General features: G+C 62.4%; 52 protein-coding genes (1 of these 52 cut by a window edge). 29 read left to right on the forward strand and 23 right to left on the reverse strand.

The genetic code is table 11. From position 1 onward, the window contains the following. Window positions 1-8: 8 nt before the first annotated feature. Window positions 9-638, forward strand: coding sequence for a ribosome biogenesis GTP-binding protein YihA/YsxC (yihA, locus tag HAQ05_RS16380; protein ID WP_190422464.1), 630 nt, complete (start codon window positions 9-11; stop codon window positions 636-638). On the opposite strand, the gene HAQ05_RS16385 is transcribed toward yihA, so the two are convergent. Further along, window positions 639-1,862, reverse strand: coding sequence for a pyridoxal phosphate-dependent aminotransferase (locus HAQ05_RS16385; RefSeq protein WP_190422466.1), 1,224 nt, complete (start codon window positions 1,860-1,862; stop codon window positions 639-641). Window positions 1,863-1,952: 90 nt separating this feature from the next. Between HAQ05_RS16385 and HAQ05_RS16390 the strand changes: the two genes are divergently transcribed. After that, window positions 1,953-3,146 carry a glutamine amidotransferase-related protein gene (locus tag HAQ05_RS16390; RefSeq protein ID WP_190422468.1) on the forward strand — a complete coding sequence of 398 codons (1,194 nt, stop codon included), beginning with the start codon at window positions 1,953-1,955 and terminating at the stop codon, window positions 3,144-3,146. 160 nt (window positions 3,147-3,306) lie between these two features. Here the strand turns inward: HAQ05_RS16390 and HAQ05_RS16395 are convergent, their stop codons facing one another. Both HAQ05_RS16395 and HAQ05_RS16400 read right to left on the reverse strand, forming a co-directional pair. Then, a complete protein-coding gene (locus tag HAQ05_RS16395; RefSeq protein ID WP_190422470.1) occupies window positions 3,307-4,092 on the reverse strand; it encodes an SDR family oxidoreductase in 786 nt (261 codons plus the stop codon). 33 nt (window positions 4,093-4,125) lie between these two features. Continuing rightward, window positions 4,126-5,103 carry a GntR family transcriptional regulator gene (locus HAQ05_RS16400; protein WP_190422472.1) on the reverse strand — a complete coding sequence of 326 codons (978 nt, stop codon included), beginning with the start codon at window positions 5,101-5,103 and terminating at the stop codon, window positions 4,126-4,128. A gap of 339 nt (window positions 5,104-5,442) precedes the next feature. Between HAQ05_RS16400 and HAQ05_RS16405 the strand changes: the two genes are divergently transcribed. From HAQ05_RS16405 to HAQ05_RS16435, 7 genes are all read left to right on the forward strand, one after another. Next, window positions 5,443-6,267, forward strand: coding sequence for an ABC transporter substrate-binding protein (locus HAQ05_RS16405; protein WP_190422474.1), 825 nt, complete (start codon window positions 5,443-5,445; stop codon window positions 6,265-6,267). A 61-nt stretch (window positions 6,268-6,328) separates the two neighbouring features. Beyond that, complete coding sequence (locus HAQ05_RS16410) at window positions 6,329-7,054, forward strand: amino acid ABC transporter permease (protein WP_190422476.1); 726 nt, start codon at window positions 6,329-6,331, stop codon at window positions 7,052-7,054. Window positions 7,055-7,070: 16 nt separating this feature from the next. Continuing rightward, on the forward strand, window positions 7,071-7,820 hold the full coding sequence (locus HAQ05_RS16415; protein ID WP_274601977.1) for an amino acid ABC transporter ATP-binding protein: 750 nt from the start codon (window positions 7,071-7,073) through the stop codon (window positions 7,818-7,820). A gap of 11 nt (window positions 7,821-7,831) precedes the next feature. Continuing rightward, window positions 7,832-8,998, forward strand: coding sequence for a M20 family metallopeptidase (locus tag HAQ05_RS16420; RefSeq protein ID WP_190422478.1), 1,167 nt, complete (start codon window positions 7,832-7,834; stop codon window positions 8,996-8,998). Between the two features lie 3 nt (window positions 8,999-9,001). Then, a complete protein-coding gene (locus HAQ05_RS16425) occupies window positions 9,002-10,099 on the forward strand; it encodes a mandelate racemase/muconate lactonizing enzyme family protein (protein ID WP_190422480.1) in 1,098 nt (365 codons plus the stop codon). Further along, window positions 10,096-11,268, forward strand: coding sequence for a M24 family metallopeptidase (locus HAQ05_RS16430; protein ID WP_190422482.1), 1,173 nt, complete (start codon window positions 10,096-10,098; stop codon window positions 11,266-11,268). The genes HAQ05_RS16425 and HAQ05_RS16430 overlap by 4 nt, the downstream gene beginning before the upstream one ends. A 55-nt stretch (window positions 11,269-11,323) precedes the next feature. After that, window positions 11,324-12,244: a dihydrodipicolinate synthase family protein gene (locus HAQ05_RS16435; RefSeq protein WP_190422484.1), complete on the forward strand. Its 921-nt coding sequence runs from the start codon at window positions 11,324-11,326 to the stop codon at window positions 12,242-12,244. 229 nt (window positions 12,245-12,473) lie between these two features. Here the strand turns inward: HAQ05_RS16435 and polA are convergent, their stop codons facing one another. Continuing rightward, window positions 12,474-15,230: a DNA polymerase I gene (gene polA, locus HAQ05_RS16440; protein WP_190422486.1), complete on the reverse strand. Its 2,757-nt coding sequence runs from the start codon at window positions 15,228-15,230 to the stop codon at window positions 12,474-12,476. 69 nt (window positions 15,231-15,299) lie between these two features. Between polA and HAQ05_RS16445 the strand changes: the two genes are divergently transcribed. Together HAQ05_RS16445 and HAQ05_RS16450 are read left to right on the forward strand one after the other, a co-directional pair. Further along, window positions 15,300-15,587, forward strand: coding sequence for a DUF2782 domain-containing protein (locus tag HAQ05_RS16445; protein WP_190422488.1), 288 nt, complete (start codon window positions 15,300-15,302; stop codon window positions 15,585-15,587). A 65-nt stretch (window positions 15,588-15,652) separates the two neighbouring features. Further along, a complete protein-coding gene (locus tag HAQ05_RS16450) occupies window positions 15,653-16,606 on the forward strand; it encodes a homoserine kinase (protein WP_190422490.1) in 954 nt (317 codons plus the stop codon). Window positions 16,607-16,677: 71 nt separating this feature from the next. On the opposite strand, the gene HAQ05_RS16455 is transcribed toward HAQ05_RS16450, so the two are convergent. Then, window positions 16,678-17,550 (reverse strand): zinc ABC transporter substrate-binding protein, encoded by an 873-nt coding sequence (locus tag HAQ05_RS16455; RefSeq protein WP_190422492.1) that lies wholly within the window; start codon window positions 17,548-17,550, stop codon window positions 16,678-16,680. Window positions 17,551-17,664: 114 nt separating this feature from the next. On the opposite strand from HAQ05_RS16455, the gene HAQ05_RS16460 reads away from it, so the two are divergent. The 4 genes from HAQ05_RS16460 (at window position 17,665) to HAQ05_RS16475 (ending at window position 20,492) form a co-directional block, all read left to right on the forward strand. Then, window positions 17,665-18,147 (forward strand): Fur family transcriptional regulator, encoded by a 483-nt coding sequence (locus HAQ05_RS16460; RefSeq protein ID WP_190422494.1) that lies wholly within the window; start codon window positions 17,665-17,667, stop codon window positions 18,145-18,147. Continuing rightward, complete coding sequence (znuC, locus tag HAQ05_RS16465) at window positions 18,147-18,920, forward strand: zinc ABC transporter ATP-binding protein ZnuC (RefSeq protein WP_190422496.1); 774 nt, start codon at window positions 18,147-18,149, stop codon at window positions 18,918-18,920. Before HAQ05_RS16460 ends, znuC begins: the two co-directional genes overlap by 1 nt. Then, a complete protein-coding gene (znuB, locus tag HAQ05_RS16470; RefSeq protein WP_190422498.1) occupies window positions 18,913-19,698 on the forward strand; it encodes a zinc ABC transporter permease subunit ZnuB in 786 nt (261 codons plus the stop codon). Before znuC ends, znuB begins: the two co-directional genes overlap by 8 nt. An 83-nt stretch (window positions 19,699-19,781) precedes the next feature. Next, window positions 19,782-20,492 carry a PA5502 family lipoprotein gene (locus tag HAQ05_RS16475; RefSeq protein ID WP_190422500.1) on the forward strand — a complete coding sequence of 237 codons (711 nt, stop codon included), beginning with the start codon at window positions 19,782-19,784 and terminating at the stop codon, window positions 20,490-20,492. A 46-nt stretch (window positions 20,493-20,538) separates the two neighbouring features. On the opposite strand, the gene katE is transcribed toward HAQ05_RS16475, so the two are convergent. After that, window positions 20,539-22,647, reverse strand: coding sequence for a catalase HPII (katE, locus tag HAQ05_RS16480; RefSeq protein ID WP_190422502.1), 2,109 nt, complete (start codon window positions 22,645-22,647; stop codon window positions 20,539-20,541). A 299-nt stretch (window positions 22,648-22,946) separates the two neighbouring features. Here katE and HAQ05_RS16485 point away from each other — a divergent pair, with 299 nt between their 5' ends. The 3 genes from HAQ05_RS16485 (at window position 22,947) to HAQ05_RS16495 (ending at window position 25,577) form a co-directional block, all read left to right on the forward strand. Continuing rightward, complete coding sequence (locus HAQ05_RS16485) at window positions 22,947-23,954, forward strand: methionine ABC transporter ATP-binding protein (protein ID WP_190422504.1); 1,008 nt, start codon at window positions 22,947-22,949, stop codon at window positions 23,952-23,954. Next, window positions 23,954-24,625: a methionine ABC transporter permease gene (locus HAQ05_RS16490; RefSeq protein WP_190422506.1), complete on the forward strand. Its 672-nt coding sequence runs from the start codon at window positions 23,954-23,956 to the stop codon at window positions 24,623-24,625. Before HAQ05_RS16485 ends, HAQ05_RS16490 begins: the two co-directional genes overlap by 1 nt. A gap of 178 nt (window positions 24,626-24,803) precedes the next feature. Next, window positions 24,804-25,577 (forward strand): MetQ/NlpA family ABC transporter substrate-binding protein, encoded by a 774-nt coding sequence (locus HAQ05_RS16495; protein ID WP_190422508.1) that lies wholly within the window; start codon window positions 24,804-24,806, stop codon window positions 25,575-25,577. A 9-nt stretch (window positions 25,578-25,586) separates the two neighbouring features. Here the strand turns inward: HAQ05_RS16495 and HAQ05_RS16500 are convergent, their stop codons facing one another. Together HAQ05_RS16500 and HAQ05_RS16505 are read right to left on the reverse strand one after the other, a co-directional pair. Continuing rightward, window positions 25,587-27,179, reverse strand: a complete 1,593-nt coding sequence (locus HAQ05_RS16500) for an EAL domain-containing protein (protein ID WP_190422511.1) — start codon at window positions 27,177-27,179, stop codon at window positions 25,587-25,589. Between the two features lie 256 nt (window positions 27,180-27,435). Further along, on the reverse strand, window positions 27,436-28,215 hold the full coding sequence (locus HAQ05_RS16505) for an N-acetylmuramoyl-L-alanine amidase (protein WP_190422513.1): 780 nt from the start codon (window positions 28,213-28,215) through the stop codon (window positions 27,436-27,438). 246 nt (window positions 28,216-28,461) lie between these two features. Here HAQ05_RS16505 and HAQ05_RS16510 point away from each other — a divergent pair, with 246 nt between their 5' ends. The 3 genes from HAQ05_RS16510 to HAQ05_RS16520 all read left to right on the forward strand — a co-directional run bounded on the left by HAQ05_RS16510 (window position 28,462) and on the right by HAQ05_RS16520 (window position 32,220). Continuing rightward, complete coding sequence (locus tag HAQ05_RS16510; protein WP_190422515.1) at window positions 28,462-29,517, forward strand: PA0069 family radical SAM protein; 1,056 nt, start codon at window positions 28,462-28,464, stop codon at window positions 29,515-29,517. A 259-nt stretch (window positions 29,518-29,776) separates the two neighbouring features. Beyond that, complete coding sequence (locus HAQ05_RS16515) at window positions 29,777-30,475, forward strand: carbonic anhydrase (protein WP_190422517.1); 699 nt, start codon at window positions 29,777-29,779, stop codon at window positions 30,473-30,475. Window positions 30,476-30,696: 221 nt separating this feature from the next. Beyond that, the gene (locus tag HAQ05_RS16520; RefSeq protein ID WP_190422519.1) at window positions 30,697-32,220 is read left to right on the forward strand and encodes a SulP family inorganic anion transporter; all 1,524 of its coding nucleotides are present in this window, start codon (window positions 30,697-30,699) and stop codon (window positions 32,218-32,220) included. Here the strand turns inward: HAQ05_RS16520 and HAQ05_RS16525 are convergent, their stop codons facing one another. Further along, a complete protein-coding gene (locus HAQ05_RS16525) occupies window positions 32,221-32,859 on the reverse strand; it encodes a hypothetical protein (RefSeq protein WP_190422521.1) in 639 nt (212 codons plus the stop codon). Window positions 32,860-33,074: 215 nt separating this feature from the next. Here HAQ05_RS16525 and HAQ05_RS16530 point away from each other — a divergent pair, with 215 nt between their 5' ends. After that, window positions 33,075-33,707 carry an SCO family protein gene (locus tag HAQ05_RS16530; RefSeq protein WP_190422523.1) on the forward strand — a complete coding sequence of 211 codons (633 nt, stop codon included), beginning with the start codon at window positions 33,075-33,077 and terminating at the stop codon, window positions 33,705-33,707. A 76-nt stretch (window positions 33,708-33,783) separates the two neighbouring features. Here HAQ05_RS16530 and HAQ05_RS16535 read toward each other — a convergent pair whose 3' ends face one another. Both HAQ05_RS16535 and algB read right to left on the reverse strand, forming a co-directional pair. Beyond that, a complete protein-coding gene (locus tag HAQ05_RS16535; protein ID WP_190422525.1) occupies window positions 33,784-35,571 on the reverse strand; it encodes an ATP-binding protein in 1,788 nt (595 codons plus the stop codon). Next, complete coding sequence (algB, locus tag HAQ05_RS16540; RefSeq protein ID WP_190422527.1) at window positions 35,568-36,914, reverse strand: sigma-54-dependent response regulator transcription factor AlgB; 1,347 nt, start codon at window positions 36,912-36,914, stop codon at window positions 35,568-35,570. Before algB ends, HAQ05_RS16535 begins: the two co-directional genes overlap by 4 nt. A gap of 210 nt (window positions 36,915-37,124) precedes the next feature. On the opposite strand from algB, the gene HAQ05_RS16545 reads away from it, so the two are divergent. The 4 genes from HAQ05_RS16545 to HAQ05_RS16560 all read left to right on the forward strand — a co-directional run bounded on the left by HAQ05_RS16545 (window position 37,125) and on the right by HAQ05_RS16560 (window position 39,158). Next, window positions 37,125-37,952 (forward strand): BON domain-containing protein, encoded by an 828-nt coding sequence (locus HAQ05_RS16545; protein ID WP_190422529.1) that lies wholly within the window; start codon window positions 37,125-37,127, stop codon window positions 37,950-37,952. A 259-nt stretch (window positions 37,953-38,211) separates the two neighbouring features. Next, window positions 38,212-38,490 (forward strand): hypothetical protein, encoded by a 279-nt coding sequence (locus tag HAQ05_RS16550; protein WP_190422531.1) that lies wholly within the window; start codon window positions 38,212-38,214, stop codon window positions 38,488-38,490. Between the two features lie 30 nt (window positions 38,491-38,520). After that, complete coding sequence (locus HAQ05_RS16555; protein ID WP_190422533.1) at window positions 38,521-38,685, forward strand: DUF1328 domain-containing protein; 165 nt, start codon at window positions 38,521-38,523, stop codon at window positions 38,683-38,685. 2 nt (window positions 38,686-38,687) lie between these two features. Then, window positions 38,688-39,158: an inhibitor of vertebrate lysozyme family protein gene (locus HAQ05_RS16560; RefSeq protein ID WP_190422535.1), complete on the forward strand. Its 471-nt coding sequence runs from the start codon at window positions 38,688-38,690 to the stop codon at window positions 39,156-39,158. A 52-nt stretch (window positions 39,159-39,210) separates the two neighbouring features. Here HAQ05_RS16560 and HAQ05_RS16565 read toward each other — a convergent pair whose 3' ends face one another. Beyond that, window positions 39,211-40,422: a multidrug effflux MFS transporter gene (locus HAQ05_RS16565; RefSeq protein WP_190422537.1), complete on the reverse strand. Its 1,212-nt coding sequence runs from the start codon at window positions 40,420-40,422 to the stop codon at window positions 39,211-39,213. Window positions 40,423-40,508: 86 nt separating this feature from the next. Here HAQ05_RS16565 and HAQ05_RS16570 point away from each other — a divergent pair, with 86 nt between their 5' ends. The 3 genes from HAQ05_RS16570 to HAQ05_RS16580 all read left to right on the forward strand — a co-directional run bounded on the left by HAQ05_RS16570 (window position 40,509) and on the right by HAQ05_RS16580 (window position 44,294). Further along, entirely contained in the window at window positions 40,509-41,288 is a 780-nt protein-coding gene (locus tag HAQ05_RS16570) for an IclR family transcriptional regulator (RefSeq protein ID WP_190422539.1), read from the forward strand. A gap of 387 nt (window positions 41,289-41,675) precedes the next feature. After that, window positions 41,676-43,007, forward strand: coding sequence for a glutamate/aspartate:proton symporter GltP (gene gltP / locus HAQ05_RS16575; protein WP_190422541.1), 1,332 nt, complete (start codon window positions 41,676-41,678; stop codon window positions 43,005-43,007). Window positions 43,008-43,052: 45 nt separating this feature from the next. Then, window positions 43,053-44,294, forward strand: coding sequence for a nucleoside recognition domain-containing protein (locus HAQ05_RS16580; RefSeq protein ID WP_190422544.1), 1,242 nt, complete (start codon window positions 43,053-43,055; stop codon window positions 44,292-44,294). Here the strand turns inward: HAQ05_RS16580 and HAQ05_RS16585 are convergent. The 11 genes from HAQ05_RS16585 to HAQ05_RS16635 form a co-directional block, all read right to left on the reverse strand. Further along, complete coding sequence (locus HAQ05_RS16585) at window positions 44,264-45,340, reverse strand: DUF5924 family protein (RefSeq protein WP_190422546.1); 1,077 nt, start codon at window positions 45,338-45,340, stop codon at window positions 44,264-44,266. The two genes, HAQ05_RS16580 and HAQ05_RS16585, sit on opposite strands and share 31 nt — an antisense overlap. Before the next feature lie 67 nt (window positions 45,341-45,407). Beyond that, complete coding sequence (locus tag HAQ05_RS16590) at window positions 45,408-46,799, reverse strand: M16 family metallopeptidase (RefSeq protein ID WP_190422547.1); 1,392 nt, start codon at window positions 46,797-46,799, stop codon at window positions 45,408-45,410. 77 nt (window positions 46,800-46,876) lie between these two features. Then, window positions 46,877-48,526, reverse strand: a complete 1,650-nt coding sequence (locus HAQ05_RS16595; protein WP_190422548.1) for a Na/Pi cotransporter family protein — start codon at window positions 48,524-48,526, stop codon at window positions 46,877-46,879. 153 nt (window positions 48,527-48,679) lie between these two features. Next, complete coding sequence (locus HAQ05_RS16600; RefSeq protein WP_190422549.1) at window positions 48,680-49,411, reverse strand: TerC family protein; 732 nt, start codon at window positions 49,409-49,411, stop codon at window positions 48,680-48,682. A 73-nt stretch (window positions 49,412-49,484) separates the two neighbouring features. After that, window positions 49,485-50,792 carry a CitMHS family transporter gene (locus HAQ05_RS16605; RefSeq protein ID WP_190422550.1) on the reverse strand — a complete coding sequence of 436 codons (1,308 nt, stop codon included), beginning with the start codon at window positions 50,790-50,792 and terminating at the stop codon, window positions 49,485-49,487. 313 nt (window positions 50,793-51,105) lie between these two features. Continuing rightward, window positions 51,106-53,067 carry a DUF7844 domain-containing protein gene (locus HAQ05_RS16610; RefSeq protein WP_190422551.1) on the reverse strand — a complete coding sequence of 654 codons (1,962 nt, stop codon included), beginning with the start codon at window positions 53,065-53,067 and terminating at the stop codon, window positions 51,106-51,108. After that, window positions 53,064-53,384 (reverse strand): DUF2388 domain-containing protein, encoded by a 321-nt coding sequence (locus HAQ05_RS16615; RefSeq protein ID WP_190422552.1) that lies wholly within the window; start codon window positions 53,382-53,384, stop codon window positions 53,064-53,066. The genes HAQ05_RS16610 and HAQ05_RS16615 overlap by 4 nt, the downstream gene beginning before the upstream one ends. A 37-nt stretch (window positions 53,385-53,421) precedes the next feature. Beyond that, complete coding sequence (locus HAQ05_RS16620) at window positions 53,422-53,715, reverse strand: DUF2388 domain-containing protein (RefSeq protein ID WP_190422554.1); 294 nt, start codon at window positions 53,713-53,715, stop codon at window positions 53,422-53,424. A 124-nt stretch (window positions 53,716-53,839) separates the two neighbouring features. Next, on the reverse strand, window positions 53,840-54,163 hold the full coding sequence (locus HAQ05_RS16625) for a DUF2388 domain-containing protein (protein WP_190422556.1): 324 nt from the start codon (window positions 54,161-54,163) through the stop codon (window positions 53,840-53,842). A gap of 224 nt (window positions 54,164-54,387) precedes the next feature. Beyond that, window positions 54,388-54,600 (reverse strand): DUF1127 domain-containing protein, encoded by a 213-nt coding sequence (locus HAQ05_RS16630; protein WP_190422558.1) that lies wholly within the window; start codon window positions 54,598-54,600, stop codon window positions 54,388-54,390. 319 nt (window positions 54,601-54,919) lie between these two features. Beyond that, window positions 54,920-55,543, reverse strand: the final stretch of a protein-coding gene (locus tag HAQ05_RS16635) for an acetyl-CoA hydrolase/transferase family protein (protein ID WP_190422560.1). The gene runs 870 nt beyond the window's last position; only the last 624 of its 1,494 coding nucleotides appear in the window; its start codon lies off the right edge, out of view; its stop codon occupies window positions 54,920-54,922.

A 55,543-nucleotide genomic window follows, 5' to 3' on the forward strand; every position in this document is an offset into this window, starting at 1 on the left:
GAATGTCCATGTCGTTCAAGAACCCCCTTATCGGCTTGTGCCAGCAAGCCACCTATGCCGTGAGTGCGGCCAAGGTCGACCAGTGCCCACCCGACACAGGCTTCGAAGTCGCTTTCGCCGGCCGCTCCAATGCCGGTAAGTCCAGTGCGCTCAATACCCTGACCCACGCCAACCTGGCGCGCACGTCGAAAACGCCTGGGCGCACGCAATTGCTTAATTTCTTTCGCCTCGACGAGGAGCGCCGCCTGGTCGACTTGCCTGGCTACGGCTACGCCAAGGTGCCGATCCCGCTCAAGCAGCATTGGCAGCGGCATTTGGAGGCTTACCTGGGCAGCCGTGAAAGCCTCAAGGGGGTGATCCTGCTGATGGATGTGCGCCACCCCCTGACCGACTTCGACCAGATGATGCTCGACTGGTCCGTGGCCAGCGGCATGCCCATGCACCTGTTGTTGACCAAGGCCGACAAGCTTACCTTCGGCGCGGCCAAGAATACCTTGCTCAAGGTGCAGCGCGAGATTCACCAAGGTTGGGGCGCCAGCGTCAGCCTGCAGTTGTTCTCTGCCCCGAAGCGCCAGGGCCTGGACGAAGCGTACCAAGTGCTGGCGCGATGGGTGGGCCTGCAAGCGCCCGAGGGCTGATCAAGCGGCGGGTTGGCTAAAAGAAAGCGCGGCGCAGGCCTGCGCAATACGGGTACAGGCTTCATCGAGCACCGGCATGTCGACGGCGTAGGCGATGCGCAGGTACCCCGGGGCGCCGAACGCAGAGCCGTGTACCGTGCCGACGTGGGCCGTGTCGAGCAGGTAGTTGGCCAGGTTCAGGTCGCTGTCGATCACTGTGCCACTTGCCGTTCGGCCACCCAGCAGCCCAGCACAATTCACGAACACATAGAACGCCCCTTCCGGCGAGGCGGCGCTCATGCCGGCCACGGCCTGGACCATTTGCAGCACGCGATCACGGCGCTCGCCCAGCAAGCCGAGCCAATCTTTGATGAACCCCGTACCGCCCTCCAGGGCGGCTACCGCAGCCGCCTGGGAAATCGAGCTGGGGTTGGATGTGCTTTGCGACTGCAGCACGCCCATGGCGTCTATCAGCCATTGGGGCCCCGCCGCATAACCGATGCGCCACCCGGTCATCGAAAAGGCCTTGGACACTCCATTAACCGTCAGGGTGCGGCTTTTCAGGCGCGGCTCGACCTGGGCCGGGGTGGCGAAAGCCGCCACATAACGGGTGTGCTCATAGATATCATCGGCCAGAACCGCAACGTGGGGGTGGCGTAACAGCACGTCTGTGAGCGCTTTAAGCTCAGCGGCCGAATAGACCGCGCCGGTGGGGTTGTTGGGCGAGTTGAGAATCACCCAGCGGGTGCGTGGTGTGATAGCCGCCTCCAACTTGGCCGGGCTCAATTTCCAGCCTTCGGCTTCGGCGCATTCCACGATACGCGGCACACCCTCGGCCAGGGCGACCATGTCGGGGTAAGACACCCAGTACGGTGCCGGGATGATGACCTCGCTGCCGGCATCCAGGGTGGCGAGAAAAGCGTTGAATATAAGTTGCTTGGCGCCTGCCCCGGCGATCACTTCGCAGGGCTGGTACGCCAGGCCATTGTCCCGTGCGAATTTGTCGATAATGGCCTGTTTGAGCTGCGGTGTACCCGGCACCGCGGTGTACTTGGTCATGCCGGCCCTGATAGCCCGCACCCCCGCTTCGGCGATCGGGGCCGGCGTGGCGAAATCCAGTTCGCCTTCCCCGAGGTTGATCACGCGGTGCCCCTGTGCCGTGAGCGCCCTGACTTTGTCTGAAATCTCCGCCGTGGGCGAAGGGCGTACACGGCGCATGCGCTGCGCCAACAATGAAACCGACATGTTTGCCTCGGAGTGGTTTAAGTTATTGCACATATTGACTTACAAAGTGCAATATTTGCAAACGCTCTTTTGGCCGGTCGATGCCCACTTATGCCGCTAACGCTGATCCATCACGATACCCATGCCCCGGCTGTTTTTTCCGCCGCCGCCGCGATTGCTGCACGCAGCCTGGGGCTGGCGCTGCGGTATCTGCAGCCGCAGTTCGATTTCAACACCCACCCCGACGCCCAGCAGCACGTGGGTGCAGGGCAGCTCTTGCCGTCGGGGTTGCTATGGCACGCACGTTGGGGTGGCCATTGCGAGGGGCCCAGTTCCCCAGCCGAGGTGCTCGCGGCGGCTGGCGCGGGGTGGGTGGCGATGCCTTGGCACCCAGCTTGGTACCCACCCACCCTGCTCGATGCCCTGCTGGCCGACGCACGATCAGCCGGTATCGAGGTGCATCACATTCGGGTGCAGGGCAGCAGCGAACATTGGCATTTTGAAAACGACCTGTTCGAACTCGGTGCCTGGCAACGCGACCGTTATGGCCGCCCGGCGTTGCAAAGCCTGGCGGGCGACTGCCGGGCGGCCGCCGTTCCGATCGCGGTGATAGGGACCGAGCACGAACAGCGCGATACCTACCCCGCCACCTTGGCGGCATTGGGCGATGCCGCCGATGCCTTGGGCATTCGCCTCGACATCCACTGGGTGGCGGCGCCGGCGTTCAGTGAGGCGAAGCTGAGGGGGGTTGCCGGTATTGTGTTACCGGGCGGCGCCTCGATGCACAACGTGGCCGGGCAGGTGCGGGTGGCGCAGCATGCCTTGGAACAGGGGGTTGCGCTGTTAGGGCTTTGCCTGGGGATGCAGAGCATGGTCACTGCCATGGCCAGGCTGGCGTTACCGGGCGAAGACATACACATGGCCGAAGCCCAGCCAACTGCCAAGCTCAAAAGCTTCGTGCCCATGCAGGCCTATGGCCTTGCCCCGTGGCGGATAGGGCCGCAGCCCAGCATACCGGCGAATGCCTCGGCGCAGGCGCGGCTTGGCGCCCACCACACACTACCCTGCAACCATAGGTTCATGCTCAACCCGGCGCTGCGTGAACGCCTCGAAGCGGCCGGGTTGACGGTGCTGGCGAGCGACCCGAGTGGGCAAATCGTCGATGCCGTGGAAAGTGCCGCCCACCGGTTTTTTATCGGCCTACAAGGCCACCCCGAACAGGCCTCCTGCCAGGGCAGCCCGCACCCGGTTATTCGCGGGTTCCTGCTGCAATGTCTGAAAAGTTCGCACAAGCTTGACGTATGAATGTGCTGGCCGGGCAGGCACCGTGGCGCGCCATGGCGTGGCTACGGCGGCCCGATGGTAGCAAAACCAACAAATGCCGCCAGCCCCTGCTACACCCCGCTGGGTGGGTGCTCACCGTACGGCCAGCGCACCCTTCGCGGTGCGGCCGGCCGCGTGCGTTTTAGATGCTGCGGATCATCCCGCCATCCACTCGCACCGTAGAGCCGGTAATGTAGCTGGCCCGCTCGCTGGCCAGGAACACCACCGTGTCGGCGAACTCTTCGGGGTTCCCGTAGCGCCCCATGGGGATGGTTTTGCGTGAGGCTTCGGCCACCGCCTCGGCGGTGGTGTTACCGCGCTTGGCCGCTGCCTCGTCCAGTTGCCCGACCCGTTCGGTGGCGATACGGCCCGGTATCACGGCATTCACGGTGACCCCTTGCGCGGCCACTTCAGCGGCGAGCGTTTTTGCCCAGCCGACCACCGAGGCACGCAAGGCGTTGGATACGCCCAGGTTGGGGATGGGCTGGACCACGCCAGACGATACGATATTGATGATTCGCCCCCAACCGCGCTCGCGCATGCCAGGCAGCACCAGGTTGGTGACCTCGAACAGTGCCACGATCATCGATTCGAATGCCTGGCGCCAGCTATCGGGCTCGACCGCGCTGATAGCGCCCGGCGCGGGGCCACCCCCGTTATTGATCAATATGTCGAAACCCTTGCCTTGCGCCAACAGTTGCTCCAGCGTTGCCCGGCGTTGCTGAGCATCGGCCAGGTCCAGCCGGGCAGCCGACGCGCGGCCACCTTGGGCGCTAATACCGGCTACGGCCGCTTGCAGCGCGGCCTCGTCGCGGCCGCACAGTACAACCTCGGCGCCTTCGGCTGCGAGGCTTCGTGCTATCGCCAGGCCGAGGCCGCGGCTGGCACCCAATACAAGGGCCCGTTTACCTTCCAAACCAAGATTCATGAACGCTCCTAACATCAGGGGAAGTTAAGGCGGTCAAGAAACCTTAGGGTTTCGTGGCCGCCGTGTTGCTGGCTTGTGCTCCGCGCCGGCGGCCGCCGCTGCGCCGCGGGGTTTGCTGCGCGCTCGGCTCGGTGCGTCGGCCGCCTGGTCGGCATGCGCCAGGTGTTCATGCATCAACTGGCTGGCTTTGTCCAGGCGCCCGGCGGCTACCGCATCGATGATCGCCAGGTGTTCATTGCACCAGTCACGGACACGGCGCCGGTTCACATAGCCTGCGAATTCCAGCAGCTTGCGCAGCCGGTTTTGTTGCTGGATGGCCTGCAGCAAGAACGCATTGCCACCAAATTCGGCGAACATCTCGTGGAAGGCCGCGTCGGTTTCAAAAAGCTGCAGGGCACTCACCCCGGCGATGTCCGGGTGGGACGCCAGGTACAGGTGTTGAAGGCGCGAACGCTCCAGTGCGGGGCGGTCGACCTTGAAGCTTGGCAGCAAGAAGTTGGCCGGTTCGATGATCAGCCGGAAGTTATAACCGCCGTGCAGCGCCGCCACGCTATCGAGGGTGGGCAGGAAGGTCCAGCCATGCCCGCGATTGCGTTCTACCAGGCCGTCTTCGGCCATTCTTGCCAAGGCGCGCAGCAGGGTCACGCGGTCCACTTTGTAGCGCTTGGCGATTTCGGTCTGGGTCAGCGAGTCGGGAATGTCGCCGGCCAGCCGGTCGTTCACCAAGCGTTCGTAGAGCGCCTCTTCTACGGTCGAAGACACGGCGAACTCGATCCGTTGCAATACGTCGAACGGCTTTAGCAGGAAAAACCCCTGGTTCTTGCGCGCTTCGACGATGCCTTCCTCGGCCAGCAGGTTCAGCGCTACCCGTACCGGCGTACGCGACACGCCGAGCAGGTCGGCCAACTGCTGCTCGCGCAGGTGGTGGCCTTGTTCGAACCGCGCCTCCCTGACCACATCCAGAATTTGATTGGCCAGCCGGCGACTGCCCTGGCCTGACGCACGCGCCATGACTTCCTACCTCATCACCCAAAGACCGTGATCGTACCAATGTTTTGCGCGATGGCCGCCAACGTGTAGCACTGGCCGCCGCAGGGAACGCAAAAAATCGCTAAAAGCCTTACAGAACAGGGCGTTTACGTCCAGCACTAAATTGTACTTATTGTTCATTAAAAGCTGGAATGGAACTTGCCTCACTCCATTTGTGGCCTATATCAGCCCCCATCGCCCCGAATATACCCGTTATCCGACCCAAAATAAGGCGGTTCGCCCTAAATCGGTGCATATTTGACCTTTTAAAAGTTTGCACATTATAGTTAAAAAAATGCAATTCAGGCAGGAGTATCGAAAATGATCAAACGGAACCGGCTTGGCCTTCTCGCAGCGGTGCTTTGCGCACCGCTTGCCGTAACAAGCGCGGCGTTTGCCGCCTCGGCCGCGCCGGATGCGTGGGTGGAAAAAGGCTCGCTCACCTACGGCGTGGCGGCCAGCTTCGCTCCGTTCGAATTTGTCAGGGGCGGCGAGCTCATGGGCTTCGACATTGACCTTGTCGATGCGTTGGCGAGCAAGTTGGCGGTCAAGCCGGTGCCCTTGAACATGGAGTTCAAGGGCTTGATCCCGGCGTTGCAGGGCAAGCGTACCGACATCATCAACTCGGCCATGTACATCAACCCGGCGCGCGCTGAGCAGGTCGATTTCGTGCCGTACTTGAAAATCGGTAACCGCGTGATCGTGTTGGCTGGCAACCCGGCCAAGGTCACTGGCCGCGACGACAGCCTATGCGGCAAGCAAGTCGCGGTCACCTTGGGTGGTATCCAAGAATCCCAGGCCCGGGCCGATGACGAGCGCTGCCGCAAGGCGGGGCTGGAGGGCGTGAAGGTGATGACCTTGCCCACCGCCCAAGACGCTGCGCTGACCTTGCGCGCAGGTAGGGCCGACGCGGTATTCGATTCGACCCCGGGGGCGGTGAAGCTGTTGACCGACGTACCTGGGGTGTTCGCCACCGTGGGCGATGAGTTCGAATCGAGCACGCTCATTGGGCTGGCAGTGCGCAAGGGCGATGAGCCGACCAAAGCGGCGCTGCAGGAAGCGCTCAAGCAGGTGATGGCCGACGGCACCTATACGCAGCTTATCGAAAAATGGAAATTCCCCGACAGCGTAGCCATCGCGCCGTGATCCGTACCCTACTACCCGCCGTAGCGCTTGCCAGCGCCGGCGTGGGCAAGCGAGAGGCTTTATGTCCCTAGAACTGGTTTACCAATACCTGGTGTCCAAGCCATTCATCCACGGCGCATGGAACACCCTGCTCATCACGATCTGCTCGCTGTTTTTCGGGGTCATGGTCGGCTTGGTCATTGCCCTGATGCAGGAGAGCCGCTCGCGTGTCGCCCATGGCGCCACGCTGGTTTACCTGTGGTTGTTTCGCGGCACACCGGTGCTGTTTCAGATCATCTTCGTCTACAACGTACTGCCCACCTTCGGCATCCGCTTCACGGCGATCGTCAGCGCGGTGATGGCGCTGTCGTTGAACGAGGGCGCCTATATGGCCGAGATCATCCGCTCGGGGCTGCAGGCGGTGAAAAAAGGCCAGCGTACCGCCGGCCTGGCGCTGGGGCTGACGCCGGTGAAAGTGATGCGCCATATCGTCGTCCCCCAAGCGGCCCGCATCATTTTGCCGCCCATCGGTAACCAGATGATCGGCATGCTCAAGCTCAGCGCGCTGGTGTCCGTGGTCGCCGTAGAAGAACTGCTGTTGGTGGCCAACCAAGCGGCCAGTGCCGACTTCCGCTACCTCGAAGCACTCACCGCCGCCGGTATTTATTACTTGGCATTGACCACGTTGTTCATGGCCATCCAGATGCTGATTGAACGCAAGCTGGACCCCAAGAGCCGCCGCAAGGGGCGCCCGGCGGGCTTGTTCGAGCGGCTGCTGGGCACGTCCCGTGGCGCCTCGGTTCGCTAATCAAGGAGTGCACCGCATGCAACCACGAAAGACCCCTCCGCTGCTCGAACTGATCGGTATCGACAAGAGCTTCGGGCAACAGCGCATTCTGAAAAACTGCTCACTGAATGTGAGCACCGGCGAAACCGTGGTGATCATCGGCCCTTCGGGTTCCGGCAAGTCGACCCTGCTGCGCTGTGTGAACCAACTGGAACCGGCCGATGGCGGCAACGTGTTCTTCCAGGGCACCGACGTGACCAACGACCCAAAGGCGGCACCGCGGGTGCGCCGGGACATCGGCATGGTGTTTCAGAACTTCGAGTTGTTCTCCCACCTTTCGGCCGTGGAAAACATCATGCTCGCGCCCATGCGGGTGCTGGGCATGAGCAAGCACGACGCCCACGACATTGCCTTGCAGTTGCTGGGCAAGGTGCGCATACCCGACAAGGCCGAGCATTTCCCGGACGAGCTTTCCGGCGGCCAGCAGCAACGGGTCGCCATTGCCCGGGCGTTGGCGATGAAGCCGAAGGTAATGCTCTACGACGAGCCCACCTCGGCCCTGGACCCGGAAATGATCCGGGAAGTACTCGACGTGATGACCGAACTCTCGGCCGAAGGCATGACCAGCTTGGTGGTGACCCATGAGATGGGCTTTGCCCGCCGCGCCGCCGACCGGATCGTATTCATGGAAGCCGGTGAGATCATCGAGAACGCCAGCAGCACCGAATTTTTCGGCGGCACCGTCAATGATAGAGCGCGCCATTTCCTCGACCAGATCCTCCACTGAGGTGAGCTGTAATGAACCTGATGCCTGATTTCGCCCGCATGAAACACGACCTGGCACGTTTGGTCGCGATCAATACCGAAAACCCCCCGGGCCATGAGCTGGACGCTGCCCGCTACCTGCACGAAGTGCTGCAAGCGGAAGGTTTCGACCTGTCGTTGTCTGAATACAAGCCGGGCCGGGTCAACGTTATCGCCACGTACCCCAACGGTGCTGGGCCGACGTTCGCCTTTAATACCCACATCGACACCGTACCCGCCGGGGAAGGTTGGAGCACTGACCCCTTTGTGCTGCATGAGGCCGATGGCAAGCTGTTCGGCCGCGGCAGTTGCGATGCCAAGGGCCCCATGGCAGCCATGATCGAAGCGTGCCGCTTGCTGATCGCGGCCAAGGCCCATTGGGCCGGTACGCTGATGGCGGTGTTCACCGCCGATGAAGAAATCGCCAGTGAAGGCGCCAAGCACTACGTGGCTAACCAGCCGCCGAAGATCGACTTTGCGGTGATTGGCGAACCCACATCGAATACCGCCTTCACCGCGCACAAGGGCAGCCTGCGCCCGCTGGTTCGGGTACATGGGGTCACCGCCCACTCCGGCACCCCACACTTGGGGGAAAATGCCATCTACCGTGCCGGCCAGTTGTTGGGCTTGATCGAGCACCACCATGAGCAGGTGGTCAAGTGCAAGTGCCATGACTTGGTCGGCCATGCTAGCCTGACCGTGACGCGCATCCATGGCGGCCATGCCGACAACGTGGTGCCGGGGGCCTGTGACCTGCTGCTGGACCGGCGCATGGTGCCGGGCGAGGACGAAGCCGCCGTGAAGGCCGAGATCGACGCCTTGCTCGCCCTGGCCAATGAGCGTTTCGGTGTGCGCGCCGAGGTTATCGAGTACAAACCCACCACCGGCGGGGCCACCCAGACCGCGCTTGACGCGCCCATCGTGCAGGCGAGCCTGGCCGCCTGCCGCGAGCATAACCACGGTAACGGTGGCCCCTTCGGCTTCCAGGGCGGCTGTGACCTGGTGCACTTCCGTAGCTTGGGCACCACTGGCACGGTGATTGGCCCAGGCACGCTGGCCGTGGCGCACAAGCCCGATGAATTCGTACCGATCGACGAATTCATCGCCTCGGCGTCGATCTACCGCGACATCGCGCTGCAAATGCTGCGCAAGGGCGCTTGAACCATGCGCGCGGAGTTGCGTACGGCCCACCTGCACTACGGCAATGGCGTGCAGTTGCATACCGCGGCTTCTGGCAACGTGGCCAGCTTGCACGCCCTTTACTTGCTTTTGCACGATGAAAACCTCGACGCCATCGCAGAAGTGCGCATCAACATTCCCTACCTCAATGGCTATGGCCCGCAGGCGGTGATCGATGACGCCCTCGCCACCCTGGCCAAGGCCAACTGGGCACAAGGCGCTGGGGCGTTGCTTGCCGAACTGGACGAATGGGCCGCCGGCTGCACGTTGCCGGTGCGTAACCTGATCGACGTGGCGTTGCACGATTGGCTGGCCAAGCGCGCCGGGGTTGCGCTAGCCGTTTATCTCGGCGCGCAACCGGCGCCGAACGCGGCCTGGGGCACTAACCAGACGTTGTTCTGGTCGCCCTTCGATACCTTTATTCAGCAGGCGCGGGCCTATGTTGCGCGGGGCTATCGCGAGCTGAAGGTGCGTGTGGCCGTGGCTGATTTCGCCGAAGACCTGCGGCGTATCAAAGCCCTGCGCGATGAATTCGGCGACGAGGTGAAGATCAGTGCCGACGCCAACGGCCAATGGTCCTACGCGGGCGCCCAGCACCACCTCGACCTGCTGGCAGGCTATGGGCTGGCCTACCTTGAACAGCCCATCGCCGCCGGTGATTGGGATGCCCTGGGGCGGCTCGCCGAAACCAGCCCGCTGCCGCTGATGGTCGATGAAAGCCTGGCAAGCCCCGAAGACGTGGCGCGGCTGTGCGAACTGCGCGGGCGGATATGGGCCCACCTCAAGCTGGTCAAGCTCGGCGGCATCGGCCCCAGCATTGCCGCGGCCCACTCACTGCAGCGGGCCGGGGTGCCGTTCATGATCGGCCAAATGAATGAAGGCGCCGCGGCGACCGCCGCGGCACTTCACGTGGCCTGTGCCACCGGGCCGGCGTTTGCCGAGCTGTACGGGGCCGACGGCCTGGTCGACGACGCCGCAGCCGGCATCCGCTATGCCGCCGGCCGTGTGCAGGCGGCTGCACAGCCAGGCCTGGGGGTCACTTTCGATGCCACTAAAACCCAACTCATTCGGAGTTTTCAATGAGCAACGCTGTTAGCAATGTTAGGCAGGGCGGCGAGTCCGCGTTCAGCCAAAGCGAGTACGCCGAGCGCATAAGCCGCGCCCGGGCGAACTTGCAGGCTGCCGGCATCGACGTGATGGTCGTCACCGGGCCTGAGAACATTTTTTACCTGACCGGCCAGCAAACACCCGGGTATTACACTTTCCAAGCGCTGGTATTGCCGGTAGACGGCGAACCGGTGTTCGTTATCCGCCAGTTGGAATACTTCAACTTCATCTCTAACACGTTCATCAGCGACGCGGCCATTTACACCGACGGCGACGACCCGGTGAATTTCCTCGTCGACATGATCCAGAAAAAAGGCTGGGGTGGCCGCCGGGTGGCCATCGACAAACGTGGCTGGTTCTTGCCGATTGCCGTGTACGAAGCGCTTCAGAGCAAACTGGGCAAGCTCTATGACGGCGCGGGCACCATCGAGCAATTGCGCGCGATAAAATCGCCGGCCGAGGTGGCCAAGCTGGAACAGGCGGCCCGCTATGTAGACGCTGGCATGCGCGCCGGGCTTGCCGCGGTCAAAGCGGGCGCCAGCGAGAACGACTTCGTGGCGGCCATGTTGCACGCCTCGATCAGCGCGGGTTCGGAATACATGGGCATGGAACCGCTGGTCTCGTGCGGCCCGCGTAGCGGCATCCCCCATGGCACTTGGCGCCGCCGCAAGGTCGCCGAAGGCGAGCCGGCCTTCTTGGAAATGGCCGCCGTGCACGACCGCTACCACGCTGCGCTGATGCGTTCAGCCTGGGTCGGCAAGCCGCCGCAACAGGCCATCGACATGGAGAAAGCCTGCCAGGAAGCGCTACAGGCCGCGCTGGATGCGCTCAAGCCTGGCGAGCCTTGCGAAGCCGCGCATTTGGCCTGCCAGGCGGTCATCGACCGGGCTGGGTACACCGATGCGTTCAAGAAGCGCACCGGCTACTCGGTGGGTATTTCCTTTGCGCCGGACTGGGGCGAGGGTTCCATCCTTAGCCTCTACACCGGGGTGAAAACCGAGCTGCGGCCCGGCATGGCGTTCCATATTCCACCGGCGTTGCGCATCTATGGGCAGTTCACCGTAGGGGTTAGCGAAACCGTGGTGGTCACCGAAACAGGTTGCCGGGTGCTCGGCACCCTCGAACGGCCAATGCTCGTCGTTTGAGTTCACTCAGGGTGCGCCCGCGCAGGGCGCCCCACCTCTTTTTACAGGACTTCGCATGAAAGATATCCAGGAATGCCGCGATCGCCTCAAGGGCATTTTCAACATCACCGTGACCCCGTTCGACAGCGCCGGGGAATTCGATTTTGCCGCCATGGCTGAAAACATCGAGCGGGTGATTGCGTTGGGCTACGATGGTTTGCTCATCGGCGGCACCTACGGTGAATTCCCGGTAATGACCACCGAGGAGCGCGCCACGTTGTTTCGCCGGGTCATGGACATCGTCGGCGACCGGGTGCCGGTGATGCTTTGCAGCGCTGGCTCCGATGCCCGCACCGTGCGCGACCTCACCGTTCTGGCCGGCGAACTGGGCGGCTTGCCGATGGTCACCCCGCCTTTCGTGTCGGAGATCACCGATGCGCAGATCGTGGCGTTCTTCAAGCAAATGGCGCCGCTGTCGAAAACCGGCATTTTGATCTACAACGCGCCTGGCATCGGTATCACCCTGCCTGTGCCGGTGATCCAGCAACTGGCCGGCATCGAGGCCGTGGTAGGCGTCAAGCAGGGCGACCTCACCCCCACGGTGATCGACCAGTTGGCCAACACCTTGGGCGGCAAGCTCAAACTGTTCTGCGCCTCGGACATGGTATTCCCTGGGCCGATGATGGCCGGCTTCGATGGCATCAGCAGTACCCAGAGCGGTGCAGTGCCCGAGGTCATCCTGGCGACGTTCCGCGCCATCGAGCGGGGTGATGCCAAGGCCGCGATCGACCTGCACCAAGCCTGGTACCCGCTGCGCGCCTTGGCCCGCAAGCATGGCCAGCCGCAATTGACCAAGGCGGCGATGAACCTGCGCGGCTTCAAGGGGGGCTCGGTACGGGCGCCGCTGCTCGACCTGCAAGGCGCAGCGCTGGAAGAGGTGGCGGCGGTGATGGCGGCGTTGGCGCAAGACCCACGTACCGGTGTGGCCCTGGGCTGAAGGCAAAAAAAACCCCGGACTTCGAATGGGGAGGGGGAAGTTCCGGGGCTCAAGCCTGGACGCGTGGTCCAGATATCTGCCAACACTTAACACAACATAGGAGCATCGAAAGGCTTCACAGCCATTCGCAAACTCTGAGTGTGTTTTTGCCGGGTTAGTTCCCCCGGGCGGGGCTGAAAACGCGAATGTGAAGCAGTTTTCATAAACCCGCCCTATGGCACTTTGGCCGTCAATGGGCCTCGTCCCAATTGTCGCCCACGCCGGTTTCCACCAGCAGGGGCACGGCCAGCGTGGCGGCTTCGCCCATATGCCGGCGCAGTTGGCCGGTCACGGTTTCGACCAAGTCTTCTCGCACCTCCAGCACCAGTTCATCGTGTACCTGCAGGATCATTCGCGCATCCAGGCCACTGCTTTGCAGCCACTGGTCGACGCCAATCATGGCCTTCTTGATGATGTCGGCGGCGGTGCCTTGCATCGGCGCGTTGATGGCGGTGCGTTCCGCCGCGCGGCGCAGCGCCGGGTTGTTGGCTTTGATGTCTGGCACGTAGAGGCGGCGCCCGAACAGGGTTTCGACGAAGCCTTGCTCGGCGGCTTGGGCGCGGGTGCGCTCCATGTACGCCAGCACCCCAGGGTAGCGCGTGAAGTAGCGGTCGATGTAGGCCTGGGATTGCCGGCGGTCCACGCCGATCTGGCGGGCCAGGCCGAAGGCGCTCATGCCGTAGATCAGGCCGAAATTGATCGCCTTGGCGCTGCGGCGCATGTCGCCGGTGACCTCATCCAGCGCCATGCCGAACACCTCGGCGGCTGTGGCGCGGTGCACGTCCAGGTCATTGCGAAACGCATGCAGCAGGCCTTCATCCTTGGCCAGGTGGGCCATGATGCGCAGTTCGATTTGCGAATAATCGGCCGCCACCAGCTTATACCCCGGCGCGGCGATGAACGCCTGGCGGATGCGCCGCCCTTCGGCAGTGCGTATAGGGATGTTTTGCAGGTTCGGCTCGCTCGAAGACAACCGCCCGGTGGCGGCGATCGCCTGGCCATAGGAGGTGTGGATGCGCCCGGTACGGGGGTTGATTTGCTCGGGCAGGCGGTCGGTGTAGGTGCTCTTGAGCTTGCTCAGCGTGCGGTATTGCATCAGCACCTTGGGCAGCGGGTAATCCTGCTCGGCCAGTTCCGCCAGCACGGCTTCGGCGGTGGAGGGCTGGCCGGTGGCGGTTTTGCTCAGCACCGGCAGGCCGAGTTTTTCGTAAAGGATGGCCCCCAATTGCTTGGGCGAGCCGAGGTTGAACGCTTCGCCGGCGATGTCGAAGGCCTCACGCTCCAGGGCGACCAACTTTTCGCCCAGCTCTAGGCTCTGGGCGCCGAGCAGCTTGCCGTCGACCAGTGCCCCGGTGCGTTCGATACGTGCCAGTACTGGCACCAGCGGCATTTCGATGTCGCGCAGCACCGGCTCAAGGCTTGGTATCTCGGCCAGTTTTGCGCTCAAGGTATGGTGCAGGCGCAGCGTCACGTCGGCGTCTTCGGCAGCGTAAGGCCCCGCTTGCTCCAGGGCGATCTGGTCGAAGGTCAGCTGCTTGGCACCCTTGCCGGCGATATCGGTGAAGGAGACCGCCGTGTGCCCCAGGTAACGCGCCGCCAGGCTGTCCAGGTCGTGGCGGGTGGCGGTGGCATCGAGCACGTAGGATTCGAGCATGGTGTCGAACGCCACCCCTTGCACCTGGATGCCGGCATTGCGGTCACCGCCGATGGCGCAGTTGGCCAGCACGTTCATGTCGAACTTGGCATGTTGCGCCACCTTGGCCTTGGCCGGGTCTTCCAGCAGCGGCTGCAAGGCGCGCAGCACGCTGTCGCGGTCCAGTTGCTCGGGCACGCCCATGTAGGAATGGGTCAGTGGGATGTACGCCGCCTCGTACGGCTCGACCGCAAACGACACACCGACCAGAGCGGCGCGCTGGGGATCGAGCCCGGTGGTTTCGGTGTCGAAGGCGAACAGTTCGGCCTGCTCCAGTTTGGCCAGCCAGGCGTCGAAGCGATCGGGGTCCAGGATCGTCTCGTAGCGTGTTTCTACCGTAGGCATGGCAGGCTCTGGCGCTTGGCCTGTGGCCGCCGCCTCGCGCTGCAGTTCTTCGAGCGGGCCTTTGAATTCCAGCTCTGAGTACAGGGCCATGAGCATTTCGCGGTCTTGCTCACCGCACATCAGGGAGTCGAGTTCGATGTCGAGCGCCACGTCGGTTTTGATGGTGGCCAACTCGTATGATAAGAACGCCATGTCCCGATGTTCCTCGAGTTTGGCCGGCAGGCCCTTGGCGCCGCGAAGGGGCAGCGCCGGGACTTTGTCGAGGTTCTCGTATAACTGCGCCAGGCCACCGCCAATGCCCACCAGCAGGCCCTGGGCGGTTTTTTCGCCGACGCCGGGTACGCCCGGAATGTTGTCGACTTTGTCGCCCATCAGCGCCAGGTAGTCGATGATGTGCTCTGGGCCCACGCCGAACTTTTCGCGCACGCCGGCCACGTCCAGGGCGCTGCCGGTCATGGTGTTGACCAGGGTGATGTGCTCGTTGACCAACTGTGCCATGTCTTTGTCGCCGGTGGAAATCACCACCTCGCGCCCGGCCGCGGCGCTTTGCCGGGCCAGGGTGCCGATCACGTCGTCGGCCTCGACCCCCTCCACGCACAGCAGCGGGTAGCCGAGCGCCCGCACGCTCTGGTGCAGCGGCTCGACTTGCACGCGCAGGTCTTCGGGCATACTGGGCCGGTTGGCTTTGTATTCGGCGAACAGTTGGTCGCGGAACGTGCCACCCTTGGCGTCGAACACCACCGCGAAGGGGCTGTCGGGGTACTGCTTACGCAGGCTTTTGAGCATATTCAGCACACCCTTCACCGCGCCGGTGGGCATGCCTTTGGAGGTGGCCAGCGGCGGCAGCGCATGGAAGGCGCGGTAGAGGTAAGAGGAACCGTCCACCAGGACGAGAGGCGCTTGGCTCATGGGCGAAATCAACCTTTATCGGCGGGGCCGAAGCTAGAATACGAAAAACACGAAGGAGACAAGATTAACATGCGACTGCTTCCCTGCCTGTTGATTGCAGTGATGGCCTTCGGCGCCACCGGCCCGGCCTTGGCCGCTGGGCAGCCGCCCATGGCCGGCACCGAGGTGACCACCTACGACCAAGGCGCCGTGCGTATCCAGGAGTTTCGTGTCCGCGGCCAATTGTATCGGGTCAAGGTCATTCCCAAGCACGGCGTGCCCTATAACCTGGTACGCGCCGATGGCTCCGGCGATAATTTTATCCGCACCGACCAACCCGGCTTGCAGATCCCTCAATGGACCCTGTTGCAGTGGTAGAATCGCGCCTTCTCCATTAACCCGGCCCCTGCATGGCGCAGCGGCCCGCACCGGCGCGCGAGCACATGTCTGTTTTTACCCCCCTGACCCGGCCTGAGCTGGAAACCTTCCTTGCACCCTATGGCTTGGGCCGCCTGCGGGATTTTCAGGGGATTGCAGCCGGTAGCGAAAACAGCAACTTCTTTATCAGCCTGGAACAGGGCGAGTTCGTGCTGACGCTGGTCGAGCGAGGCCCGGTCGCCGAGATGCCGTTCTTCATCGAACTACTCGACGTGCTGCATAGCGCGGACCTGCCGGTGCCATTCGCGGTGCGCACCGAGGGCGGCATGGCGCTGCGCGAGCTGGCGGGTAAGCCCGCGCTGTTGCAGCCGCGCTTGGTGGGTAAGCATGTGCAGCAGCCGAATGCCCAGCACTGTGCGCAAGTGGGCGAACTGCTGGCGCATGTTCACCTGGCCACCCAGGGAGAGCGTTTGATCGAGCGCCGTACCGACCGCGGCCTGGCGTGGATGTTGCGCGAGGGCGAGCAACTGATCGCCAAGATGGGCGCCGAAGACGCGGCCCTGCTACGTGGCGCGCTCGACGAAATCGGCCAGCAGCAGGCAGCGATCATGGCGTTGCCACGGGCTAACCTGCATGCTGACCTGTTTCGCGACAACGTGCTGTTCGAAGGCACCCACCTGACCGGTGTGATCGACTTTTACAACGCCTGTTCCGGGCCCATGCTCTATGACGTGTGCATCAGCCTCAACGACTGGTGCTCCAAGGCCGATGGCAGCCTTGACTTGCCCCGTGCCAACGCCTGGTTGGGCGCCTATGCCGGGCTGCGGCGCTTCACCCCGGCCGAAGCGCACTTATGGCCGGTGATGCTGCGGGTGGCGTGCGTGCGCTTTTGGCTGTCGCGCCTGATCGCGGCGGAATCGTTCGCCAGCCGTGACGTGCTGGTGCACGACCCAGTAGAGTTGCAGCAGCGCCTGGCGCAGCGCCAGCAGGTTACGCTGGCATTGCCATTCGCACTGTAATACGAGTGCGGTGTATCACCAGTTAACTGAACGAGCTTCTGATACACCACTGCGGCGACTATCCGCCTTTTTCACAGGCTTTCCAGGCAGCCGGCCACGTTATCCGCCAGGTTCTGCAGCAATCGCTCATAGCCATCGGCAGGCGCATCTTTGAACGCCCCCAATGGATCAAGCTCGGCCAGCTTCACCGGCAACCCGACCGTCAGCGTTTCGGCCAGCCGGGGGCGCATTGGCGGCTCGCTGAATACGCAGGTTTTGCCCGCGCCCTGTAGCTGGGTGCGCATTTCGGCCACATGCTTGGCGCCGGGCTGCACCTGCGCGGCCACCGCAAAAACGCCGGCGTGGTGCAGCCTGTAGGTGTCTTCGAAATAGTCGAACGCTTCATGGAACACGAAATAGGGCCGGTTGGCGACCCCGGCCAGCCGGGCCTTGATACGCGCGTCGAGGGCGTCCAACCGCTGGCTGAACGCTTCGGCGTTGGCCTGGTAGCGTGCCGCGTTGGGCGGGTCTGCGGCCGCCAGGTCTTGGGCCATCTGCCGGGCAATCACCCGCGCGTTGTAGCTCGACAGCCACAAGTGGGCATCCAGTGACCCGGGCTGGTGATCGTGGTCATGGTCTTCGCTGTCTTCGGCATGGGAGTGGCTGTCTTGGGCAAAACGCCGCAGCTTGAGCCCTGGAAGGTTTTGCACCGCAACGGTGGTTTTGCTGCGCGCTTGCAGGGCCTTGCCCATGAAGCCTTCCATATCAGGCCCGATCCAATACAGCAGGTCGGCGCTGTTCACCCGGCGTACATCCGAGGGGCGCAAAGCATAATGGTGCGGCGAGGCGCCGGGTGGCAGCAACACCTCGGGCTCGCCGGTGCCATCTTGCACAGCGGCGGCAATAAGCTGCAGCGGCTTGATGCTGGTCAGCACTTCGACACCGGCTTGCGCGGCAGGCAGCATGGCAATGGCAACAACTAAAACGACGAAAAGCCTTAGAAATCCCGGCACAATGGCCACCTTGGCACCTGATAAAGGGTAATATAATAACGTCTCTTACTTGTCACGTGCCAACCCATGCTCAAAACGCCGCTGGCCAACCGCCCCCACGACCACTCCCGCTGCGTGCACAGCGCGCTTGCCGAAGCCGATGCCTTGTGCGCGCAAAAAGGCTTGCGCCTGACCGCGCTGCGCCGCCGTGTGTTGGAGTTGGTTTGGCAAAGCCATAAGCCCTTGGGCGCCTATGACATTCTCGGGGTACTCAGCGAGCAGGATGGCCGCCGTGCGGCGCCCCCTACGGTGTACCGGGCGCTGGACTTTTTGCTTGAAAACGGTTTGGTACATCGCATCGCCTTGCTCAACGCCTTCATGGGGTGTGTGCATCCCAAGCACGCCCACCAAGGCCAGTTTCTGATTTGCCGCAGTTGCCATATCGCCGTCGAGTTGGAGCAGCCGAGCATCAGCGAAGCGATCATTACCGGCGCGGCCGGTATCGACTTCAGGGTCGAGGCGCAAACAGTCGAAGTCGTGGGCCTGTGCACCAATTGCAAGGCCGCCTGATGAACGATGCGTTGATCCGCCTGGAAAAGGTGAGCGTCACCTTCTCTGGGCAAAAGACCTTGGACGCCATCGACCTGGTGGTTCGGCCCGGCGAGATCGTGACCCTGATCGGCCCCAATGGTGCCGGCAAAACTACATTGGTGCGGGCCGTGCTCGGCCTGCTCACCCCCGACAGCGGCCGGGTATGGCGCAGGCCGCGCCTGCGCGTGGGTTACATGCCGCAAAAACTGCAGGTGGATGGCACCCTGCCGTTATCGGTGCTGCGGTTTTTGCGCCTGGTGCCGGGCGTCGGGCGAACCGAGGCCCAGGCCGCGCTGGCCGAGGTCGGCGCAGCGCAGGTGATCGACAGCCCTGTGCAGTTGATTTCCGGTGGTGAAATGCAACGGGTGTTGTTAGCGCGGGCGCTGCTGCGCGCGCCGGACCTGCTGGTGCTCGATGAGCCCGTGCAGGGCGTGGACATGGCCGGCCAGGCTGAGCTGTACAGCCTGATCACCCGCCTGCGGGACCGCCACGGTTGCGGGGTATTGATGGTTTCACACGACCTGCATGTGGTGATGAGCACCACCGACCATGTAGTGTGCCTCAACCACCATGTATGCTGCTCCGGCCACCCTGAGCAGGTCAGCGGTGACCCGGCGTTCGTTGAGCTGTTCGGCGACAGCGCCAAGAACCTGGCGATTTACCATCACCAGCACGACCACAGCCACGGGCTGCATGGCGGCGTGGTTAGCCAGGCGCCCCATGTTCACGGCAACGGCTGCAACCATGGCTGATTTTCTTCTCTATGCCCTGGTCGCTGGGCTTGCATTGGCGGTCGTCGCCGGCCCGCTGGGGGCATTCGTGGTGTGGCGGCGCATGGCCTATTTTGGCGATACGTTGTCTCACGCCGCCTTGCTCGGCGTGGCCCTGGGCTTTGCGCTCGACGTTAGCCCAACCTTGGCGGTCACGGTGGGCTGCCTGCTGTTGGCGGTGTTACTAGTGACCTTGCAGCAGCGCCAACCGCTGGCCAGCGACACATTGCTGGGGATCCTCGCCCCCAGTACGCTGGCGTTGGGGCTTGTGGTGCTGAGCTTCATGCACGATGTGCGCATCGACCTGATGGCGTACCTATTCGGTGACCTGCTGGCAATCAACCCCACGGACCTCTACTGGATTGTGGGCGGCAGCACCTTGGTGCTGGCCCTGCTGGGGTGCCTATGGCGGCCGCTGTTGGCGGCCACCGTGCATGAGGAGCTGGCGCGGGTCGAGGGCCTGCCGGTGGCCAGCCTGCGCTTGGGCTTGATGCTGTTAATCGCTATCGTGATCGCCGTGGCGATGAAAATCGTCGGCGTGCTGTTGATCACCTCGCTGTTGATCATCCCGGCCGCGGCGGCCCAACGCCACGCCCGTTCGCCGGAGCAAATGGCGCTGGGCGCCAGCGCCCTGGGGGTGTTGGCGGTGTGCCTGGGGCTGGCGCTATCCTGGTTCCAAGATACCCCGGCGGGGCCTTCGATCGTGGTCAGCGCCGCGCTGTTGTTCCTGTGCAGTTTGGCGTGGCCACGGCGGGCGTGAAGGCGCGGCGGCGGGGCCCCTTTTTTGCCAGCACGGTTAGCGTGTATGCTTGCGCGATTTTGCGCAATTAGAGAATGGCAGAAATGACGTCTTTCGCCGCTCGTGGTTTGCTGGTCGCGGTTGTTTCGCTGGGCTTGGCCGCTTGCCAGAGCAGGCCGCCCGAGCCCGCGCCGCCTGCCTCGCCAACGGCTGGGGAGGTGCTGCAACAGAATATTGCCAGCGGTGAGCTGGCCACCGCCGAAGACCAACTGGCCGCGCTGCAGGCCCAGGCCCCGGCGGACCCTGCGTTGGACGGCTACCAGCGCCAGTTGGCCGAAGCCTACCTACAACGCAGCCAGGTGTCGTTGCAAAAGGGCGATGTGAACGCTGCCGCCACCGCGCTGGCGCGGGCGCGGGCGCTGATGCCGCAGGCGCCGGCACTGACGGGCGGCGTCAATGGCGCCATCGCCCAAGCGCGCAAGGCAGAGCTGGAGCAGGCCGAGGCCGCCCTTAAAGCCGCCGAAGCCAAGCCGCCGGCGAAGGTGATAGACCCTTCCGCCACCAGCACCCCCGTGGTGCTGGATAATTCGGCCATTCGCAAAATGCAGGCGCAACTCGACGACATCGCCAGCGATATCGTCAACTACAACTGCGATGTGGTTATCCAGGCGCCGCGCAAGGCCGATGGCCCCTGGATCGAAACCCTGCTGCGCAAGCGGGTACGCAAGCTCGATGCAAACCTCCAATGGCAGCTTAGCCACCGCATCGACCGGGCGCAGCCGGTGATCGTGATCCTCAGCCCCGCCAAACCCTGAACCCCGCTGGCCGGGCGGCCTGGGCCGCCCGCCGAGGGTAGCGGTATCAGGCCGGAATAGCCTTGGCCTTAGGTTCGCGGGCCCATACGCGGTGCTGCGCGATGGCCTGGATAAACTTCTGCGGGTCGCCTATTACCAGCCCTGCGTCTTCTTGCAAGCCGAGGGCATCCACCAAGGGCTTGGCACCCGGGCAGGCACCAATGGCCTTCAGGTGCTTGTACGCCTCCAACACGTAGTGCTTGGCGACACCATCCTGCAACAGGGTTTGCACGGCGGCGTCGCCGCCGATCACCCACACCGCGTCGAAGGCCACCGAGGGCAAGCCCTCCATGGAGGCATCCACCAGCAGGGTTTTCCCGTTTGCCGTGGTGACCGGTGCGGAGGTAGGGCCTAGCACTTTGGCGTGCGCCCCTTCGGCAGCCAGGGCCTGTTTGAGGGTATCCACCGCCTTGGCGTCGCTGCCGTTGGCAACCAGCAGCGCGACTTTGCGCGTTTTGATGTCGCCCGAGAGCAGGTTCACCTGGCTCAACGCGGGTGACGCCTTCAGCGACGACTGTTTGCCCTTGGTGCCGGCGGGCGGCTTGGGCAAGCCAAGGTTGACGGCCACGCGGCTGGCCAGTTCCGGGTCGATGTTGGCGAGGATCTCGTTGACCTGCCGCTCACGGATGAACAGGCGGTCCACCTTGCCCAGCTCAAAGCTGTAGGCGGCGATCACGTGCTCCTGTTCAGGCTTGCTCAGGCTCTGGAAGAACAGCCGGGCCTGGGAAAAATGATCGGCGAACGACTCGCTGCGCTCACGCACCTTGCGCGCATCCACCCGCTCCTGGTAAGTCTCGAAACCACCATCGGTGGGGCCAGCCGGGGTTTCTTTCGGCCAACCGCCGTCGATCGAGTTGGGCTCGTAAGAGGCCCGGCCCTTATCGATGGTCATGCGGTGCATGGCGTCACGTTGCCCGTTGTGATGGGGCGTGATCGGCCGGTTGATCGGGATCTCGTGGAAGTTCGGCCCACCCAGGCGGCTGATCTGGGTGTCGGTGTAAGAGAACAACCGCCCCTGCAGCAGGGGGTCATTGGTGAAATCGATGCCGGGAACGATATGGCCGGGGCAAAACGCGACCTGTTCGGTTTCGGCAAAGAAGCTGTCTGGGTTGCGGTTGAGCACCATTTTGCCCAACGGCGTCACCGGCACCAGCTCTTCGGGGATGATCTTGGTCGGGTCGAGCAAGTCGAACTCGAAGGCGTGTTCGTCTTCTTCCGGCACAATCTGAACGCCCAATTCCCACTCCGGGTAATCGCCCGTCTCGATGGATTCCCACAGGTCGCGGCGGTGGAAATCGGTGTCTTTGCCGGCCAGTTTCTGCGCTTCGTCCCACACCAGCGAGCACACGCCCTGCTTGGGCTTCCAGTGGAACTTGACGAACGTGCCCTTGCCTTCGGTATTGACGAAACGAAAGGTGTGAATGCCGAAACCTTGCATGGTTCGCAGGCTTTTCGGGATGGCACGGTCGGACATCGTCCACAGCACCATGTGCGCCGATTCCGGTACCAGCGAGACGAAGTCCCAAAAGGTATCGTGGGCCGAGCCGCCGGTAGGAATTTCGTTATGCGGTTCCGGTTTCACCGCGTGGACGAAATCCGGGAACTTGATGGCGTCCTGAATAAAGAACACCGGCATATTGTTGCCTACCAGGTCGAAGTTACCTTCTTCGGTGTAGAACTTGGTGGCGAAGCCGCGCACGTCGCGCACAGTGTCGCCCGAGCCGCGCGGCCCTTGCACGGTAGAAAAGCGCACGAACATCGGGGTCTGCTTGCCCTTGCCCCGCAGGAACGCGGCCTTCGTCAGCGCCGAGTGATCGGCATAAGACTCGAAATAGCCGTGCGCCGCGCAGCCCCGCGCGTGAACGATCCGCTCTGGGATGCGCTCATGGTCGAAGTGGGTGATCTTCTCGCGCATGATAAAGTCTTCGAGCAGCGACGGGCCGCGCGCGCCGACCTTCAAGGTGTTCTGGTTATCGCTGACTTTCACACCCTGGTTGGTGCGCAACGCTTGGTCGGTGGCATCTGAGCGAAACGGCTCGAGCGCATCGAGCTTAGCGTTATCGTTGGCACGGTCGGGAGCGTCGGCTCCTGCCATTTGGCTTTTACCTGGTTTCATCTAGCCGTTCTCCTCAATAAGGTTCGGCCCTCTCACTGAAGGGCTTGTGGGCGGCCTGTTGGGCGCAGGCGCATTTCACGGGTACTGAGATCATTGACTGGCGCGAAAAATGCCCGTTCCTTTTTTTTCACTCACGGGTGCTTTTTCATGGCGCGTTTTCAACGCCCGCCGGTCGATATATGCCTGGGCACCAGGGCCACCGAAAAAGAAATGCTAAATCGGTTCTACAAGGTCGGGTAAAATGCGTGGCTTTTTGGCTACCGGCCTGTCACTTACAAGCGCCCAAAAGGTTTGCCCCATTGATTGAATTCCACGACGTCCACAAGACTTATCGCGTGGCCGGGCGGGATATCCCCGCGCTGCACCCCACGCAATTGACGGTGCCCCGCGGCCAGGTGTTCGGCCTGATCGGCCATTCTGGCGCCGGCAAAAGCACGCTGTTGCGCCTGATCAACCGCTTGGAGCAGCCCAGCGGTGGCAGGGTCATCGTCGACGGTGAAGAGGTCACCGCTTTTGGTGCGACCCAACTGCGTAGGCTACGTCAGCAAGTCGGCATGATCTTCCAGCATTTCAACCTGCTCGCCTCGCGCACGGTGGCTGATAACGTCGCCCTGCCCTTGCGCCTGGCCGGTGAGCTGCCGGGGCGCGCCATCGATGAACGGGTGGCCAGTTTGCTCGCCCGGGTTGGCTTGGCCGACCACGCGCGCAAATACCCGGCGCAACTGTCCGGCGGGCAGAAGCAGCGCGTGGGCATCGCCCGTGCGCTGGCCACCCAGCCGAAAGTGTTGCTGTGCGATGAAGCAACCAGCGCCCTCGACCCGCAAACCACCGCGTCGGTGCTGCAACTACTTGCCGAGATCAACCGCGAGTTGAACCTGACCATCGTCTTGATCACCCACGAGATGGACGTGATCCGACGGGTGTGCGACCAAGTGGCGGTGATGGACGCCGGCCGCATCGTGGAACAGGGGGCGGTCGCCGATGTGTTCCTGCACCCGCGCCACCCCACCACCAAGCGCTTCGTACAAGAAACCGAGCAGGTCGATGAGCATGAACAGCACGACAATTTCGCCCATGTGCCGGGGCGCATCGTCCGCCTGACCTTCCAGGGCGAAGCCACCTACGCACCCCTGTTGGGCCACGTGGCCCGCGAAACCGGGGTGGACTACAGCATCCTGGCCGGGCGCATCGACCGTATCAAGGACACCCCCTACGGCCAAATGACCTTGGCTATCAGCGGCGGCGACCTGGACGCGGCCTTCGCACGCTTCGCCGCGGCAGACGTGCACATGGAGGTTTTGCGTTGATGGACACGCTGACGTTTTTCGCCAATGTCGATTGGCGTGAGATCTGGGAGGCGACTCAAGACACCCTGCTGATGCTCGGGGGGTCGCTGGTGTTCACCGTGGTGCTGGGCCTGCCGCTGGGTGTGTTGCTGTTTCTGTGCGGCCCGCGCCAGTTGTTCGAGAACCGCCTGGCCTATATGGCGTTGTCGTTCGTGGTCAATGTGCTGCGTTCGCTGCCGTTTATCATCCTGCTAATCGTGATGATCCCCTTCACCGTGCTGCTCACCGGCACCTCATTAGGGGTGGCCGGTGCCATTCCACCCTTGGTGGTAGGCGCCACGCCGTTTTTCGCGCGCCTGGTCGAAACGGCGCTGCGCGAAGTCGACCGTGGCATCATCGAGGCGACCCAGGCCATGGGCGCAACCACCCGGCAGATCATCCTCAGCGCACTGCTTCCCGAAGCGCGGCCAGGTATCATCGCCGCCATTACCGTGACCGCCATCACCCTGGTGTCGTATACGGCAATGGCGGGTGTGGTCGGTGCCGGCGGCCTGGGTGATCTCGCGATCCGCTTCGGCTACCAGCGTTTTCAAACCGACGTGATGATCGTGACGGTGGTGCTGTTACTGGTGCTGGTGCAGGTGCTGCAAAGCGTTGGCGACCGGCTGGTGGTGCATTTTTCTCGCAAATAACCCGTGGGGTGTTTCGGCGGCTCGCACACGCATTGGCGTATGAACAGGCTGCCGGGCAAGGTGGCCCGGCGGCAACAAAACACCGCGAAGGTTGTACGGCCCATTTCTCCAACACCCCACTTGCAAGGCCCCGCCCGCCCACCATTGCGGGCACGGGTGACACTCAAGGAGCGAAACCATGAAAAAACTATTGGTGGCCATTGCCGCCGTGTTCAGCCTCAGTGCCCACGCCGATGAGACCCTGACGGTAGCCGCCACGGCGGTACCGCACGCTGAGATACTGGCGTTCATCAAACCCCAATTGGCTCAGGAAGGGGTCAACTTGCAGGTCAAGGAATTCACCGATTACGTACAGCCGAACGTGCAGGTGGCGCAAAAGCGCCTGGACGCTAACTTTTTCCAGCACCAACCGTATCTGAATGAGTTCAATGCCGGCAATGGCACCGACCTGGTCGCGGTGACCGGTGTTCACCTGGAGCCCCTGGGCGCTTACTCAAGCAAATATAAATCCCTCAGCGAACTGCCCGGCGGCGCCAATGTGGTGATCCCCAACGACGCTACCAACGGTGGCCGCGCCTTGCTATTGCTGCAAAGTGCCGGGCTGATCAAACTGAAGAACCCGACTGATATCCTGGCCACCCCCAAGGACATCGTCGAAAACCCCAAAGACTTGAAAATCCGTGAGCTGGAGGCCGCTACCCTGCCCCGGGTACTGACCCAGGTCGACCTGGCGCTGATCAACACCAACTACGCGCTGCAAGCTCAACTCGACCCTGTAAAGGATGCCCTGGTGATCGAAGGCAAGAACTCGCCTTACGTGAATATTCTGGTGGCGCGCCCCGACAACAAGGACTCGCCCGCCATGCAAAAACTCGCGGCGGCGCTGCACAGCCCGCAGCTAAGGGAATTTATCGAGCAGAAGTACAAAGGCGCCGTGGTTCCGGCGTTCTAGGCCACGCGGTTACGCTACCGGGTCCGCCTGCGACAGGCCCTTGGCTACTAGCTGGCGCAGTTGACGAGCACTCAGCGGCTCGGCGAACAGCCAGCCCTGGCCATAGTCGACGCCTTCGCCGTGCAGCAGCACGGCCTGGTCTTCGGATTCGATCCCCTCGGCGATCACCCCCATGCCCAGCGCATGGGCCATGCGGATAATGTGCAGGGCCAGCCCGCTGTGGGCCACGTCGAAGCCCAGCATGCCAACGAAGGCCTTGTCGATCTTCAGGGCATCCACCGGCAGGCTGTGGAGGTAGGCCAGGCTGCTGTAGCCGGTGCCGAAATCGTCGATCAGGATCCGGTGGCCGTTTTCCCTCAAGGCTTGCAGCGTATGGCGTGCAGCGTCTACGTCGATCAAGCCGCGCTCGGTGACTTCGAAGGTGATTTGCTGTGGCGCCACGCGGTAGCTTTTGAGCAGCCGCTGTGCTACCGCGGCAATACGCGGTTCTTCTACGTCACAGGCGGCGAGGTTCACCGAAATGTACAAGTGCGGGTGCGCCCGCAGCAGGCTGCCCAACTGGTCGAGCACGCTTTGCAGCACGAAATCGGTGATCTGGCGGATCTGCCCGTTGTCTTCGGCCACCGGGATGAACAGCTCCGGGCTGGTTAACGAGCCGTCCATCCGGCGCCAGCGAACCAAGGCTTCGGCACCAATGCAGCGGCGGGTACCCAGGTCGACGATCGGCTGGTACAACACCCGGATTTCGCCACGGCGCAGCGCGCCCTGCAGTGCCGAACCCAGCGTGCGGCGGTGCGCCACCGCGTGGAACACCCCCCAACCCACCGCCAAGGCCAACAGCACACTGAACGGATACAGCAGCCACAGTGCGCTGGCCGTCAGCGGCGGCAGGTCGGCGCGCGGGGTGATCAGCACCAGTTGGTAGTCCGGCGAGCGTGTATCCATCCAGTAGATAAGTTGGTCGGCGGTGACCTGCAGGGTGTTTTCCCCCGGCGCCCAGGTGGGCGGCCAGGCTTGGGCCGGGCCCAATACCGGCACGGCCCGGCGGCCTTGGTCCAGGACCATCAGCAGGCTGCCATCGGGTGGCAGCTCGACGACATCGGACAAATGCCCGCGTGAGCTAGACACTCTGAACTCGCCCCGGCCAAGTATCAGCGAGGCGATATCGTCATCGGGCTCGGTGGTGGAGTTGAGCCAGTAGCTGTAAACAGGCCCGACTATGTCGGCAGGGCGGCGCCAGAGCGTGGCACTGTCACGGCTGGCGCATTGTACCGGCCCCTTCACGTAGGCGGCTTCGTCGACAAAGCGGTGATCGAAGCCCACTTGGCGCAGCAGTTTCAGCGTGGCGGGCCCGCACCCGCGTAGCGGCTGCGCCTGCAGGGCATCTACGGTGTCGCGCAATTGGCCGAAGATCTGCTCCAGGCGTTCGACGAAGCGTTCGCCACGGGCGTTCATCTGCGCGCGCTCGCTTTCCAGTTGCTGGTGGTGAATCCACCAGTGGCTGAGTAAGCACAACAGTAGCGCGCTTGCGAGGGCGGCGGCCCCGGCCCATTGGCCGGGCCGGTTCACGCGATGGCTCAAGCGCGAAAGCAGGTACTTCATGAAGGGCCCCGATGGCGAATGCGCGTGTGGCATTCAGAAGTCGGCTGCACAAGGCAGGCAGTGCCTTTTTTTGCCGGGCTGCGTTGCCGCTGCTCGCCGTGTTATGGCTCGCCACGGCGCCTGGCCCGACGACAAAATGCCCGCGTCAAGGATTGTATGAACTTCTGATACTCCCCTGTAGGGTGTCACGCCGACGATATCAGCCTCTCGGCCCATCGGCAGCACTATTTAACGTTAAGCGAAGCGCTGTGCAAGTTCAGTGCATCGTACCCAGCACTTGCAGCAACGCGGCGGTTTGCGCGTCCGGCACACCGTCGAAGCGTTGCGGCCTGAAGTGCATCTGGAAGGCAGCCAGCACACGCTGGGTCGAAACGTCCAGAACACCGGTTTGCGGCGTAGCGTAGCCGGCCCGCGCCAGTTGCTCCTGGTACCAGGTAATGCTGGGCGGGTTGATGTCGAAACGGGCCTTTTGCTGGGCAACCGCGGTTTCATCGGGCCACACGCCGAACCCCGCCTGTGCGAGGCGTTTCCAGGGGAACAGCGGGCCTGGGTCTTGTTTGCGCAAGGGGGCAATGTCGCTGTGGCCAATGAAGTTGCGCGGGTCTATGCGATAGCGGCCGGCGATGTCTTTGAGCAGAACCAGCAGCGATTGCACCTGCGCCTCGCTGTAGGGGTACCACACCCGGCCGTTGGGGGTGTCCTGGTAGCCGGGGTTGACGATCTCGATGCCGAGCGAACTGGAGTTGAGCCAGGTGCGCCCGGCCCATTCGCTTTCGCCAGCATGCCAGGCACGATATTGCTCGTCGACCAGCTTGTAGAGGGTCGCAGGCGAGTCGTCGCCGATCAGGTAGTGCGCGCTTACCTCGCCATGGGTTAGCAGTTGTAACGAGCGTTGTAGCGATGCGGAGGTATAGTGCACCACCACGAACTGCACGCGGCAGTCGTAGTTTACCGAGGGGTGGCTGGTGTCGATGCGGGGGGCTTGGCTACAGGCGGCGAGCACAACCAGCGCCAGGGCGGCGAAAATGAGCTTCATGGAAATCAGGCACTGTGGTGGCAGGAAACGCAACATAGTAACGTAGCTGCCGCGGTCCTTCGACCTCGCTGGGCTGGATGATGTAACAACCTTTTTGGCAACGCCGCTCATAGCTATGTTGCCAGGGCTGCTACCTGGCACCCGGTGGGCATGCTCAAGGGCAATGTGCCCGCTGGGCAGGAAAACGTTCAAACGGCGCCGGGAGTTTGGTACTGTTCGTTTATACAGTGAACGAGGGCGCCAGGCATGGCTGTTGAACCTATTCGTGGCCGCGGAACCGCGCACAACCCCGATAACCGCTTCGCGCCGCGCACCAGCGTGGCCGAAGAAGACGGTTGGTGGCAAGACGTGCCGCCTACCCGCTCGACCGAGGTGCGTATCGAGCTGGCCAAGACCATCATCACCCGCAACAATTCGCCCGATATTCCCTTCGACCGTTCGATCAACCCGTACCGTGGCTGCGAGCATGGTTGCATCTATTGCTACGCCAGGCCCAGCCATGCGTATTGGGACCTCTCGCCCGGCATCGACTTTGAAACCCGGCTGATCGCCAAAACCAACGCGGTGCAACGCCTGGAGGAGCAGTTGGGCAAACCGGGCTACGTGTGCGCCCCGGTCAACTTGGGCTCCAATACCGACCCCTATCAACCGATCGAGCGGCAGTACCGCCTCACCCGCGAGCTGCTCGAAACCCTGCTGCGTTACCGCCACCCGGTTACCATCGTGACCAAGGGCGCGATGGTGCTGCGCGACCTCGACCTGTTGGCAGAGCTTGCCAGGCTGCGCCTGGTGAAGGTAATGGTCAGCCTGACCACGCTCGACGATGCGCTCAAGTGCATTCTGGAACCGCGTGCAGCCTCGCCCAAGGCCCGCCTGCGGGTGATCCGGCAGTTGCATCAACGCGGTGTACCGGTGGGGGTGCTGTGTTCGCCCATGATTCCGATGATCAACGACAGCGAACTCGAAGCCTTGGTGGCCGCCGCCGCCGAGGCGGGCGCGCAAAGCGCGAACTACATGTTCCTGCGCCTGCCGCTGGAAGTCGCGCCGCTGTTTGAGCAATGGTTGGCCGACCATTACCCGCAGCGCGCCGAGCACGTGCTGAGCCTGGTGCGCCAAAGCCGGGGCGGTGAACTCTATGATTCGCGCTTCGGCAGCCGAATGCGTGGCGAAGGCTTGTTCGCCGAATTACTGGCCCAGCGGTTCGCCCGGGCGCTCAAACGTCATGGCCTGGCGCGGCGGGAGGGCTATGCTTTGGATACGTCGCTGTTCTGCCCACCGGGGCGGCAAATGAACTTGCTATAAAGCAGCAAAGGCCAAATACCGGTTCGTAATCGAAGCCGTGGCTGCGGGCGCTATCCAGTAAACGGTTAATTGAAATAGTGGCCCGTGAGCCGCTCGCGGCGCGGGGTGAGTAGCACTTTTAAGCTTTCATTAAGCTTCGGGCTGTACGTTAGGAATTGTCTTATTCGGCCACATTCCATCCATTCGACAGAGTGTGATAGAGGTGTAGGATTTGTTACCCATTTGCGTGGGAAACCTCACCCGTTACAGAGGATAGAGCATGACCTCCAAGGACCAGACCCAGACTGACAGTGCGCAAGAGGCCCTCAAGCATATCATCGACGGCTTTCGGCATTTCCACGAAGAGGTGTTCCCGCAACAGCAGGCGCTTTTCAAGAAGCTGGCCAAGGCCCAGACCCCACGGGCGATGTTCATCACGTGCGCAGATTCGCGAATAGTGCCGGAGCTGATCACCAACAGCTCGCCGGGCGACCTGTTCGTGACCCGTAACGTTGGTAACGTGGTGCCGCCCTACGGGCAAATGAACGGCGGGGTGTCCACGGCCATCGAGTATGCGGTCATGGCGCTGGGGGTGCAGCACATTATCGTGTGCGGCCATTCCGACTGCGGCGCCATGCGGGCGGTGCTCAACCCGGCCAGCCTGGAGAAAATGCCCACGGTAAAAGCTTGGCTACGCCATGCCGAAGTGGCCAAGACCATGGTGCACGACAACTGCCATTGCACCAGCGAAGCCGAAACCATGGGCGTGTTGACCGAAGAAAACGTGATCGCGCAACTGCAGCACCTGCGCACGCACCCGTCGGTCGCTTCGCGTTTGGCCAGCGGCCAGTTGTTCATCCATGGCTGGGTTTACAACATCGAAACCAGCGAGATCAAAGGCTACGATGCAGCCCAGGACTGCTTCCTGCCGCTCGGCGGCGAGCATGTACCCAGTGCTACGCCCAAAGGCCGCTTCTAAACACCACACTAGCCAAACGGCCCCTTCAACCCCCAGGCCATCGATGGCTGCGCATACCTTGCGTGCAGCCAAGGTGACCGCCGCATTCCGAAAATAACAATAACGGTGCTTATCGCTGAGCCGGCCCGGGCCAGCCGTGTTCGGCTGCCCCAATCGGCGTCGGTGTGCAACCGTTCGTGGCAGCGGCGGCCCCGGCCACGTGTTCATTCAGGAGAGCGAACATGAATATTGCGCGTATCCAAGCGGCCCTGCCGCGCGAGTTATTGGCTTCGGCCGTGGTGTTTTTGGTAGCCCTGCCGTTGTGCATGGGCATCGCCATTGCCTCTGGCATGCCACCGGCCAAGGGGTTGGTCACCGGTATCATCGGTGGCATCGTGGTGGGCCTGTTGGCCGGCTCGCCGTTGCAGGTCAGCGGCCCCGCCGCGGGGCTGGCGGTACTGGTGTTCGAACTGGTGCGCCAGCATGGCGCGGCTGTGCTTGGGCCCATTCTGTTGTTGGCGGGCCTGCTGCAACTGTTGGCCGGGCGCTTTCGCTTGGGTTGCTGGTTCCGCGTCACGGCACCGGCGGTGGTGTATGGCATGCTGGCCGGCATCGGTGTGCTGATCGTGTTGTCTCAGGCCCATGTGATGCTCGACCAGGCGCCACAAGCCTCCGGCCTGCAGAACGTGCTGGCGTTTCCTGGCGCGGTGGCCGAAGCGCTGCCCATCGAGCAAGGCGCCCAGGGCTGGCAAGCCGGGCTGCTTGGCCTGCTGACCATCGCGGTGATGTACGGCTGGGAAACACTGAAGCCGCAGCGGCTGCGTTTCGTACCCGGCGCCTTGCTCGGGGTCAGTGCCGCCACCGTGCTGAGCCTGGTGCTGTCGCTGCAGGTGCGGCGTGTGCAAGTGCCCGCGAACTTAAGCGATGCCATCGACTGGATCACCCCTGCCAGCCTGATGAGCCTGGCCGACCCGGCGGTGCTGGTCGCCGCAGTGGCGGTGGCGTTCATCGCCAGTGCCGAAACCTTGCTTTCGGCGGCGGCGGTCGACCGCATGCACAGCGGCGTGCGTTCAGACTTCGACCGTGAACTTTCGGCCCAGGGCATCGGTAATATGCTCTGTGGGGTGGCCGGGGCCTTGCCAATGACCGGCGTGATCGTTCGCAGTTCGGCGAACGTGCAGGCCGGGGCCCGAACCCGTTGGTCGGCAGTGTTCCACGGTATCTGGTTGTTGGCGTTCGTCGTGCTGCTTTCAGGTGTGCTGCAAAGCATCCCCGTGGCAAGCCTGGCCGGGGTGTTGGTGTTTACCGGCATAAAGCTGGTCGACTTCAAGGCGCTACGCGGCCTGGGCCGTTACGGGCGCATGCCGATGTTCACCTATGCCGCGACGGCGCTGGCCATCATCTTTACCGACCTGCTCACCGGCGTGCTGCTGGGCTTTGCCCTGACGTTGCTCAGGCTGGCGCTGAAGGCGGCCAGGCTGAAGATCAACCTGGTGCCGACCGGCGAGCGCGAAGTGGAGCTACGCATGAGTGGGGCCGCGACGTTTCTCAAGGTGCCAGCGCTGACCAAGGTGCTCGATAGCATCCCCGCCGGCACGCGGGTACATGTACCGCTGGGCAACCTCAACTATATCGACCATGCCTGCCTGGAGTTGCTCGAAGATTGGGGCCGGGCGAACCAGGCCAATGGCTCGCGGATAACCATCGAGAGCCGTGGCCTGAAGCGCCGCATCGAGGGGCAACTGCGAACTCGCGCGGGGGCCTGATCAGGCTTTGCCCAGGCCGATCCCCAACTGGCGAGACAGGCACGGCCAGCGTTTCCAGGCTGCGCCTGTTTCCGGGGAGGTAAGTGTGCCTTTATAGGCCTGGACCGACTCCAGCGCGAAGCTTTCTTCATCGAGCAACTGCTCTACCGAATGGTGCACCACTTCGTCGAGCTGGTTGGCGAACGCCTCGCCGATCAACTGATGGGCGATCAGGTTGGCCACAGTGGTATCCAGCGGGATCAGCGGTTGGCTAAAGTGCCGGATGTACAGGTCATTGACCTCCTCGACCAAGCGGTGCGCCAAGTAAGCCTCATCGAGCAGGCAATCCAAGCCTTCATGGCTGGCCATGATCTGCGGCGGTTTGAAGAAATATTCCTCGGCAATTTTCAATACCGGCTTGATCTGCCCTTCGATGCCCGCCTCGCTGGCCACTTCGGCCGCAGCATCGAGTAGGTCTGGCACCTGGTCGATGTAGGCGCCGACGAAGCGCGCCAGGGCGGTTTTCGGGTCGCTGTCGCCGAATTGGATCGACGGGTGCAGGCAGGGCAGTTGGCGTTCCAGCTGCTGCAGCAACTGGCCGGTGGTTCGCTCGTGTTCGTGCGCACGCTGGATCTGCTCGCGAAGTGCGGCGGTTTTCATGGGGTCCCCACGGTGGTAAACAGTTACGGGCGTGAGGTCGATACGATAGCTGCCTGGGCGAGGCCGGTAAGACGAATTTTTCATAAACGCCTTGCGCTTTTGCCTATGAAGTTATATCCAATTGCCATTATGCGATCCATGTCTATCTCCGCTACAGTCGTGCGCGGGCCCAGCCGGGCCCAGTACCCTTCACTTATCTGGTTTCGAGTTTTGCCATGAGCCGCCTGCATAAAACCTTGTTCGGCGCTTTCGCCGTGATCGCCATCGTTGCCGGCATCGTGCTTGAGCGGGTATTCGAGCAACGTAGCCTGGAGCAAGACCCGGCGCTGCTGGCGGCGGGAATTATCCTGTTGCAACAAGGGCGGCCCATGCCTGCCCTGCAAATGCTTGACGAGCAAGGCCAGGCCGTGCAGTTGGACCAGCTCAAGGGCAAGTGGAGCCTGTTGTTCTTTGGCTACACCTTTTGCCCGGATGTGTGCCCGACCACCTTGGCACAGTTGCGCAATATTCGCGGCAAGCTGCCGAGTGAGGCTGCGCAGCGGCTACAGGTATACCTGGTGAGTGTCGACCCGGCACGCGACACCCCGGCCCAGTTGAAGCAGTACCTCGGCTACTTCGACAAGAGCTTCAAGGGGCTGACCGGCCCGGTCCAAGTGCTTCAGCAGTTCTCCGAGGCGGTGAGCATCCCCTATGTGCCGGCCGACACCAGCAAACCGAACTACACCGTGCAACACAGCGGTAACTTGGCGGTGGTTGCGCCGGACGGCCGCTTGCGCGGTTTCATCCGCGCGCCGTTCGACAGCGCGAAGCTGCAAGGCGCTTTGCCTGGGCTACTAGGCCGAGGTTAATGGGATGCCTAGACATTGGCCGCCCCTTTTCACGGCGTCAATTCTTGCGCGAGCTTCTGAGCCGCCGCACGGGGGTTTAGATCGGCAGCGCGAAATAGAACTGGGTGCCCTGCCCTGGGCGTGAATAGACGCCCATCCGGCCGCCATGCAGTTGCACGATTTCCTTGCACAGCGCCAGGCCGAGCCCGGCGCCGCCTTTTTTGCGGCCCACCTGCACGAATGGCTCGAAAATCCGCCCTTGCTGGCCGTACGGAATGCCCTCGCCGCTGTCTTCGACGCTGATGATCAGCCGCTCGGCGTGGCGCCTGGCCTGCAAGCGGATCACCCCGCCTTCGGGGGTGTGGCGGATGGAATTGTCGATTAAGTTGTCGAGCACGCGGTCGAGTTGGGCCTGGTCAGCATGGATGCGCGGTAATGGCTCGGGCAGGTCGACCAGCAGCTGTATGGCCCCGTCGCGGGCCGCGCCCACATGCCGCTGGTAGGCCCGGTCGAGTAGGTCCGGGGCTTCGCACGGCGCCAGCACCAGCTTTTGCTGGCCACTTTGGTAACGTGAGAAATTCAGCAAATCGTTGATCAATTGCATCAACCGCTGCATCTCGTCTTTAACCGTGGTGAACAGGTCGGCTTCACGGGACTGCGGCGCGAACTGGACACGCTCTTGCAGTAGGCCGAATGCCATGTGCATGCCGGTGACGGGCGTACGCAACTCGTGGGAGGCGCGCAGAACGAACTCGCTGCGCACCCGCTCGAACGCGCGCTGTTCCGTCACATCATGCAGCACCATGACGGCACCGACGATTTGCCCTTGCCTGTGTGCCACCGGGGTCAGGCTCCAGGCGAGCAGGCGGGTTTCGCCGTCCACTTCCAGGCTGAGGTCGTCCAGCATGCGGTCCAGGCTGCCGCCCCGCAGCACCAATTGCAGTTGCTCATCGAGCTCTGGCCGGCCTAGCGCGGTGGCCAGGCTCATGCCGGTGCGGGTTTCACCCCAGCCCAATTGCCGTTGCGCAACCGGGTTGAGGTGCTCCAGCAGCCCCTGGCGATCGATCATCAGCAAGCCGTCGTCGATGCTATCGAGCACGGCCTGCAAGCGTTGTTGCCCGGCCAGCAGTTCCTCGACATTGGTGGCCTGATGCTCGCGCAGCGCTTTGGCCATGCTGCTGAAGCGCCGGGTCAGCAGTTTCATTTCCGCGGCATGGGGCGCTGCCAGCACCACGTCGTAATTGCCTCTGCCGATGGCATCGGCGGCCTTGACCAGCGCCTCGATGGGCTCACCGAAACGCTGCGCGATACGGTTGGCGGTGATGAAACCGATTGCCAGCACGGCCAGGCCCACGAGCCCAAGCAGGCTGGAGATCATCAGCGCATGGCGATGCGAGGCCTGCTGGCGCTTGGCGATGTTGTCGAGGGTGGCCCTGTAGGCGTCGATCAGGTCGCGGCGCACCGCATTGAAGGCGTTGCTTAAGGCACTGTCGTTACTCAGGTGCGGCGCGCGCGCCAGGGCTTGCTGGTAGGTGCCCAGGTAGCGTTGGTAATTGACGTTGGCGCGGCTCAGCGCCGCATGTTCCGCCTCGCTGATGTCGCATTCCAGTGCCTGGCCGATCAGCCGGCGAAACTCCACTTGGGTGCTTTCCAACTGGCCTTTGTCGGGTACGTCGGCCTGGGTCATTGCCAATTGCTCGCCCAGGTTTTGCCGAAGCTTCAGGCCGAGGTCCAGCGTATCGAAATTGTGCTGCACCAGGGTGTCCTGGCGGTTAGCGATTTGCAACACGCTGACCAAGCCCAACAACAACCCGAGCAGTGCGACGCTGATCAGCGCCGAGATGCTCAGAAACAGGCGCGTGCGCAATTTCATCGGCAACTTCATAGGTTATATTGCTTTCGCTTGCGGTACAGCGTGGAGGCATCGATACCCAGCGTCTTCGCGGCTTGGTCCAAGGTGTCGCTGGTGGCCAGCACCGCACCGATATGGGCTTTTTCCAACTCATCGAGGCTCATGGCGGCCCCGATGCGCGGTGCGTTGGTGGTTGGCTGCTCGCCCATGCCCAAGTGGCTGACTTCAACTTTTTCTTGCGAGCAGATAATACTGGCGCGCTCGACCACGTTGCGCAGTTCGCGAATATTGCCCGGCCAACGGTAATTGAGCAGCGCCGCTTTGGCCTCTTCGCTGAAGCTGCGCGCCGGGCGTGCATACTCCTTGACGAAGCGCGCCAGGAAGCGTTCAGCCAAGGTGAGGATGTCTTCACTGCGCTCGCGCAACGGTGGCAGGTGCAGGGTGATCACGTTCAACCGATAGAGCAGGTCTTCCCGAAAGCGCCCATCGCGGACCATGTCCTCAAGGTTCAGGTTGGTCGCGGCGAGGATGCGTACATCTGCGCGGCGCGTTACCGGGTCGCCGACCCGCTCATATTCTTTGTCTTGGATGAAGCGCAGCAGCTTTGGCTGCAAGGCCAGCGGAAAATCGCCAATTTCGTCGAGAAACAGTGTGCCGCCGTCGGCTTGATTGACCCGGCCCAAAGTGCTTTCGCTGGCGCCGGTGAAAGCGCCACGGCTGTGGCCGAAGAGTTCGCTTTCCATCAGTTCTGCCGACAATGAAGGGCAGTTGATGGTCACGCAGGATTTTTTCGCGCGCTTGCTCCACCCATGGATGGCTCGGGCCAGTTCACCCTTGCCGGTACCGGATTCGCCAAGGATCAGAATGTTGGCATCTGTGACGGCGACCTGGCGGGCGGTTTCGAGCACCACCATCATTGCCGGGCTGTGTGAATCCAGGCCATCTTTGGGCTTGCGAATCTCCACCTCAAGGGCTTCGAGCCGTGCCGACAGCTGCCGGACCTCCAATTGCTTGGCGGTGGCTAGGCGCAGTTGGTCGGGGCTACACGGTTTGACCAGGTAATCGGCGGCACCGGCCTGGATGGCATCGACCGCGGTATCCACGGCCGAATGGGCGGTCACGATCACCACCCGCATCCACGGCGCCTGTACACGCATTTGTGCCAGTACATCCAAGCCGCTGTCTTCACCCAGGCGCAGGTCAAGAAAGCACAGGTCGAAAACTTGCCTTTGCAGCAGCGTTTCGGCTTGGGCTGCGCTGCTGGCCGTGGCCACACTGTAGCCTTCGTCTTCCAGGCAGTAGCGGAACGTGCGCAGGATGACGGCTTCATCGTCCACCAACAGAATACGGCCCTGCAGACCCGTATCAGTTTCCATCGTGCTGCGCTCCCCTACAAAATAATCAGGCCGGCCCGCACGGGGCGGGCAAGTTGCAATGCTTAATTGTGAATGATTCGGCGCCTGGCAGGGCAACCATCGATAGCTGACAACGCTAACGGACTGAAATTCCGTGAAATTAAGGGGGCGCACGGTTGCTGCTGGGGGTTGTCCTACTTGCGAAGCACCCACCCAATCTAGGAGGCCAGTATGCCTGTACTCAAACCCGCCGCGTTGGTGCTATTTGCCGCTACGTTGTTCCAGGCCAACGTATTCGCGGCCCCGCCGGCGGACCAGGCGGCGCGTGACGAAGGTGCCATTTGGATGGCAATGGCATTGAACCAACGGCTGAGCCCCTACACGTTGAAAGTCGAGGTGCAGGGCGCCCACGCCGTGCTCAGCGGCAAGGTTGAGAACCAGCAAGATAAAGACTTGGCCGAGAGCATCGCGAAAACGGTCGGCCAGTTGGCGCAAGTCGATAACCAATTGCAAATCGACGCGGCGTTAGGCGACCTGCCGCCCACGCGGCAGCCTGTGGCGCAGCGTATTGACGACGCGACCCTTACGGCGACCGTGCGCGCCAAGCTCAGTTGGAATGCACCTACCCAGGGCTCTGACATGACGGTAAGCACCGATGGCGGCGTGGTGACGCTCAAGGGGCACGCACAAACGGCAGAAGCCAAGCTGCTGGCGGGTACGCTGGCCCACAACACGGACGGCGTATATGTGGTGAACAACTTGATCAGTTTGAGCGCGGCCGATACCCAGACCGCTCGCGCCGAAGCGCAGGCCAATGCTGTGGATAACAGCGTGACCGATGCTTGGATCACCAGCAAGGTCAAGGCCAGCTTTTTATATGACCGCAACCTCGACGCGTTGACCATCGATGTTGCTACACGCGAAGGCATGGTCAGCCTGGTTGGCGAGGTGGTCAGCAGCGAGCAGAAGACCCACGCCGTTGAAATCGCCCGCACCCTGCGCGGTGTGCGCGGGGTAGATGCCGACTTGCTTAAGGTAGCCCTTGGCGGAGCCCGGTAGGGCGCCCAATAGGTAGCCCGTAATAGTGTTTTGGGGGCCGCGCAAAAAAGCGGGCCGGCCCGATCGCAACGCGCCTTCTGGCTGTCGTGCAAACTGCCCGACGGCGGCGGGCTGATCGGGCAGTTTGCGCGCCGTAAGCCGGTGCCTTGTATTTATAACACACTGATTTAGTTATAGTTTATTTCAATTTGAGGTTGGCACGCACGCTGCAACAGGATCGGTGAACCGTGAATTAAGCGCCCAATAGGAGGACCACCGGATGAGCCGTCAACCGTTCGCACAAGTTGCCGAAACCCACCTGGTGGTGCGTAAGGGGTTGTTTGTGCTGCTTGCCGCGCTACTGACCTTGGTGGTTTGCCAACAGTTTCTATACTGGACACAGGCCCCTGAGCCGCTGATTCACATGAACCACGCCACCGCCGCGCCCCGCATGACTGAGGCCAGTGCCCAGGCGGGGCAGCTACACGGCCGTTTGTTTGCGGTTGAGTCGGTGGACCAAGTCGAGCGTTCCCCTCACGAGCCTCGTTGGGTGTTCTGATCAATTACTACGCGCTGAAGGAGCAAAACCATGCTGAGTTGGGCTATTACTTTTCTGATCATTGCCATCATTGCCGCCGTGCTGGGCTTCGGTGGTATCGCCGGCACCGCTGCCGGTATCGCCAAGATCCTCTTCGTGATCTTCTTGATCCTGTTCATTGCCTCGTTCTTCTTCGGGCGACGCGGCAGGCCTTGAACATGAACCGCACATTGTTGATACCGCTGCTGGCCGGGTTGTTGCTCGGCAGTAGCGCCGTTGCTATGGCGGGCAATGATGGGCAAGACCGCGCCAGTGAGTTGGTGTCGTCGGATAAGCAATATCGTAGCGCCTGGCAACAGGCGGTTAAGCATGAGCAACGCCTACCGGACTGGGTATTGAATCTGTCGGGTGACTCAGATGCCATGAGTGCAGTCCCCAAAAAAGACGGCGACAACTACTTGGTGGGGGAGGTATGCGAAACGAAGGCCGCGTGCCGGAATAATCGGGTGATCGTGGCATTCAGTTGGGATAAAACCCACGCCTATGCCTTGTGGGTGCAAGTGCCGGCCGGTTTACCGGAAGACAAAGATCCCGCTAGCCATGCCTATTACCGGTGGCTAGGCGACCCTGACGAAGGCATGCAGGCTTTGTTGAAGGAGCAGCTTAGGAAAGATCAAAACTGGTATTGACCCTGCTCGGCAGAGAACAGCCTGCCGGGCCCTAGGGCCCCAACCTACGGCGTTAGGCGCCAGTGCGGCGCAACCGCGCCGTGCCAAACCACAGCGCAGTCGCCATCAGGCTTGCCGCCGCCATAGCCAGTGCCATCGGGTAAGCTGTGCCGTTTTGTGCAGTGGCGACGACGCTGCTAATAAGGAACGCGCAGCCGAATTGTAGCGTGCCAATGAGCGCTGAGCCGCTGCCGCCGTTCGCTCCCGTGTTGGCCATTGCGATGGCCGCGGCATTGCCACCGATAAACCCCAGCGAGGCGATGGTGAACCACAATGGGATCATCAATACCGCCAAGTGGGTGGTATGCGCGCTGGCCACCAGTGCCAGGCTCGCAGCCAAGTTAAGGCAAAGGGCCGCCCCCAGCAGTTTTTGCACCGGCCAGCGGCGAAGCCCGATGCGGTTGGCCTGTGCCCCCACAATTATGCCCACTGCATTGAGCGCGAACAGCCAGCCGTACTGCTGCTCACTTACCCCAAACAACCCCATGAAGACGAAAGGGGAGCCGGTGATGAAGGCGAACATGCAGGCCTGTGCCAGCCCGCCGACTATCGCCGGGGCGATGAAAGCGGGGCGGCGGCACAGCGTTGCATAGGTGCGCAGTACCTGCGAGAGCTTGAGCGGAGTTCGCAGCTTGGCCGGCATCGTCTCGGGCACGTAACGCCAAACCAGTACACCGCAGAGCAGCGCGAAAACCAGCATGAAAACGAATATCGCCTGCCAGCCGGCCAGTACGAGGATCCAGCCGCCGAGCAGTGGCGCCACAAGTGGCGCAAGGGTCATCAGCATCAGCAGCGAGGACAGCACCCGGGCGCTTTCGATGGGTTCGAATAAGTCATTAACAATCGCCCGGCCGATGATCATCCCCGCACAGCCGCCAATGGCCTGCAGTACGCGAAAGCCCGTGAAAACCCCGATGTCCCGGCTCAGCAGGCAGCCGAGGGTCGCAGCGACAAACAGGGCCACGCCGATCAACAACAGTGCCCGCCGACCGAAGCGGTCAATCAGCGGGCCGTAAAGGGCCTGCCCCAACGCCAGCCCAAGAAAGAACGCCGACAGCGTGGACTCGATGTGGCCATTATCGGTTTGGAACGCTTGCGCCATCTGCGCGAAGCCCGGCAGGTACATATCGGTGGCAAAGGGGGCGAAGGCCGAAAGCATGGCCAGGACGAGGATCAGCCGGCGTGTAGGTATGCCGGTGGCGGGCCGGGTGTGATTCATTGGCATGGAAAGTTCGCAGCGACTCGATGAAGGCGCAAAATCTAACCGTTATTCGGGTATATTGTCCATTAGATGGATATTTTAAGTAAGCCATGAACCGAACTTCGCTTGAACGTACAGACAGCCAACGCCCCAGCCGAGGGGCCGATGACGGTTGCCGCACCGTGATTACCCGCGCGGCGCGGGTGCTGCGTACTCTGGAGCAGGCCCCCAACGGGCTGACTATCGCGCAAATCACTCGCGCCAGCGCACTGCCGAGAACCACCGTGCAGCGGCTGGTCGGTTCGCTGCAGGCGGAGGAACTGGTTGCCGTGCGCGATGGTAGGGTGCGCCTAGGGCCGGCGCTGGCGCGCCTGGCGGCTGCCGCCCACCAGGATGTTCGCGAACGGTTGCGGCCACACCTGGAGGCGCTCTGCCGTGACACTGGAGAAACCGTGGATGTCTGGGTGCTGCGCGACAACGAGGCAGTGCTCGTCGACCAAGTTGTGGCGCAGCAGGAGGTGCGGATCGTCGTGCCTTTGGGCAGCCGGTATCCATTGCACTGCACGGCGCCGGGCAAGGTATTCCTGGCCGAGTGGGCGAACGCCGACATCGTTGCACTGGCCGAGCGCCCGCTAACAGGGCCCACCCCGCACAGCATCACATCGCTGCAAGCCCTGCTAGCCGACATCCAGGGTATACGCCGCAGCGGCATCGCCTACGACTGGGAGGAGCACGCTGAAGACGTGTGCGCCTTGGCCTGCGCGGTCGAGCTGGGAAGCGGGCAACGGCATGCCATCGCGATCCCGGCGCCCGCGCGGCGCTTTCGCCAGCATCAAGCGGCCTTTGAGGCCGCGCTGCGCCAATGCGTGGCTGCGCTGGGTGGCGAGTGACTGAACCGACGGCTTTGAAGCCGGCTACTTTACAGGGCCCCGGCGACCGGCACGCCTGTGTCACCCTTTTTTTTGCTGCGAACACTGCCGTTCGGTCGTCCGATTGCTTGACAGGCCTTTAGCCGCACCGCCGCGCGCAAACGCCCGCCCTGCGGGGGCTTGGGCATCCAGGGCTGGCGGGCAACTGGCCGTGATACCCAAAGCGATGAAATAGAACCGCTTTTATTATGCCGATTGTGCATGGGGTAGCCGTTTACGGCATTAGACTCTGCCGCCCCCCCTCTGAATAGTTGCGCCTTTTTTCGGAAATACGGTGTTACACGCCGAGCTTCCCGATGGCCTCCACTGGCCCGGGCCCGATGAATTTTGACGCAAAGGGTAACGATAATGAAAAAGGCAAAGCTGAGCCTGGCCTGGCAGATTTTAATCGGCCTGGTACTGGGCATTTCCCTGGGCGCCCTGCTCAATCACTTCGGCACGGAAAAAGCCTGGTGGATCAGTAACGTGCTGCAACCCGCGGGCGATATCTTCATTCGCTTGATCAAGATGATCGTGGTGCCGATCGTGATTTCCTCGCTCATCGTGGGCATCGCCGGGGTTGGCGACGCCAAGAAGCTTGGGCGCATTGGTGTTAAAACCATCCTCTATTTCGAGCTGGTGACCACCGTCGCGATCGTGGTGGGCTTGGTATTGGCGAATGTGTTCCAGCCTGGCAGCGGTATCGATATGAGCACCTTGGGTACGGTGGATATTTCCCAGTACACCAAGACCACCGCCGAGGTGCAGCATGAGCATGCGTTCATCGCGACACTGTTGAACCTGATCCCCCCCAATATATTCGCCGCCGTGGCCCGCGGCGACATGCTGCCGATCATCTTCTTTTCAGTCATGTTCGGCCTGGGGTTATCGAGCCTGCCGGCGGAAACCCGTGAGCCGCTGGTGCGTATGTTCCAGGGCATTTCCGAAACCATGTTCAAGGTCACCCACATGATCATGAACTATGCGCCCATCGGGGTGTTCGCATTGATCGCGGTCACGGTGGCCAACTTCGGCTTCGCTTCGCTGTTGCCGCTGGCCAAGTTGGTGATGCTGGTGTACGTGGCGATCGCGTTCTTCGCCTTGGGTGTGCTTGGCCTGGTGGCGCGGTTGTTCGGGTTCTCCATCCTCAAGCTGATACGCATCTTCAAGGATGAACTAGTGCTGGCCTACTCCACCGCCAGTTCCGAGACGGTGCTGCCGCGGGTGATAGAGAAGATGGAAGCCTACGGTGCGCCGAAGGCGATCAGCAGTTTCGTGGTGCCTACCGGTTACTCCTTCAACCTTGACGGCTCTACCTTGTACCAAAGCATCGCGGCGTTGTTCATCGCCCAGTTGTATGGCATCGACCTGTCCATCGGCCAACAGTTGATGCTGGTGCTGACCCTGATGGTCACCTCCAAGGGCATTGCCGGGGTGCCGGGCGTGTCGTTCGTGGTGCTGCTGGCGACCCTTGGCAGCGTGGGCATCCCTTTGGAGGGCCTGGCATTCATTGCCGGGGTGGACCGCATCATGGACATGGCGCGTACTGCGCTCAACGTGATTGGCAACGCCTTGGCCGTGCTGGTGATCGCCCGTTGGGAAGGCATGTATGACGACGCCAAGGGCCAGCGTTACTGGAACAGCTTGCCCCATTGGCGCAGCAAGCAGCCTGTGCCGGCGGCAGAAGTGGAGCGCACCTGATACGCACGTTATCATCCCCGCCAACGTAAATAACGGGGGTGCTCGATGCTTAATGGCCTATGGCTGGGGTTTTTCCTGGTAGCGGCGGTGTCGGCCCTGGGGCAGTGGCTGGTCGCCGGCAACAGTGGCGTTTTCGCGGCGATGGTCGAAAGCATCTTCGCCATGGCCAAGCTGTCGGTGGAAGTGATGGTGCTGCTGTTCGGCACCCTCACCCTTTGGCTGGGGTTTCTCAAGATCGCCGAAAAAGCCGGCATTGTCGATTGGCTGGCCAAGGTGCTTGGCCCGCTGTTCACCCGCTTGATGCCGGAAGTGCCGCCCGGCCACCCCGCCCTTGGGCTGATCACCCTTAACTTTGCCGCCAACGGCCTGGGCTTGGACAACGCCGCCACGCCCATTGGCCTGAAGGCCATGCGCGCGCTGCAAAGCCTGAACCCCAGCGCCACCGTGGCCAGCAATGCGCAAATCCTTTTTTTGGTGCTTAACGCGTCGTCGTTAACGCTGCTGCCGGTGAGCATCTTCATGTACCGCGCCCAGCAAGGCGCACAAGACCCCACCCTGGTGTTCCTGCCGATATTGCTGGCCACCAGTTGCTCCACCGTGGTGGGCCTGCTCAGCGTGGCGGTGATGCAGCGCCTGCGCTTGTGGGACCGGGTAGTGCTGGCCTACCTGATCCCTGGGGCGGCGTTGCTGGCGGTGTGCATGGCGTTTCTGGCGACCCTTTCGGCGGTTGCGCTGGCGAGCCTGTCGTCGATCCTGGGTAATGTGACGTTGTTCGGGCTGATCGTGCTGTTTTTGCTGGTGGGCGCTTGCAAGCGCGTGCCGGTGTACGAAACCTTCATCGAGGGTGCCAAGGAAGGGTTTGAGGTGGCCAAGAACCTGTTGCCCTACTTGGTCGCCATGCTCTGCGCGGTGGGTGTGCTGCGTGCGTCGGGGGCCCTTGAGCTGCTGCTCGATGGCATTCGCCATGGGGTGCAATGGGTGGGGCTAGACACCCGCTTTGTCGACGCACTGCCCACGGCGTTGGTCAAGCCGTTCTCTGCCAGCGCCGCGCGCGCCCTGCTCATCGAAACCATGCAACACCAAGGTGTGGACAGCTTCCCGGCGCTGGTGGCGGCGACGGTCCAGGGCAGCACTGAAACCACCTTTTATGTGCTGGCGGTGTACTTTGGTGCGGTGGGCATCCAACGCGCGCGCCATGCCGTGGGTTGCGCCCTGCTCGCGGAGTTCGCCGGGGTGGTGGCGGCGATTGTGGTGAGTTACTGGTTCTTCGGCTCGGCCCCGGCTTGATCGCCATTGGCCGCGGCCGCAGATGCCGCTGAGGCATCCGGGGTGATGGTGAACTTGAGTACGCCAATCAACTGGCCGTCTTCGGTTTCTACCCGCACCCGCCACGTACCGCTGGGGGCGGCCGGGAAGTTCTGCTTGCGGGTCCAGGCGCGGTAGCCCTCTTGGCGCCCCCCGTGGATATCGAGGGCAATGCGGTCCATGTCCTTGCCGTTCATTTCCCACACATGATAAATGCGCTCGTCCAGGCCGCGTGGGGCGTTGATCGCGGTGTAGGCGTAAACGCCGCTGCGCGCCTGGGCCACGGTGAGCGTGGTAATGCCTTCGCCGTGGGTGCGGGTTTGGTTGTCCAGGTCTTGGGTAATGGCGTCTTCGGTCATCCACAGGGTCGCTGGCGGTACCCACGTGCGCAGTAGCCAGCCGGCACCACCGGCGGCCAGGGTGGCCGCTACCAGCAGAAGCCCACGGCGCCAGGTATGAATGGGAAAGCTGCTGGCAAGGCTGGGGAACGACAACAACATGGCGGTGCCCAGTGCCAGCTTGAAGCTTTGCGACGTGGTCAGGTGCAGGATAATCGGCAGCGCCGTGAGCATTGCGGCGAACAAGGTCAAGGTGTGCAACGCCAGGAACAGCCAGCGCCGCGGCGCGAGCCAATGGTAATACAGCGGGTCGATGATCGACACCAGCCCAGCCAGGCCCAAGATCCCGGTGAAAACCCATTGGCCGCTGTTCCAACTGGTGGTGATGAAAAAGAACGGCAGCACGAAGAACAGGCTTTCCTGGTGGATCATCTGCGTCAGGTAGCGCAGCACCGAGGCGGGGATATCCCGTTTGAAGTACCGGCTGAACAGTTGGGTAACGGTGTTCTCGACCATCAGCCAGGCCCAACTGACCAGCAGCACGATGGCCACGGGGGTCGCCAGGTGGGCTTGGCGGTCGACCAGGATAAAACTGCCCAGCCCCGAGCAAAAGCCGAACAAGGCCACCACCCCGGGGTAGCGCTTGATCAGGGCGATAATGCGAAAAACGATGGGTGGCAGTGGCTTCATACAGTATTAGGCGGCCAGTAAGAGCGCAGAGGATACCGGGTTGGCTGCGGCGCCGCTCGCCCGCCGGTCATCGGCGCCGGCGGTACAGCCACGCGGCGCCAACCAGCAACAAGGCACCCAATGCCAGCCAGGGGCCCGTGTACAGCGCGGTTTGCAACTGGCCATAGCTCACCAGGGGCTGCTCCACCCGTACATAGCCGGGGTCGGCCAGCATCCGCCGCAGGGCATCGCTGGCGTGTTCGAAGGTCACCCCGCGCAAGGCTGCGGTGGGGTCGGCGAAATGGCCATCTTCGTAGTCGGCCAGCGACTGCCAATAGTAATCGGCCAAGGCACTGTTGCCCTGCACCGCCCAGGCCTGATGGGCAATGGTGGCGCGTTTGAGGCGTTCGAACGTGGGCCGGTCCAGGCCATGCTGGCGCAGGCCTTCGAGCACCTGCGCCATGGCTTGGCGCGCGGCGGATACATCGGCGCGGTCAAGGTCGGCGTTCAGGCTCATCAGCGTGCTTTCGCCAAAACCCTCGTTGGCGCTCCAGGGCCCATACGAAAGGCCGCGCTTGAGGCGCAGTTCATTGTAAAGCAGCCAATCGAAGTAGCTTTGCAGCACATCCCAGGTAGGCGGCGGCACGTTGTCTGGCAAATCCGGCTCGTTGAAGTACCAGTGTAAGGTCGCCGCATCCCCCACCCAGCCGCTGTAAAGGGTACGGTAGCGCGCGGCGGGTTTCGCTTTTAGCGTGGCGGGCGGGTGGTCGCTCGGCTCAACTGGTTCGAGGTCGCCAAAGGCCCGTTCCAGATAAGCGGGCAGCAGTTTGTCGAGGTCGCCGACCACGATCAGTGTCATGTTGTTAGGTGCATACCATTGCCGGCGCAGGTTGTTGACCTGGTCAAGGGTCAGGCCGCTGGGCGAGGCACGGTCAGCGCATTTTAGGCCCATCTCCACCGCTAGCCCCTCGCTGGCGCCGCGGGCCAGGCCCTGGTGGTCCAGCCAGCGCTGCAGGTGTGAATACTGGCCGCCGTCTTCTCGCTCAACGATCTTGCGCGCGGTTTCGAGGGTGGCTTCATCGAACCGGGTTCGGGTGATGATAGCCAACAGCAGGTCCAGCGCCTTGCGCTGGTTGGGCGCCGGTGCTTCGACCACGAAGGTGGTGTCGGTGTCGCTGGTGAAGGCGTTCCACTCCCCGCCCAGTTCCTGCATGCGCCGTTCCAGGCCGGCTTCGCCTTCGGCGTCGAGGCCGCTGAACATGAGGTGTTCGAGCAGGTGCGGCAGCTCTTGGGTGGCGCAGGGGAAATCATCGAAACCCACGCCCACGACCAGGCGGATGGCCACGTGGCCTTTTTCCGTGCTGGGCTTGAGCAGTAATTGCATGCCGTTGGGCAACAGGTAGCCTTCGACTTGCAGGCGATCGGCGGCGGCACCGGGCAGTGACAAGCCGAGCAGGAGAAACAACAGCAAACAACGCATGCGAGCTTCCTTGCTGGAACCGTTAAAGCCTACGCCATGCGTGGCCCAGTTAACAGATTGTACCCCGGCGTGGCGGTTCAAGGCGCCTCATGGGCGGCCTCGGGCAGCAGCGCGCCGGTGTCGGAAGCACCCAGTACGGCGTAAGCACTAGCGCAGAACAGCGAGTTCAAGCGCTTCATATCGGCAATCAACTCCAGGTGCAGCGAGCTGGTTTCCAGGCTTTGCAATACCCCACGCTGCAAGCGGCTCACATGGGTATGGGTCAGCCGGCGTTCCTGGGCGCGGAAGCGGCGTTTTTCCTTGAGCAACTGGCGGGCGCTTTCCGGGTCGGCGCTCAGATACACGTTAAGCCCCAGGCGCAAGTTAGCCATCAGTTGTGTGTGCAGGCCGGCCAGCTCTTCAAGCCCCACTTCGGAGAACGAGCGCCGCTGTGAGGTTTTCTGCTGCTGGACCTTGCGCAGCATTCGCTCGATCAGGTCGCTGGCCAGGTTAAGGTTCACCGCCAACTCGATGGTTTCAGCCCAGCGCTGGCTGTCGCGTTCGCCCAGGTCTTCGCGTGGCATTTTCGCCAGGTACAGCTTTACCGCGCTGTAGAGCGCTTCGGCCTCATCGCCAAGGGCCCGCAATTCTTGGGTTACAGCGGTTTGCTTGCCGCGCAGCACGTTGAGCATTTGCTCAAGCATGTGCTCTACGATGTCACCGATACGCAGGGTTTCCCGGGTGGCGTTGGCCAGGGCCAGGCTGGGGGTGTCGAGCGCTGCCGGGTCCAGATGCTTGGGGCCTTTTTGGCCTTGCGGTTCGGCGCGCGCTTGCAACAGGGCCTTGCACAGCCGCGCCATGGGCCCGGTGGTGGGCAGCAACAGTAGGCAACGCAGCGTGTTGTAGCAAACGTGAAAGCCGATCACCATGGTTTGCGCGTCGTAGTTCAGGGCGTCGATCCAGTGAACCAGGGGGCTGAGCACTGGGATCACCACCAGCAGGCCGATCAACTTGTACAGCAGGCTGCCCAAGGCCACTTGGCGCCCAGGGGTGTTCTGCATGTTGGTCGAGATGAACGCCAGCAGGCCACTGCCGATATTCGCCCCGATGACCAAGCCTATGGCCACCGGCAGGCTGATCACCCCAGCCTCGGCCAAGGTGGCCGTTAGTAGCACAGCGGCCAGGCTCGAATACGACACCATGGCAAACATCGCACCTACCAGCGCGTCGAGCAGAATGTCGCCGGTCAGCGAGGCGAACAGCACCTTCACGCCCTGGGCATGGGTAATGGGTGTGGCGGCTTCTACGATCAGTTGCAATGCGAGGATGATCAACCCCAGCCCAATGCTCACGCGGCCCAGTTGGCCGGCCCGGGTTTGCTTGCGCGAGAGGAAGAAGATGACGCCGAGGAAAATCAGCATCGGCGATAGCCATGACAGGTCCAGGGTCAGCACCCTCGACATCAAGGCCGTACCCACATCGGCACCGAGCATGATGGTCAATGCTGGCACCAGGCCCATCAACCCCTGGCCCACGAACGATGTGGTCAGCATCGCGGTAGCGTTGCTGCTTTGCACCACAGCCGTGACCAAAATACCCGCGATAAAGGCCAGCGGGCGTTTGTTCATGTTTTGCCCGAGCAACCGGCGCAAGGCGGTGCCGTATACACGCAAGATACCGGTACGGACGATGTGCGTACCCCAGATCAATAGGGCCACCGCGGAAAGCAGGTTGAGCAAGGTCAGCATAACTGGCGGCCTCCCTGTTGCTCGCGAAGCGGATGTGCTGAATGGTAGTGCTGTTGTATGGACAACTGCCAGCATGGCACAGCTTCGATTTATTTTGAAATAAAACTGTAGTCACATTTGGGCGGGGGGCCACGGCCCGCGCGGTGCCGTGGGTCAAACCGGCTTTTTTCGTTTGGCCGCTCGGGTGCGCATGCGGATGTTCACCGCCTCGACCGCCAACGAGAACACCATGGCAAAGTAAACGTAGCCCTTGGGCACGTGCACGTCGAATGCATCGGCGATCAATACCGTACCGACCACCAGCAAAAATGAGAGTGCAAGCATCTTCAGCGAAGGGTGCTGATCGATGAACCCGCTAATGGTCCCGGAAGCCAGCATCATCACCAGCACCGCCACCACGATGGCCGCGATCATCACCGGTACATGCGACACCATGCCTACCGCGGTGATGACCGAATCCAGCGAGAACACAATGTCGATGATCGCGATCTGAACGATGGTCAGCCAGAAATTGCCGCCTTTGCCTGTAGGTTGGCCGTCGCCTCCCTCTTCGCCTTCCATGCCGTGGTAGATCTCTTGGGCGCTTTTCCACAACAGAAACAAACCGCCGAAGAACAGGATCAGGTCGCGCCCCGAAATGCCCTGGCCGAAGGCTTCGAACAGGTCGGCCGTAAGGCGCATGATCCAGGTGATCGACAGCAACAGCAAAATACGCGTGACCATGGCCAAGGCGAGGCCGAATAGCCGGGTGCGGGCCTGCATGTGTTTGGGCATGCGGCTGACCAGGATCGAAATCATGATGATGTTATCGATGCCCAGCACGATTTCCAGGGCGGTCAACGTGAAGAAGGCAACCCAGAGTTCGGGGCTCGTCAGCCATTGCATAAGTTGTTCCTGTTACTGAGTAAGGGGCCAGCGCGGGGCGCTGGCGCATAGGTGAGCATGCTGCGCCGTCGTGTCATTGACTGCCCAGCAGGGGGAAAATCCCCATCAGCAACGCGGCGGCTGTGATGCACAGGCATATCAACACTGCCCATTTGAGGGTGAACCGCTGGTGGTCACCGAATTCGATGCCGGCCAGCGCCACCAGCAGATAGGTGGAGGGCACCAGCGGGCTGAGCAAGTGCACCGGTTGGCCGATGATAGAAGCACGGGCCATCTCGACCGGGGTGATGCCGTAATGGGCCGCCGCGTCGGCCAACACCGGCAGCACGCCATAGTAGAAGGCATCGTTGGACATGAAAAAGGTGAAAGGCATGCTCACCAAGGCGGTGATCACGGCCAAGTAAGGCCCCATGTTGTCGGGAATCACCGCAAGCAGGCTCTTGGACATGGCATCGACCATGCCAGTGCCGGCGAGGATGCCGGTGAAGATGCCCGCGGCAAAGATCAGCCCCACCACGGCCAGTACGCTGCCGGCATGGGCGGCGATGCGATCTTTCTGTGCTTGCAGGCAGGGGTAATTGACGATCATCGCGATACTGAAGGCGATCATGAACAGCACCGGCAGGGGCAATAGGCCGTTGATCAACGCCACCATCAGTAACAGCGTCAGGGCCGCGTTGAACCAGATCAGTTTCGGCCGGCGCGCCTCGGGGAACTGCGACACGCTGATTTCGCTGTGCTCGTTGGCAGTGTCGGGCAGCTTGAGTTCGCCCAGGCGCGCCCGTTCGCGTTTGCCGTACCACCAAGCGATGGTAAGGATGCTCACCACCCCCGCGAGCATGGCCGGGATCATCGGCACGAAGATATCGGACGGGTCGACGTGCAGTGCGCTGGCGGCGCGGGCAGTCGGGCCACCCCAAGGGGTCATGTTCATGACGCCGCCGGCGAGGATGATCAGCCCGGCCATCAGCCGCGCATTCATGCCAAGGCGTTGGTACAGCGGCAGCAAGGCGGCGCAGCAGATCATGTAAGTGGTGGCGCCGTCACCGTCCAGCGACACTACCAGGGCCAGCACGGCGGTGCCGACGGATACCTTCAGCGGGTCACCCTGGACCAGTTTCAGGATTTTGCGCACGGCCGGGTCGAACAACCCGGAGTCGATCATCAGCGCGAAATAAAGGATGGCGAACATCAGCATCACCCCGGTGGGGGCGAGTTTGCTGATACCGTCGAGCATCATCGGGCCGATCTTCGTCGCGAAACCACCGAACAGGGCGAACAAAATCGGGATGATGATCAGCGCGATCAGTGCCGAAAGGCGCTGGGTCATGATCAGGAACATAAAGGTGATGACCATGGCGAAGCCAAGGAACGTCAGCATGGCGGTGCTCCAGGGGTGGCGCGCAGCAGGGTCAGCGCGGCGAGCGAGGCGGCTGGAGGGATGGGGCGGCGTTGCGAAGGGCGTGCGAGGGCATCAGGTCACCATTGTTTTTGTTGGGTACCGGTCTGCTGCCGGTAGGTGCGGCTGATATTAGGGGCTTTAGCTTTCGGCAACCTTTCGGCTGCCGGTGTGGTGTTTCAGATGTTCGCATGAGAATGGACGCGTGAATTTTATTGTCGGGCGAGAAGCGGCAACGCAGCGCGCAGCAAAAAGGCGCCGTGAACATTGTGCAGCCAACTTCTGAAACACCGCACTAGGGCAGTATCAAACCGCCGCTGGCTTTATGCAGGTCGCGCAGGTGCTCGCCAATTTGGCGTAGGTTCGCTTCACTGGCTTCGATAGCCTGAGCGCGCTCGGGGGTGAGCAGGGCGCGGATTTCCGTGTCGAGGCTGGCGTTGAGCTGTTGCAGTTTTCGTTGGCGTTGGCTGCTCTCTTGCTGCAGGCGTTGCCATTCGCTCTGCTGTGGCAACCCATAACCGTCGGCACCGAGTAACTCAGCTGGGCGGCTGAGAAAGCCGCTGCCGGCCAGAATAGCCTGCAAGGTGTCGTTGGCGTTGGCCACCCCTGGCTCGTGGGCTTCGCGGGCGCCCAGGTAGCGCTGTTTGACTTCATCCTGGGCCAGCAGCAGTTGCCGGCGAAAGCCCGCCTGTTCCAGTAGCAGCAAGGCCGCGCTGGTGCGTAGGTCGGCTTGGGCAAACCAACGCCGGCGCGCTGGCGCGGGTTGCTCCAGCCAACTTTCCAGGGTGTTCTGCTCGATGGGCAAGTGCTGCTGGAGTACCGCGAACATCGCTTGATAACGATCGTGGTAGGAGTCGAACAAGTAGCCCCGGCGCAGGGCTTGTTTCTTGTCGTTCAACACGCTGCCATCGGCCAGGCCGCGCGCTTCCAGCACCCGCAGCAAACCATTGGGCACGATACTGTCCAAGTCGCCCAGGCGGGCTTGGCCGGTGCCGCTGCGCAGCAATTTCAGTGTTTCCACCGCGCAGTTGTTGGACAAAAAGTAATAGTCGCCGTCGTAGCCCCAATGCATCTCGGCGGCATGGCGTACCAGCGCCTGGATTTGCGTGCGGTCCAGTTTCAATGGAATGGACGCCAGGCCGCGCAGTTCTACCTTGGTGTATTCGTCGATGACCTGGTTCAACGGCAGCACGAACAGGCGCGAAGGGTATTGGCCGTTGAGCCCGCCCCAGGTCGAGAGCTGCACGTCGTTGACGAACGCGCGGTAAGAGAGCACCAGGCTTTGGTCCAGGTCGAGCCGGCAGTCTGGGCCCCGCGGGCGGCCGGGTGCGCAGATTACCAAGCGAAGCATGCTATGGCCCCAGCGGCTGACCCAGTTCTGGTTGGCCTCCGCCAGCAGGTAGTCCACCTCGTAGACCCGTTCCGGGTCGATCTTGCCCAACGGCTCGCGGCCGAAATCGCTGCCGGCGTTCAGGTAGGGCAACTCCCGTGGGCATTGTTCTGCTTGCGGCGGCGCCCAGCCGAAGTGCTGCTTGAGGTACTCATACAGCTCCGGGCGGCGGCAAGGGTAGCTGGGGTCAAGAAGAAAATACTCCATGTTGACCGCAATGAATTCCTTGGGGCTGCTGGTTTCGTAAAGGTCGGGGCTGCGTACCACTTGGCGGTTGCTCAGCTCGCGCTCACCACGCCGGCCCACGGATTGCGGCCAGCCGCCCAGGTCTAGCAGGCGCGGGTCATCGCTGAGGGTATAGCGCCGTTCGGCCTGGCCGCGGCAGGCCTCGGGCAACCCAACGTCACCGAGGGTTTCGGCCTGTTGCCGGCAACGTACGATAAGCCCACGGTCCGCGGTGGACCAAAGCCTGGCGCGGTCGTATAAATGGGTGAGTTCGTGCAATACCGTGGCGAGCAGTTCTTCACGTACGGTGCCATGGGGCCGGCCAGTTTGTTGGGTGGCTGCGCTGCCATCGGTGAGGCTGGGTAGAAAACGCCGGTTGATGTCGAGCGTAGACACCATGCCAGCCTGGCCGTATGCCTGCGGCGGCATGCCGTCGGCCCAGCGCACGCTGACCGTGCGGTCCAGGCGCTGGCGAAAGGCGGGTGGCAGGCGCGCCAGCGCTTCGTCCAGCAGCGCTTGGCTGGCGCTGCGTTGCGGGGCCGACAGGGTGTCGGCTTGCAACGCGAGGCGAAGGTCCGCCTCGGCGGCATGGGCCGCCAGGGCGAAGAGGCAGGCCAGCAGCCAGCCGATCAATACCCTCACAGCGCGAGGATAGCCTCTGCCAGTTGTTGGTCATCGGCTTGGCGAGCCTGCGGCAGGTCCGCGCGCAAAGTCTGCAACGCCGCTTCAAGCTGCACACCACGGTATTCACCGCCGCTGGCGACATAGCTGGCGGCGTCTTCCTTGGCGGCCATGACGATCTTCGAATCACGGATCGAGGTCGTGGTGTCGGAGGTGAAGTCGATCGAGCGGCCGAACGCCCGAACGATGATGTTACTGGTAGCTTCCAATGTACGCGCTTGGGTCGCATCGGCAATGGCAAGCAGGGCGAGGGCGGCAACGATGAGCGTTTTACGCATCGAGGAATATCTCCGGGGTTCAGCAAACAAAAAGTGCCTATTGGACGAGGATCGCTTCGGCCAGTTCAAGGTCGGCTGCATGAAGCTGCGGTTGGGTATGGCGTAGGTAGGCCAGCGCTGCGTCGAGGCGGGCGCCGCGGATTTGGCCATTGCTGGCCACGAAGGCGGCGGCGTCATCTTGGGCGCCCAGCACCAGTTTGCGTTCGAACGGCGTGGTGGTCAGCTTGCTGGTGACATAGCCGGCGATCACGCTGCCCTGGGTAGTGCTGTCGAAGGCGTGGGCATTGCCCGCGCCACCCATTAACAGGGCCAAAAAAAGAGTTTTTCGCATCTATCAGGTAAGCATAAGGATAACCCGCTAAAGGCTAACGGAACGGCCTGGGCGGGGCCAGCCCGAAACCTGGGCTAGGAAACAAAATGTACAAAGTTTCATAGCGGTAGCCCGTGCATGGCTGCTACTCGGTGGCCACCAAAATCGCCTGGGCCAATTCGCTGTCCGTCGCATGCTGTAGCGGCTGTTGCTGGTGCAGGAAGGCCAGCGCGCTTTCCAGGCGCGCACCACGAATGGCGCCCGCGCTGGCGACGAAGCTGGCCGCATCTTCACGGGCCTGGCGAACGATTTTGTGGTCGCGCAGCGACGAGGTGGCGTCGGACGTGGCATTGGTGCTGGCATTTACGGCGCGCACCACCGCGTCGGTGGTCACAATGAAGCTCGACGCAGAGGCGCCACAGCAAAGGGAAATCAGCAATGCGCCGGCGGCGATTTGGGCAGCGTTCATCACAGGGCCTCAAGGAAGCGGAAAGAACCTATTAGAGCGGTTCTAGCGCCGTGGCGCCAGCTATAGCGCCCATGAATAGCGCTGCATCAGGAACTGTGCCGGTAATGGCTCGGTTTTGGAAAACTGTTTTTCCTGCCTAACTCATTGAATCCAAATAAAAAACCCGCCCAGTTTCTTGGGCGGGTTTTATTTGGCCATGGGGCAAGCGGCCCCACCGGCACGGCTCAGCGCCAGAAAGGCTTGCTCAGCTCTTCGTAACGCTGTGCTTCGCTGATGCCGGCATCGGCCAGCAGGCGGGCATCCAGGCGAGCCAACTGGTGGCGGCTGGCGATGCGGCGCTGCCACAGGCTCAGGCTGGCCAGCGTGCGCAGTACCACAGACGAAGGCTGGGCAGTAGGGTTGTTGAATTGCAGATCGGAACTGAGGGTACGTTCCATGGTGAGCATCCTTCCGCTTGTGGCGGGACTAAGTGTGGTTTGAACTTGGAGCAAATGATGCGCCTCACTGTGCCCCCGCTAAAGGCACAGTTGAGCATTATTGTGGTCACTCAGTTATCTGTTATGGCGGCCTGTTGTGGTTGTTTTGGGGCAAACTGTACTGGTTAGTACCAAAATGGTGCGTTTTGGCAAAAAGTGGCCAGGCGCTAGCGGCGGGGCGGCGCTTTTTTAGCGGTACAGAAGAACAGTTTTATAAATTTTGGCCGGTGGCAGGCAAACTGTTCCTGCGCTAGGCAAAAACAGTACCCTCGGCGCTCGTTCAAAGGGCAACCATGTGCCCGGTTTCCTCGGCGTTGATGTGCCAGAGCAGTGCATCCCGCAGCACATGGGGTGTGTGGCCACCGCGTGCACAGGCCCGCTCGAAGTAGTCGTTCAGGGCCGCCCGGTAGCTGGGGTGCACGCAGTGGTCGATAACCTGCCGGGCGCGTTCCCTAGGGGCCAGGCCGCGCAAGTCCGCCAGCCCTTGCTCGGTCACCAGGATATCCACGTCGTGTTCGGTGTGGTCTACATGGCTGACCATAGGCACCACGCTGGACAATGCGCCCGCCTTGGCGATGGACTTGGTCACGAAGATTGCCAAGTGGGCGTTGCGGGCGAAGTCCCCAGAGCCGCCGATGCCGTTCATCATCCGGGTGCCGCCCACGTGGGTAGAGTTCACGTTGCCGTAGATGTCGAACTCCAGGGCGGTATTGATGGCGATGATCCCAAGCCTGCGAATCACCTCGGGGTGATTGGAAATTTCCTGCGGGCGCAGCACCAGCCTGGATTTGTATCGGTTGAAGTCGGCGAATACCTGCGCATGCTTGCGTGCCGAAAGGGTCATCGAGCTGCCGGAGGCGAATGCCAACTTGCCGGCGTCGAACAAATCGAAAGTCGAGTCTTG

Origin of the sequence: Pseudomonas typographi (assembly GCF_014694385.1) — a bacterium.
In the GTDB taxonomy this organism is placed as follows: Bacteria; Pseudomonadota; Gammaproteobacteria; order Pseudomonadales; family Pseudomonadaceae; genus Aquipseudomonas; species Aquipseudomonas typographi.

What these genes read in the sequence shown, in the direction of transcription:
- HAQ05_RS16505 (WP_190422513.1), bottom strand. Translation starts at nt 28,215, where the DNA reads ATGAAGCTCATTTTCGCCGCCCTGGCGCTGGTTGTGCTCGCCGCCTGT.
- HAQ05_RS16430 (WP_190422482.1), top strand. Translation starts at nt 10,096, where the DNA reads ATGAGCAACGCTGTTAGCAATGTTAGGCAGGGCGGCGAGTCCGCGTTC.
- HAQ05_RS16450 (WP_190422490.1), top strand. Translation starts at nt 15,653, where the DNA reads ATGTCTGTTTTTACCCCCCTGACCCGGCCTGAGCTGGAAACCTTCCTT.
- polA (WP_190422486.1), bottom strand. Translation starts at nt 15,230, where the DNA reads ATGAGCCAAGCGCCTCTCGTCCTGGTGGACGGTTCCTCTTACCTCTAC.
- HAQ05_RS16600 (WP_190422549.1), bottom strand. Translation starts at nt 49,411, where the DNA reads ATGCAATGGCTGACGAGCCCCGAACTCTGGGTTGCCTTCTTCACGTTG.
- HAQ05_RS16630 (WP_190422558.1), bottom strand. Translation starts at nt 54,600, where the DNA reads ATGGAACGTACCCTCAGTTCCGATCTGCAATTCAACAACCCTACTGCC.
- HAQ05_RS16620 (WP_190422554.1), bottom strand. Translation starts at nt 53,715, where the DNA reads ATGCGAAAAACTCTTTTTTTGGCCCTGTTAATGGGTGGCGCGGGCAAT.
- HAQ05_RS16545 (WP_190422529.1), top strand. Translation starts at nt 37,125, where the DNA reads ATGCCTGTACTCAAACCCGCCGCGTTGGTGCTATTTGCCGCTACGTTG.
- HAQ05_RS16565 (WP_190422537.1), bottom strand. Translation starts at nt 40,422, where the DNA reads ATGCCAATGAATCACACCCGGCCCGCCACCGGCATACCTACACGCCGG.
- HAQ05_RS16595 (WP_190422548.1), bottom strand. Translation starts at nt 48,526, where the DNA reads ATGCTGACCTTGCTCAACCTGCTTTCCGCGGTGGCCCTATTGATCTGG.
- HAQ05_RS16385 (WP_190422466.1), bottom strand. Translation starts at nt 1,862, where the DNA reads ATGTCGGTTTCATTGTTGGCGCAGCGCATGCGCCGTGTACGCCCTTCG.
- HAQ05_RS16395 (WP_190422470.1), bottom strand. Translation starts at nt 4,092, where the DNA reads ATGAATCTTGGTTTGGAAGGTAAACGGGCCCTTGTATTGGGTGCCAGC.
- HAQ05_RS16520 (WP_190422519.1), top strand. Translation starts at nt 30,697, where the DNA reads ATGAATATTGCGCGTATCCAAGCGGCCCTGCCGCGCGAGTTATTGGCT.
- HAQ05_RS16415 (WP_274601977.1), top strand. Translation starts at nt 7,071, where the DNA reads ATGCAACCACGAAAGACCCCTCCGCTGCTCGAACTGATCGGTATCGAC.
- HAQ05_RS16460 (WP_190422494.1), top strand. Translation starts at nt 17,665, where the DNA reads ATGCTCAAAACGCCGCTGGCCAACCGCCCCCACGACCACTCCCGCTGC.
- HAQ05_RS16570 (WP_190422539.1), top strand. Translation starts at nt 40,509, where the DNA reads ATGAACCGAACTTCGCTTGAACGTACAGACAGCCAACGCCCCAGCCGA.
- HAQ05_RS16405 (WP_190422474.1), top strand. Translation starts at nt 5,443, where the DNA reads ATGATCAAACGGAACCGGCTTGGCCTTCTCGCAGCGGTGCTTTGCGCA.
- HAQ05_RS16390 (WP_190422468.1), top strand. Translation starts at nt 1,953, where the DNA reads ATGCCGCTAACGCTGATCCATCACGATACCCATGCCCCGGCTGTTTTT.
- HAQ05_RS16580 (WP_190422544.1), top strand. Translation starts at nt 43,053, where the DNA reads ATGCTTAATGGCCTATGGCTGGGGTTTTTCCTGGTAGCGGCGGTGTCG.
- HAQ05_RS16445 (WP_190422488.1), top strand. Translation starts at nt 15,300, where the DNA reads ATGCGACTGCTTCCCTGCCTGTTGATTGCAGTGATGGCCTTCGGCGCC.
- HAQ05_RS16410 (WP_190422476.1), top strand. Translation starts at nt 6,329, where the DNA reads ATGTCCCTAGAACTGGTTTACCAATACCTGGTGTCCAAGCCATTCATC.
- HAQ05_RS16535 (WP_190422525.1), bottom strand. Translation starts at nt 35,571, where the DNA reads ATGAAGTTGCCGATGAAATTGCGCACGCGCCTGTTTCTGAGCATCTCG.
- algB (WP_190422527.1), bottom strand. Translation starts at nt 36,914, where the DNA reads ATGGAAACTGATACGGGTCTGCAGGGCCGTATTCTGTTGGTGGACGAT.
- HAQ05_RS16560 (WP_190422535.1), top strand. Translation starts at nt 38,688, where the DNA reads ATGAACCGCACATTGTTGATACCGCTGCTGGCCGGGTTGTTGCTCGGC.
- HAQ05_RS16495 (WP_190422508.1), top strand. Translation starts at nt 24,804, where the DNA reads ATGAAAAAACTATTGGTGGCCATTGCCGCCGTGTTCAGCCTCAGTGCC.
- HAQ05_RS16530 (WP_190422523.1), top strand. Translation starts at nt 33,075, where the DNA reads ATGAGCCGCCTGCATAAAACCTTGTTCGGCGCTTTCGCCGTGATCGCC.
- HAQ05_RS16435 (WP_190422484.1), top strand. Translation starts at nt 11,324, where the DNA reads ATGAAAGATATCCAGGAATGCCGCGATCGCCTCAAGGGCATTTTCAAC.
- HAQ05_RS16455 (WP_190422492.1), bottom strand. Translation starts at nt 17,550, where the DNA reads ATGCTGCCTGCCGCGCAAGCCGGTGTCGAAGTGCTGACCAGCATCAAG.
- HAQ05_RS16500 (WP_190422511.1), bottom strand. Translation starts at nt 27,179, where the DNA reads ATGAAGTACCTGCTTTCGCGCTTGAGCCATCGCGTGAACCGGCCCGGC.
- gltP (WP_190422541.1), top strand. Translation starts at nt 41,676, where the DNA reads ATGAAAAAGGCAAAGCTGAGCCTGGCCTGGCAGATTTTAATCGGCCTG.
- HAQ05_RS16400 (WP_190422472.1), bottom strand. Translation starts at nt 5,103, where the DNA reads ATGGCGCGTGCGTCAGGCCAGGGCAGTCGCCGGCTGGCCAATCAAATT.
- HAQ05_RS16515 (WP_190422517.1), top strand. Translation starts at nt 29,777, where the DNA reads ATGACCTCCAAGGACCAGACCCAGACTGACAGTGCGCAAGAGGCCCTC.
- HAQ05_RS16605 (WP_190422550.1), bottom strand. Translation starts at nt 50,792, where the DNA reads ATGCTGACGTTCCTTGGCTTCGCCATGGTCATCACCTTTATGTTCCTG.
- HAQ05_RS16590 (WP_190422547.1), bottom strand. Translation starts at nt 46,799, where the DNA reads ATGCGTTGTTTGCTGTTGTTTCTCCTGCTCGGCTTGTCACTGCCCGGT.
- HAQ05_RS16510 (WP_190422515.1), top strand. Translation starts at nt 28,462, where the DNA reads ATGGCTGTTGAACCTATTCGTGGCCGCGGAACCGCGCACAACCCCGAT.
- HAQ05_RS16525 (WP_190422521.1), bottom strand. Translation starts at nt 32,859, where the DNA reads ATGAAAACCGCCGCACTTCGCGAGCAGATCCAGCGTGCGCACGAACAC.
- HAQ05_RS16555 (WP_190422533.1), top strand. Translation starts at nt 38,521, where the DNA reads ATGCTGAGTTGGGCTATTACTTTTCTGATCATTGCCATCATTGCCGCC.
- HAQ05_RS16550 (WP_190422531.1), top strand. Translation starts at nt 38,212, where the DNA reads ATGAGCCGTCAACCGTTCGCACAAGTTGCCGAAACCCACCTGGTGGTG.
- HAQ05_RS16420 (WP_190422478.1), top strand. Translation starts at nt 7,832, where the DNA reads ATGAACCTGATGCCTGATTTCGCCCGCATGAAACACGACCTGGCACGT.
- HAQ05_RS16475 (WP_190422500.1), top strand. Translation starts at nt 19,782, where the DNA reads ATGACGTCTTTCGCCGCTCGTGGTTTGCTGGTCGCGGTTGTTTCGCTG.
- HAQ05_RS16490 (WP_190422506.1), top strand. Translation starts at nt 23,954, where the DNA reads ATGGACACGCTGACGTTTTTCGCCAATGTCGATTGGCGTGAGATCTGG.
- znuB (WP_190422498.1), top strand. Translation starts at nt 18,913, where the DNA reads ATGGCTGATTTTCTTCTCTATGCCCTGGTCGCTGGGCTTGCATTGGCG.
- HAQ05_RS16625 (WP_190422556.1), bottom strand. Translation starts at nt 54,163, where the DNA reads ATGAACGCTGCCCAAATCGCCGCCGGCGCATTGCTGATTTCCCTTTGC.
- znuC (WP_190422496.1), top strand. Translation starts at nt 18,147, where the DNA reads ATGAACGATGCGTTGATCCGCCTGGAAAAGGTGAGCGTCACCTTCTCT.
- yihA (WP_190422464.1), top strand. Translation starts at nt 9, where the DNA reads ATGTCGTTCAAGAACCCCCTTATCGGCTTGTGCCAGCAAGCCACCTAT.
- HAQ05_RS16425 (WP_190422480.1), top strand. Translation starts at nt 9,002, where the DNA reads ATGCGCGCGGAGTTGCGTACGGCCCACCTGCACTACGGCAATGGCGTG.
- HAQ05_RS16615 (WP_190422552.1), bottom strand. Translation starts at nt 53,384, where the DNA reads ATGCGTAAAACGCTCATCGTTGCCGCCCTCGCCCTGCTTGCCATTGCC.
- katE (WP_190422502.1), bottom strand. Translation starts at nt 22,647, where the DNA reads ATGAAACCAGGTAAAAGCCAAATGGCAGGAGCCGACGCTCCCGACCGT.
- HAQ05_RS16585 (WP_190422546.1), bottom strand. Translation starts at nt 45,340, where the DNA reads ATGAAGCCACTGCCACCCATCGTTTTTCGCATTATCGCCCTGATCAAG.